Genomic DNA, 52,862 nt, shown 5'->3' on the forward strand with positions numbered 1-52,862 from the left:
TTGTTCGTTAAGGCAGTTAAGGGAGGGAGAGGGGCATGGCGGGTCACGACGCGCAAAAAATACAAAAAAAAAAACCCCCCCCACCCACCCCCCCCCCCCCCCCTCGCCCCCCCCCCCCCCCCCCCACGACCAGATCTCCGGCGTTCTGGTCCACTGAGGCCGGCGGGCCGGGGGCACTGCGATGGGCGCGCTGACGATCTGCCGGGACTGCTGCTGCGGCAGCGCCGACAAGCATCCGGAAACCGACCACGACGCCCAACTGGAGGCGATCCGCGGCGCGCTGGGTGACCGACATCGGGTACGCGTGAGCGAATGCCTACGAGTCTGCGAACGCTCGAACGTGGTCGTGGTGCACCCGACCCCCGCCGCCCGCCGAGCCGGCGCCCGCCTGGTCCACCTGGGCGACGTTCTGGACGACAATCTCGTCGCCGCGGTGGCCGCCTGGCTGGACGCGGGCGGCCCGGGCATCGCGACGGTTCCGGAGCCCCTGACCGCCCGCATCTTCAACCCGGCCGACTACGCCGACTGACCTTCGCGGGCAGCGGCTTCCCGGCCCGATCTCTACCCTCACGCCATGACTGCTCTCGCACCGCCCTCCGACGCGGTGGTCCGGCGCTCCGGACCACTCATCCTGGCGGCGCTGACGCTCGGCCTTTTCCTCGGCGCGACAGCGACCTACTACCTGACCGCCGGCAACGGCGTGCCCGACGTAGTACAGGGAACGATCAGCGGCGTCGCCACAGATGCCGCCGACGGCGACGTCCAGGCCATCGCGGTCAGATTCGACGGCCGTGACTACGTGGGCCCCGGTGAGGGCGAAAGCATCCCGGTGGTCGCCGACGTGCCGTGGACCGACGCGGCCGGCGAAGACCACCAGGGCGACCGTCCACCCTGCCTGGCTGCCGGGACGAACGGCCAGCGAGTCGAACTGGCCGTTCTCCAGGTCCGCGGCCAAGGCTCCTGGTCCGCAGAACTCGTCGTCTGGGTCCACTGCCTCACCTGAGATCAGTCCATTCGCAGCGGCGCGGCCACAAGCACCACACAAGCCAGAACCGCGATTCCGATCCGGACCCCGCGCAGCCCCCGCCACCAGGGCAGCAACCACAACCCCAGCCACAGCACCCCGAAGACCGCGACGTGCTGCCCGACCACCTCGAGGGTGATTTCCTCACACAGGTTGTCGGTCAATGTCTCCGCGCACGCCCGGGGAACCTCACTCATGTCGTCCCACAGCACCATCAGCAGCCCCGCCGAGGCCGCGACCGCCGGCCCGAGCACCAGCGTGACCAGCGGCGTCAGCAACCACCCGGCCAGATCCCGGCGACGGTCCGTTCGCGGGCCACCAGTCACATTTTGCACGCCCGCACCCTAGCCTCAGACGGGGTAATCGGTCCGGTGCGCGTAGGTGAGCTGGTCCGGGGCGACACCCCACTCCACGAGGATCCGGCCCAGCTGGCCCTCGTCGCCGGCCTGCTCGCTCCGCGCTTCGGTCATGCCGTCGTCCGGTCCGAAGCACCAGTCGTTGTCGATGTAGGTGTTGTCGAACTCCCGCTGAAACACGTTGAAGGCGCCCCCGGCGAGCGGGTAGACCGTGACCCAGGCGCGACGGCCGTGTGCCGCCGCGGGCACCTCGGCGACGATGAGCCGGCCGCGCCGCAACGCGGTACGCAGGGGGAGGGGCCAGTCGTCGATCACGGCCGGAATTGAACCACGAGGTTCTAAGCTGCTGCGGTGGGACGACGAGTGCTGGTGACCGGCGCACGACGAGGAATCGGCGCCGCGATCGCCGTCGACCTGGCAGCAGCCGGCTGGACCATCCTGCTGCACCACCTGGACGCCGCCGAAGAGGCCGAGGCCGTAGCGCGGCAATGCCGGGACCGCGGCGCCCGCACCGAGATCCTCGAAGCCGATCTCGCCGACCCGGCCGCCGTCTCCGCACTCGCCGAGCGGGCCGGCCCGGTCGACATCCTCATCAACAACGCCTCCCGCGCCTCGAACGTCGCCTTCGACGCGCTGTCCCTCGACGAGTGGCAGGAGACCTTCGCCGTCAACGTCACCGCGCCGATGCTGCTGGCGCAGGCGTTCGGCGCCGGGATGGCCGGGCGGGGCTGGGGGCGGATCGTCAACGTCACCTCGGCCACCGTGGCGCTCGGCGGGCCGTCCGGGCCGTCGTACGTGGCCAGCAAGGCCGCCCTCGTCGGCCTCACCCGCTCGCTCGCGCGGTCGTTCGGCCCCGCCGGGGTCACGGTCAACGCGCTCTCGCCCGGCGCGATCCTGACCGAGCGCGAGCGGGAGATCCTGGGCGACGACCCGCACCCCGGGCTCGTCGCCGCCCAGGCCGTGCCGCGCACGCTGGTCCCGGCGGATCTGCTCACCGCCGTACGGTTTCTGGTCGCCGACGGCTCGGGGGCGATGACCGGGCAGGTGGTCGAGGTCGGTGGGGGACTGGTCCTCGGTTAGCGGTCCGGGTGGCTGGTCAGGTAGCCACCCATCGTCGTGAAGTACTCCTGGGCCGGCATCTCCACGCCCTCGTCGGTGCGGACCGAGCGGATCAGCAGCGCCTTGCTGCGGCCGCGGCGGGCTTCCGCGCCCGCCACGATCGCCACGCCGTCGCCCTCGCGGAAGAAGATGCGGCCCGGCGTGCCGCCGTAGACCGCCCGCGAGACCGCGGCCGTGACGATTTCCAGGCGGCGCCCCTTGTGGAAACAAAAAGCCTGGGGGTACGGCGCTGACTGGGCCCGGACCAGCCGTTCCAGCTCCTCGGCCGACCAGGTCCAGTCGATGCGGATGTCCTCCTCCGACCGCTTGTGGAAGAAGCTGGCCTTGGAGCGGTCCTGCGGCACGAAGTCACGCCGACCGCTCGCGATGGCCGCCAGACCGTCGACGGTGATCGGGCCGAACAGCTCCAGCGTCTTGTGGAACAGGTCCGTCGTGGTGTCGGCCGGGCCGACCGGGACGGCGCGCTGCAGCACGATCGGTCCCGCGTCCAGCGTGTCGTCCATCATGTGGGCGGTCACGCCCACCTCGCGTTCATCGTTGAGCAAGGCCCAGATCAAGGGCGAGAAGCCCGCGTACGCCGGCAGCAGCGCGTCGTGCACGTTGAGCGTGCCGAACGGCGGCAGGTTGAAGATGCGCGGCGGGATCCAGGTGCGCCAGTTGGTGGCCACGATGACGTCCGGCGCGACCTGCTTCAGTGCCTCGTACAGCTCCTCGTCGTCGGGCCGTTCACGCAGCATGACCGGCACGCCGTGGGCCTCGGCGAGCTCGGCGACCGAGTCCGACCAGACCTTCTCGTACGCGCCGTCGCCGACCGGGTGGGTGACCACCATGACCACGTCGTGTGCCGAATCCAGCAACGCCTGCAGGGTCCGGTGCCCCCAGGTCTGGAAGCCGAACATGACGACGCGCATGAATTTTTCTCCCTCACTCGGCACTGCGGACGCCTCCGCAGATGCTTAGGTTAGGCTAACCGAAATCTGGGGTCAGGTCGGCCCCGCCGTGGAGGGGACGGACATGTCTGAACCTGTCGATGTCGTGGGGATCGGCTTCGGGCCGTCCAATCTGGCCATGGCCATCGCCGTGTCGGAACACAACAGCGGGCAGGCTCCGGAGGCCCGGGTGCGCGCCCGGTTCCTGGAACGGCAGGCCGGCTTCGGCTGGCACCGCGGCATGCTGCTCGACGACGCCACGATGCAGGTCTCCTTCCTCAAGGACCTGGTGACGCTGCGGAACCCGACCAGTGAGTTCACCTTCCTGCGCTATCTGCACAGCCAGGGCCGGCTCATCGACTTCATCAACCACAAGAACCTGTTCCCGCTGCGGGTCGAGTTCCACGACTACTTCGCCTGGGCCGCCGCGCAGGTCGACGATCAGGTCACCTACGACGCCGAGGTGCTGTCGGTGACCCCGGTCGCCGCCGCCGGCGGTGACGTGGTCGCGGTCGACGTGCTCTCGCGCCACGGCGGGCAGCTCAGCACCCACCGCGCCCGGAACCTGGTGATCGGCACCGGGCTGCGCCCGCGCCTGCCCGAGGGCGTGACGGCGTCCGACCGGATCTGGCACACCAGCGACCTGCTGCACAACATGCCGAAGCTGCGCGGCACCGAGCCGCGCCGGATCGTCGTGGTCGGCGCCGGGCAGAGCGCCGCGGAGGCGGTCGCGACCCTGCACCGCGAGTTCCCCACGGCCGAGATCTGCGCGGTCTTCTCCCGGTACGGCTACTCGCCGGCCGACGACAGCAGTTTCGCCAACCGCATCTTCGACCCGGCGGCGGTCGACGACTTCTACGTGGCCCCGGAGGACGTGAAGCGGCAGCTGATGAGCTACCACTCCAACACGAACTACTCCGTGGTCGACATGGACCTGATCGACGACCTGTACCGCCGGGCGTACCAGGAGAAGGTGCTCGGCAAGCAGCGGCTGCGAATGCTGAACGTGTCCCGGCTGACCGAGGTGGCCGACGGGCCGGACCAGGTGGTGGCGAGCGTACGGTCGCTGGTCACCGGGGAGACCCAGCGCCTGGCCGCGGACGTGGTGGTCTGCGCGACGGGCTACCACCAGGCCGACCCGTACGCGATCCTCGGCGAACTGGGCGACCTGTGCCACCGCGACGAACTCGGCCGGCCGAGGGTCGAGCGCGACTACCGCGCGGCGACCGACCCGCGCCTGCGGGTGGGCATCTACCTCCAGGGCGGTACGGAGCACACGCACGGCATCACGTCGGCGCTGCTGTCGAACACCGCGATCCGGGTGGGGGAGATCCTCGACTCGGTGGTGACCCGCCGGTCGGCGCCGGCCCTGGTCAGCGTCTGATATTCATTTTCTACAACGCATAACCATGCATAGAATCGGATCATGTCTGATCCTCAACCGGCCCGGATAGAGCAGTCGGCCGCGGCGGCGTGGCCGGCCGGCCGCACCGAGACCGCGGCCGGTTGGCTGCTGCGGCACACTCCGGGTGTGGCCCGCCGGCGCTCCAACTCGGCCCTGCCGCCGGCGCCGGACCAGCATCCGGAAGACTCCGTGGAAGCGGTGGAGGCCTTCTATCTCGCGGCCGGTCTGCCGACCATGGTCCAGGTCAGCCCGGCCGAGCGGCACCCTGTGCTGGATGCGGCTCTCGCCGCCCGCGGCTACCGCCGCGAGGCCCCGACCCTCGTCCTGACCGCTACGACCGCCGACGTGATCGCCGCGACGCCCCCGGCGACAATCCGCGACGTGATCGCCGCGACGCCCCCGGCGACAATCCGCGACGTGATCGCCGCGACGCCCCCGGCGACAATCCGCGACGGGCCCGCCGGATCCCCGACGGCCCGCCATGCGGCAAGCGCCGCGTGCTCCGCGGCCGACAGTGCGGCTACCGCCGCGTGCTCCGCGGCCGACAGTGCGGCTACCGCCGCGTGGTCTGCGGCCGACAGTGCGGCTACCGCCGCGTGGTTTGCGGCCGACAGTGCGGCTACCGCCGCGTGGTCTGCGGCCGACAGTGCGGCAAGCGCCGCCCACCCATCCACGAGTGTTGTGATCCACCCAAGGGCGAGTGCCGAATGGCTGGCCGCTTATCAGGCGCTCAACGGGCCCGACGACACCTCGGCAGTGGCCGACCGGGTCCTCGCCCGGGTCCCGTCACCGGCCGCGTTCGTGCTCGTCCGGGTGGACGGCCGAGATGCCGCGATCGGACTGTTCGTGGCCGACGGCGAGCGGGCCGGAGTGTTCTGCATGGCGACCCGCCAGGAGTACCGGCGTCGCGGTCTCGCGCTGACCGTCCTCGGCGCCGGGGCGCGCTGGGCGGCCGCCCGCGACTGCAACTCGCTGTATCTCCAAGTCGAAGAGGGCACCGTCGCCGCCCGTGAACTGTACTCCCGGGTAGGTTTCGCCCATTCCCACCGCTACCACTATCGGGTCCGCTGATGACCGTGAGCGCCGACATTGCGCTGCGTCAACCCCTGCTCTCTCACAGTGGCAAATATAACTCTGCGTGACTGATCATGAGGGGTCTGGTAAGACTTATTTCCACAGTCGACTAGTCCGATTAGTCAGTTCGCAGTGTGATCGTTGTCTTGTCGCGTGTCGGAGCGCACACTTTCGTCCGCGCGTCCGCCCCCTCCCCTGGCGCGAAGGAACCCACATGACGCAACCCCGCCAGCTCCCACCAGCACCTGCGCCGCACCTCCGGAAGCGCAGCCCGATCCCTTGGGTGATCTTCGCCGTCCTCGTCGTCGTGGCCGGCATCGTCCTGGTGCCCAAGCTCCTCGACGACGGGAACGCCGACAATGGACCGCAGCCCGTCGCGGCCGCGGAGCAGGATCCGCTCCTCATCGCGGTGCAGAAGTGCGACCCCGCCAAGAACGGTATGAAGCTCTCTGACAGCAACCGCAAGCTGACCGTCAAAGGCGCCGGGGACAAGTCCCCGGATGGCCTCTCCGCAAGCGCCATGACCTGCGTATTCGACACTCTGCAGGTGCCCGGCGCGCTGGCCGACCGGATGTACGGCACGGTCGAGGCCGACGGCCGGTTGCAGGGCGACTGGCCCGGCTTCTCGGTCTCCTGGACCAACGACCAGAACGAGGGCCTGAACCTGACCGTCACCCGCAACTGACCACCACGCGAAGAGGGCCACGACCGCCGAGCGGTCGTGGCCCTCTCGCATGCGCCGGCTGCTAGAGCGACAGGGTGGCGGTCAGCCGCGGGTCGTCGAGGGCGTGCGCGGCGGTCACCTCGTACGTGCCCGGGACGGTCTGCCAGCCCTCGTCCCAGACCTGCCAGGTGCGCGGCGGCAGGGGGATACGGACGGTCACGGTCTCGCCCGGGTGCGCCTCGACCGGGTGGAAACCGGCCAGCCAGCGCGCCGGCCTTTCCGGCGCCGACGGCTCGCCCTGCCCACCGGCGTACACCTGGACGACCTCGCGGCCGAACCGGGCGCCGGTGTTCGTCAGGGTCACGACCGCCTCGGTGGCCGACACCGACAGCGTCTCGTACTGCCAGCTGGTGTAGCCCAGGCCGTGGCCGAAGGCGTACAGCGGGGTGGTGCCGGCCCGCTGCCAGGCCCGGTAGCCGATGAAGATGCCCTCGTCGTAGGCCACCTCGCCGTCGCGGGGGACCACCTGAAGAATCGGGCAGTCCTGCTCGCGGCGCGGCCACGTGGTCGGCAGCCGGCCGCCCGGTTCGGTGACGCCGAGCAGGACGTCGGCCAGCGCCGCCCCGGCCTCCTGCCCCGGGAACCAGGTGAGCAGCACCGCCGCCACGTCGTCGGCCCAGGGCAGCAGCACCGGTGAGCCGGCGTTGACCACCACGACCGTACGCGGGTTCGCCGCTGCCACCCGTACCACCAGCTCGTCCTGCCGGCCCGGCAGCGAGAGTGACGTGCGGTCGAAGCCCTCGGACTCGACCTGCTCGGTCGTGCCCACGACGACCACCGCGACGTCCGACGACGCCGCCAGCGCCACCGCCTCCTCGATCATGCTGTCCGCGGAGACGCCCGGCGCCAGGTGGCCCAGCGTCGCGCTGACCGTGTGCGCCATGCCCGGCTGGATGCTCTGGCGCAGCACCACCTCGACCGGCTCGCCGGCTGTCAGCTCGGCCACCGCGCGGTGCTCGCGCGGGGAGAGCAGCAGGTCGGCGCGGGTGGCGCCGGGCGGGTGCAGCGTCCCGTTGTACAGCTGCCGGGCGCCCACCCGCAGGTCGAAGGTGCCGAAGCCGGACACCGCGAAGGTGTGCTCACCGTCCTGCTCGGGCGTGAATGTCGTGCGCATCTCCAGGCCCGTGACGACGGCCGGGTCCAGGCCCGCGGGCAGGTCACCGATCCAGCGCACGGCGGCGGTGTCGACGTCGAAGCGGTGCCCGGCGCCCAGCAGCTCGATCGACGCCGGCTGCGGCAGCGCGGGCAGGAACGGGCGCGGGTCGGCGCCGACGGCGTGCACCACGTCCACGCCGGACAGTGCCCGGCTCAGGCCGTCCAGCGGGGAGATCACGTGCGGCGGCACCACCTGGGCGCTGCCGCCGCCGAGCACCCGGGCGTCGGTGGCCAGCGCCCCGATCACGGCGACCTTCGTCAGCGCCGCCGGCTCCAGGGGCAGCGTGAACTGCTCGTTGCGGGCCAGCACGAAGGACCGGGCCGCGACCTCGTGCGCCACGGCGTCGCCGTCCAGGTCCGGCGGGAAAGAGACAACCGCCGGGGGTACGCCGTCGAGCACGCCCACCCGGCCGGCCAGGCGCAGCACCCGCCGTACCTTCTCGTCGATCAGCTCCTCGGCCACCTCGCCGGTCCGCACCGCCGCGACCAGCTTGGCGCCCCACGGGTTCTCCATCGCCGGCATGGCGATGTCCAGCCCGCCGAGCGCGGCGGGAACCGTCTCCCGGGCCGCCCGCCAGTCGGAGACCACGATGCCGTCGAAGCCCCACTCGTCCTTGAGGATGTCCGACTGCAGCCGGCCGTTCGACGCCATGGGCCGGCCGTTGACGCCGTTGTAGGCGCTCATCACACCCCAGCCGCCAGCCGCCACCACCCGCTCGAACGGCGCCAGATACAGCTCGCGCAGCGCCCGCTCGCCGATCCGCACGTCGACGGTCATCCGGTCGGTCTCGAAGTCGTTGCCCACCAGGTGCTTCACCGTGGTGCCGACCCCGTGCTCCTGCACCCCGGCCACAAAACCGACCGCGATCTCGCCGCTGAGCAGGGGATCCTCGGAGTAGCACTCGAAGTGCCGGCCGCCCAGCGGGGTGCGCTGCAGGTTGACCGTGGGGCCGAGCAGCAGGTGCACGCCCTTGCGCCGGGACTCCTGACCCAGCAGGTGCCCGGCCTTGCGGGCCAGCGCCGGATCCCAGGTGGCGGCCAGCGCGGTCGGGCTGGGCAGGGCGATCGACGGGTCGTCGGGGGCCCAGCCGGTGCCGCGGACGCCGATCGGCCCGTCGGACATCACCAGCGAGCGCAGCCCGATCTCCGCGATCGCGGGCAGGGACCAGAAGTCCTGGCCGCCCAGCAGCGACACCTTCTGCTCGAGGGTCAACCGGGCCAGCAGGTCATCCATGGAAGCGCTCCCATCACGTCGAATACCAAGATCCTACGTGCGCAGGTACGAGGCCCCGTTCAGGTCGATGATCGTGCCCGAGGCCCACTCCGCCTCGGGCGACGCCAGCCAGTGCACCGCACTCGCGATCTCCGCCGGCCGCGCCACCCGGCCGAACGGGCTCTGCGCCCGGATCGCGTCCCCGCGCGGCGACTTCAGGTGCTCGTTGGTCATGTCGGTCTCCACGAAACCCGGGGCCACACAAGCCACCCCGATCCCGTACGGGGCCAGCGCCACCGCCAGCGACTGCGCCATCGAGTTCATGGCCGCTTTGCTGGCGCCGTACGCGGGCTGGTCGGGCTCGCCCCGGAACGCGCCGCGCGACGACACGTTGATGATCCGGCCCCCGCGCTCGCGCATGTGCTGCGCCGCCGCCCAGGACGCGTTCGCCGCCCCGAACAGGTTCACGTCGAAGGTGGCCCGCCAGTTGGCCTGCCACTGCTCGTAACCGGTGCCGAAGATCGGGTGCGGGCGGTCCGTGGGCCCGAACACGCCGGCGTTGTTGACCAGCACGTCCAGGCCGTCGAGCCGCTGCGCCGCCTCGTCGACCATGGCCCGTACCGCTGTGGGGTCGGCCAGCTCGGCCCGTACCACGATGTGGCCGCGGCCCGGCAGCGCCGCGGCCAGTTCCCCGGCCAGCCCGGCCGAGTCCCGGTGATGGATGGCGACCCGGTCGCCGGCTTCGGCGAACCGGGTCGCGACGGCCCGGCCGATGCCGCGGGAGGAACCGGTCACGAGGATCGCGCGTCCTGTCATGGCCTCACTCTAGGATCTTCGGCGTGGACAACGACTGCCTGTTCTGCCGCATCGTCGCCGGGGAGATCCCCGCGACTGTCGTGCACGAGACCCCCACCACGCTGGCCTTCCGCGACATCGACCCGAAGGCCCCGGTGCACGTCCTGGTGATCCCCAAGGCGCACCACCGGGACGTCGTCGCGCTCGCCGCCGACCCGGCCGCGGCCGCCGACGTGCTGGCCGCGTCCGCCGCGGTCGCCGAGGCCGAGGGGCTCACCGGCGACGGCTTCCGGCTGATCTTCAACACCGGCAACCACGGCGGCCAGGAGGTCTTCCACGTGCACGCCCACGTCGTCGGCGGCCGGCCGCTCGGGCCGATGGTGGCCCGGTGACCCCGGAGCAGCGCCTGGAGCGCGCCGTCCGCAGGGTCCAGGCCGACGCCCGGGTGCCCGCCCTCTCCGTCGCCCTGCACCGCGCCGACCGCAGCCTCTGGACCTGCGCCGTCGGCACCTCCGGCAACCCCCGCGCCCTCGACGCGCAGAGCCGGTTCCGGATCGGCTCGGTCACCAAGACCTTCACGGCCGTGCTGGTCATGCAGGCCCGCGACGACGGCCTGCTCGACCTCGACGACCCCATCGCCACCCACCTCGACGTGCCCTCGCACGGCACCGCCACCATCCGCAGGCTGCTCTCGCACACCGCCGGCTTCCAGCGCGAGCCGCACGGCGACGTGTGGGACCTGCTGGTCGCACCCGACGACGCCGCCCTGCTCGCCGACCTGGCCAAGGCCGAGCGGGTGCTGCCCAACAACCGCCGCTACCACTACTCCAACCTGGGCCTGGCTGTCCTCGGGCAGCTGGTGGCCAAGCTGCGCGGGGGCACCTGGGCCTCGGTGCTGCACGAGCAGATCCTCGAACCGCTCGGCCTGACCTCCACCACCGTCGAGCCGACCGGCGACGCCGTGGTCGGCTACCTGGTGGACACCTATTCCGACGCCGCCCGCCCCGAACCGCAGCTCGACATGGGCGGCGCCGCCCCGGCCGCGCAGCTCTGGAGCACCGCCGGCGACATGGCGCGCTGGGCGGCCTTCCTGGCCAGCCCGGAGATCGTCGACCCCGGCGCGCTGGTGCTGGCGCCCGAGACCCTCGACGAGATGCGCTGGCCGCAGACCACGACCGACGAGACCCTCTGGTCCGGCGGCTTCGGCCTCGGTCTCATCCTCGCGCCGCAGGGCCGCCGGGTGATGCACGTCGGGCACGACGGCGCCATGCCCGGCTTCCTCGCCGGCGTCTACGGCCGGCGCGGCGGCGAAGGCAACCCGGGCGCACTGGGCGCCGCGGTGCTGGCCTCCTCCGGCACGGCCATAGAGATCAACGACCTGGTCCACGAGCTGCTCGCCCTGGCCGTCGAGGCCGACCCAGCCGAGGTGCGCGCCTGGTCACCGGGCCGGGCCGCCCCGCCGGCGTACCGCTCGGTGCTCGGGCCCTGGTGGAGCGAAGGCTTCGCGCACGTCTTCAGCTGGCACGACGGCGCGCTGCAGTCCCGCGGGGCCGACGCGCCGGCCGACCGGCCACCGTCGATCTTCCGGCCGCTGCCCGGCCAGCCCGACGTGCTCCGGACGATCTCCGGGCGCGAGGCCGGCGAGCTGCTCCGGCTGACCCGCGACGCCGAGGGCCGGGTGGTCCGGATGCACTGGGCCACCTACCGGTTCACCCGGGTCCAGGAGACCTTCGACGGCGTACCGGTCTCCGAGGGCTGACCCGCTGTTCCCGGCCCGGCCGACCCGCCGATAATGGCATCGGCGCGGGTGCCGCCGACCGGATACGATGGCACGATCCTTACGCGGGCCGCCGGAGAGGCGGGCCTCTCCGAACCGGGACGAGAATGAGAGCAGGTGGCTGAGGCCTCACGGCCGCCCCTATGACCGGCACCGATCCCAGCAACGCTGCCGCCCGGGCCCAGACCAGGATCTCGGTCTCCGACCCGAAGATCATGGTGAACCTGCTCGGCGCCAAGGACGAGATCCTGCGGCACATCGAGCGCACCCTCACCAGCGACGTCCACGTCCGCGGCAACGAGATCACCATCACCGGCGTGCCCGCCGACAACGCCACGGCCGAACGCCTCTTCTCGGAGCTCATCGAGCTGATCGAGAGAGGCGAGACCCTCAGCGTCGACGCCGTCCGCCGCACCGTCGCGATGCTCGAGCAGAACACCGCCGAGCGCCCCGCCGAGGTGCTGACCATCAACATCCTCTCCCGGCGCGGCAAGACCATCCGCCCCAAGACGCTCGGGCAGAAGCGCTACGTCGACGCCATCGACGAGAACACGATCGTCTTCGGCATCGGCCCGGCCGGCACCGGCAAGACCTACCTGGCGATGGCCAAGGCCGTCCAGGCGCTGACCTCCAAGCAGGTCAACCGGATCATCCTGACCCGGCCGGCGGTCGAGGCGGGCGAGCGGCTGGGCTTCCTGCCCGGCACGCTGAACGAGAAGATCGACCCGTACCTGCGGCCGCTGTACGACGCGCTGCACGACATGCTCGACCCCGAGTCGATCCCGCGCCTGATGGCAGCGGGCACGATCGAGGTCGCCCCGCTGGCCTACATGCGGGGAAGGACCCTCAACGATGCGTTCATCATTCTGGACGAGGCGCAGAACACGACGCCCGAGCAGATGAAGATGTTCCTGACCCGGCTCGGCTTCGGCGCCAAGATCGTGGTCACCGGTGACGTCACCCAGGTCGACCTGCCCGGGGGCACCACCAGCGGGCTGCGTATCGTCCGGGAGATCCTGCAGGGCGTCGACGACGTGCACTTCTCCGAGCTCACCAGCTCCGACGTCGTCCGGCACCGGCTGGTCGCCGAGATCGTCGACGCGTACGCCCGCTACGACGTCGAGCAGGAACAACAGGCCACGCAGTCCGTCCATGCCGTGCCGGGCCGGGCCGCCAGCGGTGGCCGCCCGAACCGCCGGCGCTGATAAGGGGTTACGCACTACATGTCCATCGAGATCGCCAACGAGTCGGGAGTCGAGGTCGACACCGACGCGATCCTGGCGGTGGCCCGGCACGCGCTCGAGGAGATGGGGGTCAACCCCCTCGCCGAGCTCTCGATCCTGCTGGTCGACATCGACTACATGACCGAGCTGAACCATCGCTGGATGGGCAGTGACGGCCCCACCGACGTGCTCGCCTTCCCCATGGACGAGGGCAGCGTCGACCACGGTCCCGGCGAGGCCGGCACGGGTGAGCCGGCCCTGCTCGGCGACATCGTGCTGGCCCCCGAGGTGGCGGCGAAGCAGGCCGCGGTCGCCGGGCACACCCCGGCGGACGAGCTGCACCTGCTCACCGTGCACGGAGTGCTGCACCTGCTCGGCTACGACCACGCCGAGCCCGAGGAGGAGCGCGAGATGTTCGCGTTGCAGGCCCGGCTCCTGCAGAGCTGGCGCTCCGGACGGCGGGCCGGCTGATCCCCGTGGAGCCATCCTTACTCGCGGCCGGCCCGACCAGCGGGCTGCCCGACGTGCAACTGGTCATCTACGCCGCGGTCCTGGTCTTCCTGGCCGGCCTGGCGTCGATGACCGACGCGGCGCTGGCCACGGTCTCCTCGGCGCGCGCCGCCGAGATGGCCCGCGAAGGCCAGCGCGGTGCCGCCGCCCTGGAAGCCGTCGCCGGTGACGTCGTCCGCCACCTCAACCTTCTGCTGTTGCTCCGGCTGCTCTGCGAGCTGACCGCGACCACGCTGGTCGCGCTCGTCGCGGTGGACAGCTGGGGCGCCGGCTGGCGGGCCGCGCTGGTCACGGCCGGGGCGATGACGCTGGTCAGCTTCGTCGTGGTCGGTGTCGCACCGCGTACGGTCGGGCGCCAGCACGCGTACGCGGTGGGCAAAGCGGCCGCACCGCTGGTCCGCTGGCTCGGACGGGTGCTGAACCCGCTGGCGTCCCTGCTGATCCTGATCGGTAACGCGGTCACGCCCGGCAAGGGCTTCCCCGAGGGCCCGTTCGGCAGCCAGGTCGAGCTGCGTGAGCTGGTCGACCTGGCCGAGCAGCGCGGCGTCGTCGAGCACGGCGAACGCGAGATGATCCACTCCGTCTTCGCGCTCGGCGACACCATCGCCCGCGAGGTGATGGTGCCGCGCACCGAGATGGTGTGGATAGAAGCACCCAAGACGTTGCAGCAGGCGCTGTTCCTCTTCCTGCGCTCCGGCTTCTCCCGCATCCCGGTGATCGGCGAGAGCGTCGACGACGTGCTCGGCGTGCTGTACCTCAAGGACGTCGTGCGCAGCACCCAGAACGGCGACCCGGCGGCCTCGGCCATGCCGGTCGCCGAGCTCATGCGCGGCGCGACCTTCGTGCCGGAGTCCAAGCCGGTCGACGACCTGCTGTCGGAGATGCAGGCGGCCCGCACCCACCTGGTCATCGTCGTCGACGAGTACGGCGGCACGGCCGGCCTGGTCACCATCGAGGACATCCTCGAGGAGATCGTCGGCGAGATCACCGACGAGTACGACGTCGAGCGCCCGCCCGTGGAACACCTCGACGACGGTTCGGTGCGGGTCACCGCCCGGCTGCCGATCGAGGACCTCGGCGAGATCTTCCACGTCGAGCTGCCGGCCGACGAGGTCGAGACCGTCGGCGGCCTGCTCGCCCAGACCCTGGGCCGGGTGCCGATCCCGGGCGCGTCCGTCGACGTCGGCGGCCTGCACCTGATCGCGGAGGGCACCACCGGCCGCCGCAACCGGATCGACTCGGTGCTGGTGTGCCGGGTCGAAACCGCCTCAGACGAAGCTGAGGACACCGAGAACATCCCCGAGACCGAGGAAAGACAGCACGCTGATGCCTGACCAGACCAGCCCCGCCGGACCCGCCGTCCCCGCCGCCGAGGGCGAGCTCACCGCCGAGGACGCCAAGCTGGTCACGCTGGCCCGCGGCGCCCGCGCCCGGGTGGGCGCGGTCGAAGGAGCAGCGGTACGCGACCAGGACGGCCGCACGTACGCGGCGGCAACCGTGGTCCTGCCCAGCCTGGCGGTGACTGCCCTGCAGCTCGCGGTGGCTTCCGCGGTGGCAGCCGGCGCGACCAAGCTCGAAGCGGCGGCGGTGGTGACGGAAGCGTCGACGCTGGACGGCGCCGGGCACGCGGCTGTACGTGATCTGGCGGCGGACGCCCCGGTCCATGTGGCCTCGCCGACCGGGGCCCTGCTGGGCACGGTGACGGCGTGACGACGGGTGGCGAGGCTTCGGCTCGCGACGGCGACGCGGCGCGCGGTAAGGCTGGGCGCCCGTCGTCGGGGGCCGGCGGCGCGCGTGGTGGCGCTGAGGGTTCGGCCGCTGGGGGTCTCGGACGGAAGGCCGGAGCCGCTGGAGGCGGCGGAGGTGCAGGCGGTCCGCGGGGCGCTGGTGGCGGCGCAGGCGGTTCGCGGGGCGCTGGTGGCGGCGGAGGTGCCGGCGGCTCGCGAGGCGGCGGCGCCGGCCGCGCCGGGAGCGTCGCTGGGCGCGATGGTGGGGCGCGTGGCTCGGCCGGCGCTCGCGGCAGCGGTGGCGACCGCGGCGCTGGGGGAGCGCGGGGAAGCGCGGGTAGGTCTGCGGGTGGCGGCGGTGCGGGGCGGCCGGTACTGCCGACGCGGTCGGATGCTGTCAGTGAGACCGGTGAGCTTCGGCCGGCGCGTTCCAAGCCCAAGTGGAGTCCACGGACGGCGGCCGGGGGGACCGGGCGTTCTCAGGCGGCTGCGGCTGCTGGGCGTTCGCCGGGTGCTGGGGCCGGTGGTGAACGGCGGGCTACGGGCGGCCGGGTGAATCGGGCTGATGCTGAGGGCGGTGGCGCAGAGCGTGCCGTCGGTGGCGGTGGCGAGGAGCGGCGGCTTACTGCGGGGGAGCGGAACGAGCTTCGGCGGCAGGAACGGCGGGCGGCTCGGCGCGAGCAGGGCGGTGCTGCGGGCGGCGGAGTGAAGCGTGGTGTCGGTGCGGTCAAGCGTGGTGAGGCCGGCGGGGCTGCGAAGCGCGGCGAAGCCGCTGGTGGCGCGACTGCGGCCACGCGTGGCGCCGCGGGGAGCGGCGAAGCCGCGGGAGCGAAGCGTGGCGCGACGGTCAGCGGCGAAGCTGCGGGAAATGCGAAGCGTGGCGCGGCAGGTAGCGGCGGAGCCGCGGATGGTGCGAAGCGTGGCGCGACGGTCAGCGGCGAAGCCGCGGGAGCGAAGCGCGGCGAAGCCGTAGGCGCAGCCAAGCGAGGCGAAGCCGTAGGCGGAGCCAAGAAGCGCAGCGAAGCCGCAGGCGCAGCGAAGCGCAACACCACGAACGGCGAAAACGTCCATGGGGCGAAAACCCCCGCCGAGCGCGACGGTGCCGGTGCTTCCGTGCCGGCCGCCGCGGGCGCGGGCGTTGTTGCTGACGGCGGGGCTGAGTCAGGCAACCTGAGCCCGGGGCCACGGGCTTCCGGCGGGGCGGCTGATGCCCGTACGGGAAGAAAGAAGCATCGGCACAAGGCCGCCACCCGGGAGATCAAGGTCGCGGAGGATGTTTACCGTGCCGGGTTTGCCTGTTTTGTCGGTCGGCCGAATGCCGGAAAATCCACGCTGACCAATGCGATCATCGGTCAGAAGATCGCCATCACGTCCAACAAGCCGCAGACCACCCGGCACATCATCCGCGGCATCCTGCACCAGGAGCACGCCCAGCTCGTGCTGGTCGACACCCCCGGCCTGCACCGGCCCCGGACGCTGCTCGGCGAGCGCCTCAACGACCTGGTCCGGGAGACCTGGAGCGAGGTCGACGTGATCGGCATCTGCTTCCCGGCGGACGAGCCGGTCGGTGCGGGTGACCGGTTCATCTCGGCCGAGATGGCCGAGCTCAAGGCCACCGTCATCGCCGTGGTCACCAAGGTCGACCTGGTCGATCCGGCGACGCTCGCGCAGCGGCTGATGGATGTCAGCAAGCTCTATGACTTCGCCGACATCGTGCCGGTCAGCGCTGTTTCCGGCCATCAGGTCGACACCCTGGTCGACGTGATCGTCAAGCACCTGCCCGAGTCGCCGCCGCTGTATCCGGACGACGTGCTGACCGAGGAGCCCGAGCAGGTGCTCATCGGGGAGCTGATCCGCGAGGCCGCGCTCGAGGGGGTCCGGGAGGAGCTGCCGCACTCGATCGCCGTGCTGGTCGAGGAGATGGTGATCGAGGGCCGGTCGATGAAGATCTACGCGAACCTGTACGTCGAGCGGGACAGCCAGAAGTCGATCGTGATCGGCACCAAGGGTGCCCGGCTCAAGGATGTCGGCACCAAGGCTCGCGCCGAGATCGAGCAGTTGCTGGGCCGCAAGATCTATCTGGATCTGCACGTGCGGATCGCCAAGGAATGGCAGCGCGACCCCAAGCAGCTTCGTCGATTGGGTTTTTAATCGCTTTTGTGGGCCATATCACCGGATGCCGGTTTCGGTTTGCTTTGTGGGGGCTTATTTAGATAGCCCTTTACGTCATGCGGAATCGGTACCTGGACCTGTTGCGTGCCATCGCGATCGTCCGGGTGGTCGTCTACCACTCCACCGGCTGGGTCGCCCTCACCATCGCGTTCCCGGCCATGTCGGTGATGTTCGCGCTGGCCGGCTCGCTGATGGCGGCCTCGCTCGACCGGTCCGGGCCGCTCGCCGTCGAGCGCCGGCTGCGCCGCCTGCTGCCGTCGCTGTGGGCGATGTCCGCCATCGCCGTGCCGGCCATGCTGCTCACCGGCCTGGCCTGGGACTGGAAGATCCTGTACTGGGCGTTCCCGGTGCAGGACCCGCCGGCCAACGGCTGGGGCTCGATGGCCCTGAGCGCCACCTGGTACCTGCGGGACTTCCTCTGGTTCGTGCTGCTCTCGCCGCTCGCGCTGCCGGTCTTCCGCCGCTTCCCCAAACTGTCCCTGGCGACGCCGTACACCGCCCTGGCAGTCATCACCCTGCTCGGCCTCACCCCGCACCCGATCGTGCGCGACATGGCCCTCTACGGCGGCGCGTGGCTGCTCGGCTTCGCCCACCACGACGGGATGCTGCGCCGGCTCGCGCGGCGCCGCCTGGCCGGCTTCGCGGTGCTGCTGGCGACGGCCGGCGCCGGCTGGGTGCTCACCCATCCCGGACCCCGGGGGTACGACCTCAACGACATCCCGCTCGGCAACGCGCTCTGGTCCGCGGCATTCATCCTCGTCGCGCTCGGCCTGGCCCCGGCCGTCACCGCGACCCGGGCGTCGCGGCTGGTCACCGTGCTCAACGCGCGGGCCCTGACGATCTACCTCTGGCACGTGCCGATCATCGTGGCCGTGACCCGGATCGGGGAGACGCACGGCCTGCCGGTGCGCGGCGCGACCGGGATCGGGTGGCGGCTCGTGGTGATCGTCGCGCTGGTCGCGCTCGCCGTCGCGCTCTTCGGCTGGATCGAGGACTTCGCCGCCGGGCGCCGGCCCGTGCTGCTGCCCGGCGGCCGTCCACACCGGCCGGCCGTGGCGCCGGTGTCGCCCGCTGTCGGGCAGCTCGCCGAGACCGTGCGCACGTGATCCGCACCCGCCGCCGGCCTCGACCGGCCGGACCGCCGGCGACTGAGCCCGATCCGCCGTGCACGTCCGCCGGATGCGTCCGGCGGACGTGGCCTCCGGTCAGCTCTGGCAACCCTCGCGACCGTGGGCGCGGAAGTACTTGGTGACGTCCGCGGGCACGCCCTTGCAGTAGCCGTCGCTGCCGCCCACGAAGGTGCGCCACGCTCCGTCGGTGTAGCGGAAGGTCTCGACCTCGGTGTCGCCCTGAGGGTCGACAGCCCGCCGGGTCGAGATGGCGTAGTCCTTGTGGCAGGTGATGTCGGTCAGCTCCTGCTTGCCCCAGTCCGGGTGCTCCTTCTCGATCGCCGCCAGCAGGGTCGCGGTGGTCACCGGGCAGCTGGCCGAGCCGCCCTTGTCGTCCGGCTTCCGGCCGGTCGGCTCGGCGGCCGGCGCCGACGTGGTGGCGCTGACCGCCGGGGCCGCCGGCGTGGCGGCCGGCTTCCGCGCCGTGGCGTCGGCGTCGCCGGTGCTCCCGCAAGCGGCGAGGCCCAGGATCAGGAGACCGCCGATGGCGGCGAACGATACAGAACGTGCGGACATGTGATGGGCTCCCCGTGCGATGCATGCGACGTGTGCGATGCGGAGAACCTAATTGATCAAGCTGATCGGCGTGCTCCTACCTTCGTGCCACCGTCCATGGTGAGACTGTGCATACATGACCATCACGGCCGCGCACGTCCGCCGGACGTACTACGCGCTCGGGCTCGGCAACACCCTGGCGGCCTCGCTGATCTGGGGCGTCAACACGCTGTTCCTGCTGGACGCCGGGCTGACCAACTTCCAGGCGTTCGCCGCGAACGCGTTCTTCACCGCCGGCATGGTGCTGTTCGAGGTGCCCACCGGCATCGTCGCCGACTCCTGGGGGCGCCGGGCGTCGTACCTGCTCGGCACGGTGACGCTGGCGGCGACCACCGTGCTCTACGTCTGGCTGTGGCGCATCGACGGGCCGTTCTGGGCCTGGGCGGTGTCGTCGGCGCTGATCGGGCTGGGCTTCACGTTCTTCTCCGGCGCCACCGAGGCCTGGCTGGTCGACGCGCTGGCCGCCACCGGTTACACCGGGAGCCTGGACCGGGTCTTCGCCCGCGGGCAGGTCTTCATGGGCATCGGGATGCTCGTCGGGGCGGGTGGCGGCGGATATCTCGCCCAGGTCGCCGGGCTCGGTGCGCCCTACCTGCTGCGGGCCGCCGTGCTCGTGGTGATGCTGGTGGTGGCCGCGCTGCTGATGCACGACCTCGGCTTCACCCCGGACCGCGGCGGGGGCTACCGCACCGAGGTACGCCGGATCGCCGCCCAGTCCGTCGAGTACGGCCTGCGGGTCCGCCCGGTGCGCTGGCTCATGCTGGCCGCGCCCTGCACCGGCGGCGCGATGATCTACGTGCACTACGCGTTGCAGCCGTACCTGCTGGAGTTGTGGGGTGACGAGACCGCGTACGGGATCGTCGGCCTCTCCGCCGCGTTGCTGGCCGCCGCGCAGATCGTCGGCGGGCTGGTCGCCCCGGCGCTGCGGCGGGTCTTCGCCCGGCGCACCTCGATGCTGCTCGTCACCCTGGGCCTGAGCGTGCTGGCCGTGCTGCTGATCGCCCTGATCCCGAACTTCTGGGTGGTCCTGGCCCTGGTGGTCACCTGGGGGCTGCTGTCGGCGGCCGGCCAGCCCGTACGGCAGGCGTACCTGAACGGCATGATCCCGTCGCAGCAGCGCGCGACCATCCTGTCCTTCGATTCGCTGATGGCCTCGACCGGCGGGGTCGTGGCCCAGCCCGCGCTGGGCCGGGCCGCCGACGTCTGGGGCTACCCGGCCTCGTACGTGATCTCGGCGGGTGTCGCCGCGCTCGCGCTGCCGTTCGTCTGGCTGTCGCGGCGGGAGCGGCACCCGGCCGACATTCCTTAGCTGCCCGGGATGGCGGTGATGGTCGCGTCCCCGCTGCCGGTCTGCACCTCGATGACGTTCTTGGCGGTCGCGTCGTTGACGATCCCGAGCAGTTCCGCGTCGCCCGAGCCGGTGCGCGTCTTCACCTGGTAGGCACCGTCCGGCACCATCAGCTCGATGTTGCCGCTGCCGGTGCGCGCGGTCACCGACGCCACCTTCGTCACCTCGACCGTGACGTCGCCGGAGCCGGTCTGGGCCCGGACCGCCTTGCCGCCGCCGATGCCGTGGGCCTCCACATCGCCCGAGCCGGTGACCAGCGTCGTCTCGCCCTGCAGGTCGTTGGCCAGGATGTCGCCCGAGCCGGCCTTGAGCGACACCGTGCCGCTCGCCCGGTCGATGGCGGCGCCGCCGGAGCCCACCGTGACGTCCGCCGAGCCGATGTCGCTGAGCGCGAGGTCGCCGGAGCCGAGCTTGCCGCGCACGGCCACCCCGGTCGGGGCCTGGATCTCGTACGAGACCTGGCAGTTCGGCCCGCAGTTGGTGTCCAGGGTCAGCACCGTGCCGGAGAGCTCGTACGAGGCCCGCGGGTCGTCGGAGCCGTCGCTGCGCACGATGCGCTTGATCCGGGTGTCGGCGATCGCCGCCGTGGTCACGGTGACGTCCCCGCTGCCGCCCGTCAGGACGATCTCGGAGACCTTCACCTTCTCGGTGTCGTCGTAGGTCAGCCGGGCGCCGATCCCTCCGCCGCAGCCGGCCAGGGCGGCCGCGGTCGCGGCGATCAGGGTGACGGCGCCGGCGCGCCGGGCGAGAGTCGGGGTCATGCCTGTGACGCTAGGCGGCGCCGGCACCCGGGCACCATCAGTCCTCCCACTGAGGCGGCCCCGAGAAGACCCTGAGATCCGGGTCAGGGTCTGTCGTACCCAGGAGGCAGAATGACCCCGTGCCCGCCGGATACCGACGCCATCTCTACCGCGACGACGCGGTGGTCCTGCGCGTGCAGAAACTGGGCGAGAGCGACCGGATCATCACCCTGCTGACCCGCCGGCACGGGCGGCTGCGCGCGGTCGCCCGCGGGGTGCGCCGCACCAGCTCCAAGTTCGGCGCCCGGCTGGAGCCGTTCGGCCACATCGACCTGCAGCTCGCCGGCTCGCCCGAGGGCGTCGGCAGCAGCCTGCACTCGGTCAGCCAGGTCGAGGCCCTGATGCTGTACGGGAAGAAGTTCCTCACCGACTACCCCCGCTACACCGCGGCCAGCGCCATCGCCGAGACCGCCGAGCGGCTGTCCCCGGTCGAGCGCGAGCCCGCCCTGCGGCTGTTCCAGCTCACCCTGGGCGCGCTCAAGGCCCTGGCGGCGGGCGAGCACGCCAGCAGCCTGGTCCTGGACGCCTATCTGCTGCGCGGCATGTCCTTCGCCGGTTGGGCGCCCGCCCTCGGCGAGTGCGCGGTCTGCGGCAGCCCGGGGCAGCACGGCGCCTTCTCGGTGCCGGCCGGCGGCGCGGTCTGCCCCGACTGCCGGCCGCCCGGCGCGGCCCATCCGGCCCCGGCGACGATCGCCCTGATGCAGGCCCTGACCAGCGGCGACTGGCAGCTCGCCGACGCCACCGAGCAACCCGTACGCCGTGAGTGCAGCGGGCTGGTGGCAGCACACCTGCAGTGGCACATGGAGCGCAACCTGCGCGCGCTGCCACTGGTCGATCGACGGGAGAGCACTTCGTGACACGTCCGCCCACACCGCACAGCTCCGGCGTCCGGCCGCCTGCCCTGCCCGCGGCGGCGGTGCCGAAGCACGTAGCGGTGGTCATGGACGGCAACGGCCGCTGGGCCAAGGAGCGCGGCCTGTCCCGCACCAAGGGTCACGAGCAGGGGGAGTATTCGCTCTTCGACACCATCGAGGGCGCGATCGAGCTCGGCATCCCGTATCTGTCGGCGTACGCCTTCTCCACGGAGAACTGGAAGCGCTCACCGGAAGAGGTCCGCTTCCTGATGGGCTTCAACCGCGACGTCATCCGGCGCCGCCGCGACCAGCTCGTGCAGCTGGGGGTGCGGGTGGTGTGGTCCGGGCGGCCGGGCCGGCTGTGGAAGAGCGTGATCTCCGAGCTGCAGACCGCGGAGGAGATGTCGAAGGACAACAAGACCCTCACCCTGCAGTTCTGCGTCAACTACGGCGGTCACGCGGAGATCGCGGACGCGGCGGCGGCGATCGCCCGGGACGTGGCGGCGGGCAGGCTCAAGGCCGACAAGGTCAACGAGAAGACCCTGCGGAAATACCTGTACCACCCGGAGATCCCGGACGTGGACATGTTCCTGCGCCCGTCCGGCGAGGAACGCACGTCCAACTTCCTGCTCTGGCAGTCCGCGTACGCGGAGCTGGTGTTCCTGGACACCCTCTGGCCCGACTTCGACCGTCGCCATCTGTGGTACGCCTGCGAGCTCTACGCCCAGCGCGACCGCCGCTTCGGCGGTGCGATCCCCAACCCCGTCGCCCCGCAGTGAGCCACCGCTACCTCTACCTGGTCCGCCACGGCGACGCCGTCAGCGAGGACGCCGGCCTCAGCGACCTGGGCCGCCGCCAGGCCGAGCTGCTGGGCGCCCGGCTGGCCGACGTGCCGTTCGCCTCGGTCACGCACAGCCCGCTGCCCCGCGCGGTCGAGACGGCCGCCGCCTGGCCGCAGGCGCAACCGTCGGACGTCGTGGGCGACTACCCGCCGTGGGTGCCGGCTGACGTCCCGGCCCCGTACGCGATGCTGACCGAGGGCTGGAGCGCGGCCGAGCTGCGTGACGGGCCGAAGCTGGCGGAGCAGGCGCTGGCGCGGTTCGCGGTGCCGGCCGAGCAGGAGACGTACGAGCTGGTGATCACGCACAGCTTCCTGATCGCGTGGTTCGTGCGGGACGCGCTGGGGGCGCCGCCGGAACGGTGGATGGGCCTGAACACGGGCAACGCGGCGCTGACGGTGATCCGCTACAGCGACGACCGGCCGCCGGCGCTGATGCTGCACAACGACATGGCGCATCTGCCGCCGGAGCTGCGCTGGACCGGCTTCCCACCGCACTTGCGCGTGCGCTAGCGCCGGGCCGCGCCTGCTCTTAGCTGGCCCTTCGCGTCGGCCTGGGCCGGGTGCGTCGGCCTGGGCCGGGTGCGTCGGCCTGGGCCGGGTGCGTCGGCCCGCGCCGGGCGCGTCGGCTCGCGCCGCGCGTCAGCCCGTGCCGGCGCGTCGCCCTGCGCCGGGCGCGTCGGCCTGCGCCGGGCGCGTCGGCCTGCGCCGGGCGCGTCGGCCTGCGCCGGGCGCGTCGGCCTGCGCCGGGCGCGTCGGCCCGTGCCAGGCGCGCCGGCCCGTGCCGGGCGCGTCAGGCGGTGATGACCGCGACCGCCGCGTCCACGTCGGACAGGTCGGGCAGCACGGCGTGGGCGCCGGCCAGCACCAGCTCGGCCATGCTGGTGGAGCCGGTCGCGACCCCCACGGCGAGCGCGTCGTTGGCCAGCGCCGCCGACACGTCGTTGGCCGTGTCGCCGATGACCACCGGCCGGAAGCGTTCGCCGTACTTGGCCTCGGCCCGTTCCAGGCAGCGCCGCACCAGCGTCGCCCGGACGCTGTCGTCGGTGCCGTAGCCGCCGATCTCCGCGTCGAACGCCCCGGTCAGCGCGAACGCCGCGATCTTGGCCGCGGCGACCTGCGGCACGTTGCCGGTGACCAGCGTCTGCACCACGTCGGGCCGGCTGCCCAGCTCGTCGAGCACGGCCCGCACCCCCGGCATCAGCGCACCCTGCTCGGCGAACTCGTGCCGCGAGACGTGCACCTCCTCGACGTAGCGGGCGAAGAACCGCTCCGGCGTGCAGTCGGTGACCCCGTGCGTGGCGAAGACCTCGGCGCAGATGTCCAGGTCCGTGCGCCCGCCGAAGTTCGGCGTGGCCCGCCACGCCACCCCGGTGAGCTCGGTGAACGCGGCCTTCCAGGCCCGCGCGGCCACCCCGCCGCCGCGCAGCAGCGTGTAGTCGATGTCCCACATGATCAGGCGCTTCACTGCTCGGCCAGCCGCCGCTCGATGTGCTCGACCTTGCCGTGCAACGCGTCGGCGACCCCGGGCCTGATGTCGGCCTTGAGGGAGACGGTGACCCGCGGCGCATGCGCGGCGACGGCGTCCACGGCCTGCTTGATGACGGCCATGACCTCGTCCCACTCGCCCTCGACGGTGGTGAACATGGCATCGGTGCGGTTCGGCAGCCCGGAGGCCCGGACCACGCGTACGGCCTCGGCGACCAGATCACCGACGGAATCACCCACGACGAGCGGCGTGACAGAAAAGGCAACCAGCATGGTCCCCAATCTAGATCAAGATCAAGATCCCACGGCCGGGGTGATGTCCGAGACGATTCCGGTGTACGTGGTCGGGTAGGCCACCGCTCCGGCGGTGAGTTCGTGGATCACGCCGTCGAGGAGGTCGAATGCCTTCGCGTACGCGGCCTGGGCTGCGGGCAGGTGCCAGGGCAGAGCAACGTAGGCCGTCCCCACCGTCAGCCGGCGCAACCCGGACCCGGCGACCGGTGGCGCGCTCGGCCCGTCCGGGAACCCGGCTTCCTCCAGCGCACTCCGCAGCGCCTCCAACGCCGCCGCCTCGACCCGGCCCGTCCAGGCGCGGGTGGCGAGCGGCCCCGGGAAGTGATGGCGCAGCGACACCCGGCCGTCCGGTTCGATGTTCAATTCGCTGCGTCCCCAGGGGTCGCCGGGGTCGCTCTCGTTGCCGACGCTGTACCCGTACCGGCGAGCTGCCATGGGCAGAGCTTAGGCCCCGGTCCAGCGGCTGCTCAGTGCCGCGATTCCCACGCTGAGGGCGGCCGCCACCGCCACGAACGCCGTCACGCCGGCCGTCGTCTCCCCGGTCCGCAGCGCCCACACGCCCAGGCCCGCGAGTGCGGCCGCATCGCCGATCGCCGCCGCGCCGAACAGGGCATAGTCGCGCCCGAACGCGAAGCCGCCGACGACGAGGGCCAGCCCGCCGCCCACGATCGCCGTGACTCCCGCCGCGCCGTGGCTGCCCAGGATCGCGAATCCACCGACGAGGGCGGCGGCACCCCAGCCCAGCACGGCCACGGCCAGCATCAGGGAGTCGGGTCGCAGCATGGCGACACCGCAGGCGAGGACGGCCACCCCGATGCCGGCGATCGACACGCCGGCCAGCACCGTACCGTCCTGCCCGGCCGCGACACCGGCCCGCAGCAGCGCCACCCCGATGGCGAGAGCCGCGACCCCGGGCAGCAGCCCGCCCGCGTCCGTCCGCGAGGCCAGCCGGCCCACCGCGGCGATGATCAGAACGGCGGCAGCGACATCCGCCGGGATCTGCCACGCCGGGTGCAGCGCCGCTGCCGCCGCGACCACGGCCAGAGCAACCAGAACCGGGAAGACGCGGCCGATCGCGGCTACCAGCAGGACGACCGTCAACCACCGGTACGCGGTCGCCGCGCCGGACAGGTTCACGAGCTGGTTCCCGGCAGCGGCCCCGAGCAGGTACGGGAGCCACCCCCGCCTACCCATGACGTCCGCCGGTCACGTCGACGGCGTCCCAGGTGAGTTCCCGGGAGTCGTCGCCGCGGCTGCGGGTCAGCGTGATCCGTACCTCTGCCCGCACCTCGCCCCCGCTCTCCGGGCAGGCGCCGGTCAGCGTGCCGGCGAAGCCGTCCTCGGATTCCGCTGTCCGGTCGTCGTCGTGATACAGCCACTTCACCGGACCCTCGGTGCGCACCGGCGTGCCGCAGCCCGGACATCGCGCCTGGAGGACGGCGGACAACGGCAAGGAGCTGGACCGCATCGGGTACGGCCGCCGCAGCTCCAGCGCCGGGGACGGGCTCTGGTGGTGCGTGCCCACCCGCAGCGCGTCCGGGCCGTGCACGAGCATCGGGCTGAGCCGGCCGGGCGGCAGCGGGTCGACGCCGGCGCGGATCTGCCGGGCCGTGCAGAGGTGGGCCAGCCGGGTCAGTTCGGCCGCCCGGCTCACCCCGGCGTCCGTCCCGAGGCGCTGCCAGCCGGGGGCCGGGTCGCGGCGGGCAGCCTCCTCGGCGGCTCGCACTCCCGCCGCCATGGCCTGCCGGACATCGCCGGAGACGGCGGCGTGCAGCAAGTCCGCGACCACGCCGCCGGCGGACCAGTCCAAATCGGTCACCCGCAGGGCCGCCACCGGATCCTGCGCATCGATCGGTTCCTGCTCCAGCGCGGTCAACGCCCAGCGGAGGACCTCGCGGAGCAGCCGGGCCTGCTGCACAGCGTCCAGGCCGTCCACCGGGTCGGTCGCGGGGATCGGCACCGGATCTGCCTGCAGGGCTGTGGCCAGCTGCCGGCGCAGCCACCCGTACGGTGTGTGCCGGTGCACCTGCGCCAGCAGGCCGCGCAGCTCGGGGACGTACGTGAGCAGCCGCTCGTGGCCGACCAGCTCGGCCAGCCACCGCTCGTCGGGGTGGATCAGGATCCGCGAGGCGATCGCCGCCGCCACCCCCGGGTCGTCGACCTGAGCCAGGGCGTCGGCGACTGTGCGCTGCACGTACCCGCCGTCGGCCAGGTATCCCACCAGCGCGGGCCGGGTGGCCTCGGTGTGCCGGCGGTGGATCAGCCCGGGCAGGAACGCCTCGCGGACCGCCGGCACGGTCTCGGCGCGCGCGGCGGTCACGTAGACCTCGCTCCGGGTCGCGTACCGAAGATGTCTCGCCGCCGCACGCCGCACCTGCGGGACCGGATCGGTCAGCATCCGTTCCAGCTCGGCCAGGGTGGCGCCCTTGGCGCCCTCGATCGCCTCGATGCGCAGCTCCGGCGCCGGGTCGGCGAGAAAACGCAGGGTGAGTTCCCGCGTACGGTGCAGCGAGAGGACCGCCTTGAGCCCGCGCATCCGCAGCCGGGCCTCGCCGCTCGCGGCCAGTTCCTCCCGCACGGGTTCGTAGCGGGAGCCGAGGTGATACAGCAGCTTGGCGATGCGGTCGTCGTCCTCCGCCAGGTCGAACGCCACCTCGCGGATACGCTCGTCGAGACCGTCCTGCCGGCTGAGGACCTGCTTCAGCGCGTGGGCCGCGGTGCTGCCGACCTCCCGGTACGCCTCGGCCATGCCGCCGGCGACCTGCACCTCGCCGAGATCGTGCAGCGCCATGTCCAGCAGGGTGCCGATCAGCTCGGCCGAGCCATCGCGGGCAGCCCGCTCCGCCGCTCGCAACCGGACCATTTCCTCGGCACTGCGCAGGTCGTCGTGCAGCGACATGGCAGCAATCTAGCGGCTGCCGGCGCGGCCGCGACTCCTCTCAACGTGTCAGCCGGCCACGGCCTTCCAGCCGCGCTGCACCGAGCGGCGGCATCGCTCCGGCTCGTCGCCGGTGCCGACGAACAGAGCGGTCAACATGGGTACGCCGTGAGCGAGGGTCTCGCGTGGCAGGGGACCGGGGGTGACCAGGGAGACCAGGCCGTGGCCGATCACCCAGCTCTGGATCGCCAGTTCCAGCGGCACGGTCGCGGGCCGGAAACGACCGGCCTCTCTGCCCCGGCCGGCCGCCTGGACCAGGTATTCCAGCGTCTGGTCGGCTGCCTCGGCGTCCTCCAGCTCGTAGGTCGCATCGAACATGACCCGGTACAGGTCCGGATGGTCGAGGGCGTTGCCGAGGTACGCCGCGACCAGCGCGGTCAGGTCCCGTACCGGATCGGCGGACATGGTCACCGCGGCCAGCCGGTCCGCCAGCCGGGTGAAGCCCTCCTGCCGCAGCGCCTTCCACATGCCGTCCATGCCGCCGAACCAGGTGTAGACCGCCATGGTCGAAACGCCGGTCCCGGCCACCAGGGAGCGCAGGGTGATCGGCTCGCGGGTGCGCAGCATGTGCCCGGCGCGTTCGAGGAGCAGGGTGCGGACCGCCGGGTCCTTCGTCCTCGCCATGACCTCAGGATACATAGCATTGCACTGCTATAGTTAGCGCCAGTCGAGCCCACAGGCTCCGCGAGACATGGAGGCAGCATGGCCGTCACGCTGGTGAACCCCGAAGGACTGCCCAAGGTCGACATCTACCGGCAGGTGTCGATCGGCACCGGGTCGAGGATGGTGTTCATCGCCGGGCAGATCGCCCGCGATGCCGACGGCGGCCGGGTCGGCGAGGGTGACTTCGCCGCTCAGGTCGAGCAGTGCTACCTCAACATCGGTACGGCGCTGGCCGAGGTCGGCGGCTCTTTCGACGACGTGGTCAAGCTGACCGTCTACCTCGTCGACTGGACCCCCGACAAGATGCCACTGTTCGTCGAGGGCGTCGCCCGGGCCGCCGCCAAGCTGGGCGTCACCCCGATGGCGCCGCTCACCGGGATCGGCGTCGCCGCGCTGGCCGAGCCGGACGTGCTGGTCGAGGTCGAGGCGACCGCGATCCTCGGCTGAGGTGGGACCATGGCGGTATGCGCCGCGATGTGCTGGACCTGATCGACCACGTGCTCCGTGACGTCTCGCTGAGCGACGACGCGATGCGCTGGGCGCCGGACAGCGTTCCCGACCAGCGGCTGCTGATCCACCGGGAGTGGCCGGCCCGGCGCCAGGCGACGTGGCGCTGGTGGTGCGAGACGTGCCGGCAGCCGCTGCCGCAGCCGCACTGGTGGATCGACGGCGTGCCCGCCGGCGGGGTCGTGCTGAGCAGCGGCATGCGCGCCTTCCACCACACGATCGACCCGCGGACGCCGCGGCACGCACTCATCGAGCGCGCGTCGCGAAGCTGAGTCAGTGGGCCGCGCAGCAGGGGGTCGGAAACCGGGTCTCGAACGGCACCAGCCGCCCGCCCGCCGCCGGGCTGGTGAGCAAGGTCAGCTGTCCCGCTCGCCACTGTGGACGGACGAAGTCGCCCGTGTCGATCAGGGTGGCCGGGTCGGCCGCGCCGCCGCCGAGGACCTCGACCTTCTCGATCGCGCTCAGCTCCAGCACCTCGGCGACGCTCAGTATGCCGACCAGTCGCTCCACGCCCGGATAGAGCACCGCCCGACCCGAACTCCGCGCCACATGCTCAGCCACCGCCTCCGGACACGCCGCCCCGAGACCGGTGGAAGAAGCGCCGGGGGAGATGGCCGCGGCACCGAGGCCGGTGGGTGGGGCGTCGGGGTAGGTGGCCGCGGCGCTGGGGTCGGTGGGTGGGGCGCCGGTGAAGACGAGTGTCAGGGCCACGTGCGGGCGCGGCGATCGCACCAGGTGCGTGAAGGCCAGCACCGGCGCCGGGGAGAGCGACGCCAGCCAGTGCTCCGCCGCGACCGTGTCGGGATGCCCGAGACTGACCCCCAGCACCGGCAGGTCGGCCAGGGCCGGGGCGGCCGCCGCCGGGGTGGTGGCGGCGGCCGCGGTCCGGTCGGGCATCACCGGGGCAGGACCCAGATCGGGTTGGTGTAGAACCACAGGTCGCCCCACGGGTCGGCGTCGCCGAGCACGTCGAGCTTCGGGCCCGCCGGGTCCACCGCCGCGCCCATCAGGCCCGGCTGGGTGCGCTTGCCGTCCGTGCCGCGCAGGCGCAGGTAGAACGGCTTGTCCAGGCGGCCCAGCCGGTACGTCACCGACAGCTTGCGGGCGCCCGGCGTCACCTCGTACGACTTGACGACCTTGGTGTCCGGCGCGGTGAAGGTGTCGCGGGCGGCGACCGGGCCGGTCACCGAGCCGACGATCACGTCCACCCGGGACAGCACCGGGACGAACTGCGCCCAGTTCGGCACGTCCTGGAGGTCGATCTCGAGCGTCAGTTCGGTGGCTGTGCCCCGCTTGACGTGCAGGACACCGCCCAGCGGCGTACCCGTGGCAGCCCGGCGGTCGCCCGCCACCCGGACCCGCGCGTCCAGGCTCTTGATCAGGCGGCCGTGGTCGACCCACACCCGCCCGGCCCGCAGGCCGTCCATGACGGCCTTGTAGGAGAACGACGTCGAGCCGACGTTGGTCCGGCCGTAGAAGCCCGGCCAGAAGTCGCCGGCGGTGGTGTTCACCTTGCCGGTGTAGACCGGGTCGTTGTAGCGGCCGTTGGCCTCGAAGTCGCTGCCCGGGCCGCGGTCGGACTGGTCCAGGTAGTTGACGTGGCTGTCCGAGTTGACCGTCACCCACCAGGCCCGGCCCTCGGCCAGCAGGCTGTCCCAGAGGCCGCCGACCGTGGCGGTCATCCAGTCGAAGCCGCCCCAGGTCCGGTAGGTCTCCGGCGGGTAGCCCTGGTACGACGCGGCCGACGGGTTGTTGTCGTAGAGGCCGCGCGCGCCGCCGCGGCCGTTCGGGGCGGGGATGCCGGCGGCCTGGTGGCCGGGGGCGCCTTCCATGCCGATGGCGATGGTCGGGTCGGCGTCGCGCCAGTTGCGGATCTCGTGCGGCGAGTCGATGCCGCGCCGCGACGGGTGGTTGGCCAGGAACAGCGCGCCCTCGACCTTGCGGGCGCGGACCTGCTCGCCGAGGAACTTGATGCCGGCGATCGCGGCGGCCTCGTTCTGCTCGGTGGTGTTGGTGGCCGGCAGCTGCGAGCCGTCGAAGGTCTGCTCGAACTGCTTGAGCACGCCGACCTCGTTGCGGCCCGGGTGCACGAAGACCGTGGCGTGCTCGGCGGCCGGGATGTTCCACTCCAGACCCTGGAAGGTCAGCAGGTCCGGCAGTTCCTCGCGGGTCTTGAGGATGTCGGGGTTGACCTTCTCCACGCCGATCTTGGCGTGTGCGTTGCTGCCGTGGTCGGTGATGACCAGCCAGTCGAGGCCGAACGCGCGGCCGTGCCCGGCCTGGTCGATGACCCGGTACTGGGCGTCGGAGCTGTACTGGGTGTGGATGTGGTGGTCACCCGCGAGCCAGCGGAACCCGCCCTTGGCGGTGCCGCCGCCGGCCGGGCCGTGCGAGTGCGGCAGCCCGGCGGCCGCGGCCGCCGACGGCGTGGCGAGCACCGACGCGGCCGCGCCGGCACCGAGCAGGCCCGCGCTGCGCAGAAAACCGCGGCGGGAGACGTCCGAGGGCGACAGCTCGCTGTCCGGGACGCTCAGATCAAGGGCCGGGGGTACGTCGGCAGCACCGCCGGCGTCGTGTGAGTGGTCGTGATCGTGGTGGTGATGGCCGTGACCCATGTCCCATGGCTCCCGAAGATCGACAAGGATGACCTGGCCAATCTCGCGGCCGCACCGCAACGCCGGATGGCGCCGGGGTGACCGGTGCGCGAACACGGGAGGGTTTCATGCACAGCCGCGCATCAAAAGGCGCGGGTGGGACGAACTACCGGTGCCGGACGACGGAGCCGGCCATCATGTCGTGCAGGGTGCGCGCGTCCGCCCGGAAGACCATGAGGGCGTCGGCGACGCCGAAGAGGCCGAGCGTGAGCATGTTGGGGATCCAGAACAGGAGTCCCTCGATGAGGAACTCGCGCAGGAACATCCGGCCCCAGCCGAACGCCTCGCCCGTGTTCGCGTCGGCGACCACGTGACCCAGCAGCTGCTTGCCGGGGGTCTGCCCGTCGCTCCAGGTGATCATCGACCAGATCAGCCAGCCGATCCCGAAGGTCACCACCATCAGCAGGAAGTCCAGCACCGCCGCCCCGAGCCGGCCGCCGGCGCTGACCGTCGCGAACGCGGGCCGGGTCCAGGCCACGGCCGGTCCGGGCGCGTAGACGGCCGGGGCGTGCTGGACCGGGGGAGCGTAGGGCTGCACGGCCCGGCCGGGCGGCGGGTAGTGGGCCGCGGCCGGCGCGTGCGGGGCCCGGAAATGCGGATCGGTCATGGGTCCACAGCGCCCTTCATCGACTACACAGCGTGGCGCCCGTGACGCTACGCGGCATCACCGCCGGTGGACAGTCAGTGGTCACCCGGCTGCGGTAGGTCACCCGGGCGGACTCGGCCACCCTCGCCGGTGGCGCGTCCCGACGTTCAGCCGATGATCGGCCGGAACAGTCCGAACAGGACGCTGGTGGTCAGGGCGGCGGCGGACACCAGCGTCGCGCCGATCATGAGGGCAGCGTCGGCGCGGCCGAAGGTCTGCCGGCGGGCGTACGTCCTGGGCGTGCCCGCGTCGAAGCCCCGCGCGTCCATCGCCACCGCCAGCCGCCCGCCCCGCCGAAGGGCCCCCACCAGCAGCGCGAACGCCGTCGACACGAACAGCCGCAGCTTGGCCACCGGGTTGCGCCCGGCGTCGATGCCCCGCGCGCGGCGGGCCAGGCTGAGCATCTGCCACTCCTCGCCGAGCAGCGGCACCAGCCGGAACGCGGCCAGCGCGCCGATCGCGAACCGGGCCGGCGCCCGCACGTTCTGCACCAGGGCATCGGCCAGGTCGGTGGGGTCGGTGGTGGCGAACACGATGATGCCCGGCAGCGCGATCGCGAAGACCCGCAGCACCATGCCCAGCGCGGTGACCAGCACCCCGGTGGTCACGTCGAACGGCCCGAGCGTCGCCACCGTGGCCCCGGTGCGCTCGGCCGCGAACAGCACCAGCGTGATCACGATGCCGCCGGCGGCGAGCACCAGCGGCCAGGCCCGCCGGAACAGCGTGCCGTAGCGCATCCCGAACAGCGGCAGCACCGCCAGCTCGACGGCCAGGGCGATGGTCGGGGTCAGCGGATCCAGGGTGGCGATCAGCGGGGCGCTGAACAACAGGGCGGCGGCGAGCTTGGCGACAGGGTTGCGCCGCGCGAGCGGTGCGGTGCTGGCCTCGAAGGTCGGCAGGGTGAGCGTCATGCGGCCCGTTCCAGGCGGTGGACGGAGCCGGCGAGGGCCGCCACGAAGTCGTCGTCGTGGGTCACCGCGACGATGCCGTGGCCGTCGTCGCGCAGCCGGGCCAGCAGGTCGACCAGCTCGATCCAGGTACGCCGGTCCTGGCCGAACGTCGGCTCGTCCAGCACCAGCAGCTGCGGCGCGGTGGCCAGGGCTGTCGCCACGCTCAGCCGCCGCGCTTCCCCACCGGAGAGCGTGTACGGGTTCGCGCCCGCCAGCTTCTCCAACCGCAGCCGTAGCAGCAGCTCGTCGACGACCCGGCGGACCTCGGCCTCCGGGCGCCCGATCCGGCGCGGGCCCAGCGCCAGCTCGTCGGCGACCCGGTGGGTGACGAACTGGTGCTCCGGATCCTGGAAGACCGAGCCGATCCTCGTGGTCAGCTCGGCCGCCCGCCACCGGTGCGGCGCCCCGCCCGGGACGGCGTCGATCGTGCCCGAGGTGGGCTTCAGCAGCCCGCCGAGCAGCAACGCCAACGTGGACTTGCCCGCGCCGTTGGGGCCGGTCACCGCCAGCACTTCGCGCTCGTGGGCGGTCAGCGTGGTGGGCGCGAGGCGGTTGCGCAGGGCGGCGGCTGTGGCGCGTACCAGAGGGGCACCCGGACCGGTGACGGCCCGGCGGGGGGCGACCGGGTGACCCGGCACCCAGACCCCCTCGTCCGCCAGCCGGTCGCCGTGCGCCGCGAAGACCGCGTCCGGCTGGCCGTCGGCCCGGACCCCGCCGCCCGGCTCCAGCACGACCACCCGGTCGACGAGCGTGAGCGCCTCCGCGACCCGGTGCTCGACGAGGATCAGCGTGGTGTCATCGCCCAGCGCGCGGGCGACCGCGGCCCGGATCAGCGCCGCCCCGGCCGGGTCGAGGTTGGCGGTCGGCTCGTCGAGCAGCAGCAGGCCGGGGCGCAAAGCGAGGGTGCCGGCCAGCGCCAGCCGTTGCTGCTCACCGCCGGACAACGCCGCGGTCGGCCGGTCCCGGCCGTAGCCGAAACCGACCCGGTGCAGCGCCTCGTCGACCCGCGGCCAGATCTCCCCGGCCGGTACACCGCGGTTCTCCAGCCCGAACGCCACGTCGTCGCCGCTGCGCGACATGACCAGCTGGGTCTGCGGGTCCTGGAAGACGATGCCGACCCGCTCGCGGGCCTTGCGCGGGTCGAGCCCGTCGATCTCGACCGTGCCCTCGGACTCGCCGGAGTCCTCGGGCAGCAGCCCGGCCAGCGCGGCCAGCAGCGTGGACTTGCCGGCCCCGGACGGCCCGAGCAGCAGCACCCGCTCGCCGTGCGCGACACGCAGGTCGACCCCGCGCACCGCCCACGCCTTACGACCGGCGTGCCGCCACCCGAACCCCCGCAGGACCAGCTCGCCCATGGTCAAACGGCGGCGCGTTCGCGACCGGAGGCGAAGCGGTCCAGCACGCCGGTCTGGGCCAGCGCCCGGACCAGCAGGATGCTGCCCAGACCGGCCACCAGCACCGCGCTGACCGCGGTGATGGCGATGTACGGCAGCCGCAACGTCGCCCACGACGTCCCGCCGTACCAGACGAAAGCGTCGTAGACGGACGCGGCGATCCCGGCCGCGGCCGCCGCCAGCGCCGCCACCGGCAGGTTCCACACCCGGTACGCGAACGCGGCGAAGACCAGCTCGGCCGCGGCCGCCTCGATCGGTCCCTGCAGCACCAGCGTCCAGCCCCAGCTGGTGCCGAGCGCGACGGACACCAGGGCGGCCAGAGTCAGCGTGTAGAAGGCCGCGCCCGGCTTGCGGATGACCAGGGCGCCCAGAACGGCCGGCACCAGCCAGACGCCGTACAGGATGGCCCGGCCGGGCAGCGGGATGGCGTCCGCCGGGCCGTTCCAGAGCAGGCCCCAGGCCCAGAAGATGACCCCGAACGCGACCGCGATGATCGAGGCGATGACGATGTCGATGGTGCGCCAACGGTGCTTCATGTGATGTGCCTCCCAGCTCGTACCGGGAGGAGACGCGACGCCGTGGCCGGGGACGTCTCCCGGACACGGCGCGGCTGGAGAAAGACCGAGCTCCCTGCGCTGGCATTACCCAGATCAGGTTCGAGGGTCTGCGGTGTCACCCGCACTCTCAGCGCTGTGCGCTCCCCTGTCGGATTGCATGTTTGTTTCGGTGCTTGTGTTTCGATGAACGCTAACACCGTACGGCTGTACGGGACAGCGTAGGAGGCGTCACATGCGGATCAAGGCCAGAGGTCTCACCTTCGACGTGTACGAGGGCGGCCCGGCCGACGGTGCACCCGTGCTCCTGCTGCACGGTTTCCCGCAGGACCATCGTGAGTTCGACCTGATCCTGCCCCGGCTGCACGCGGCCGGGCTGCGCACGTACGCCCTCGACCAGCGCGGCTACTCACCCGGCGCGCGCCCTCCCGCGGTCGCCGACTACCGCCTCGACGAGCCGACCGCCGACGCGGTCGCGGTGCTGGACGAGCTCGGGGTCGCCCGGGCGCACGTCATCGGCCACGACTGGGGCGCGCAGGTGGGCTGGTTGCTCGCCGACCGGCACCCCGACCGGGTCAGCACCCTGACCGCGGTGTCGGTGCCGCACCCGCGCGGCCTCGGCGTCGCCCTGCACAACCAGCCGTCGCAGAAGCTGCGCTTCGCCTACATGGGGGTGTTCCGGTCGCGGGTCGCGGAGCGGCTGCTGCTCGGCGCCGGCGGTACGGCGCTGCGGCAGATGATGCGCCCGATCGGGGCCCGGGCCGGCCTCTACGCCACGGCCATGCGCGAGCCGGGCCGGCTCACCGGTGCGCTGAACTGGTACCGCGCCCTGTCCAGTGGTCAGCTCGCCAAGGTCGGCAAGGTCACCGTGCCGACCACGTACGTGTGGAGCGACGGCGATCCGGTCGTCGGCAAGCCGGCCGCGCTGGCCACCGCCACCTGGGTGGAGGCCGACTACCGGTTGGTGACGTTGCGCGGGATCGGCCACTGGATCCCGGAGGAGGCGCCGCGCGCGCTGGCGGACGTGGCGCTGGCCCGCATCGGCGTTTGACGCCGTTCACGTCCGGGCAACCATCCGTCCACCGAGAAGGAGGTTCGATGGCCGCCGAGAAGCGACGGAGCAAGCACGAGACCGAGAAGCAGCGCTGGGACCGCAATTTCGCCGACCTGCTGCAGGAGCTGCGCGTGGCTCAGACGGGCGTGCAGATCCTCTTCGCGTTCCTGCTGACTCTGCCCTTCAGCAACGGCTTCCCGAAGACGACGGACTTCCAGAAGGACACCTACATCGTCGCGTTGCTGTCAGCCGCGGCGGCCACCGCGATGATCATCTCTCCGGTGGCGTTCCACCGGGCGTTGTTCCGCCAGGGCCGCAAGCCCGAGCTGGTCCGCTATGCGCACAAGATGGCCACCGGCGGCCTGGCGTTCATGCTGATCTCGATGGTCAGCAGCGTGCTGCTGATCACCGACTTCCTGACCAACATCTGGGTCGCGCTGATCCTGACCGGCATCGCCGCGCTCTTCTTCCTGACCTTCTGGGCCGCCGTCCCGTGGGCCCGCCGCAACTGGGTCGACGATGACGACGAGGAGGAGGACGAGGAGTTCGCCGAGGACGCCGCCGAACCTAATGAGACTTCGCGGGCTTGAGCCCGAGGTCCTTGAGCTCGAGCGCGGCCAGCGCCTGCACCGCGGCGGCGTCGCCGTTGCGCCAGGACTGGGCGATGTCCGGGCCCAGCTTGGCCAGCTCGTTCAGCGGCCGGCTGGCCAGGGCCCGCAACGCCAGCAGGTCCTGACCGGCCGGCTCTGAGCGCACCTGGGCGGCCACCGCGGCGCGGCGCATCCAGCGCAGCCGCTTCGGCAGCCACAGGAAGAGCACCAGCGCCAGCGGGACGGCGATGATCAGCAGGGCCATGGTCAGCGCCAGATTGTCGACGACTTCCTGCTGCTGGCGACCGGCCTCGGCGATCGACTTCGCGGCGTCGGCGGCGCTGTTGAACGGCGCGGTGAGGTCGTCGCCGACCAGCGGCACCCGGCCCACCTTGCCGCCGATGTCGCCGAGGTTGCCGGCGATCCCGGTGCCCGCCTCCTGCAGTTTCTGCCCTGGCACGCCGAGTTTCTCGACCATGTCGTTGATCCAGAGGCCGGCCCGGATCCAGGCGTAGACCCAGAACACGACCAGGAGATCGGTCAGCAGCTGGCGGACGGCGATGGGCAGCCGGTCGGCGTACATCTTCACGCGCGACAGCGTCCCACGCGCGGGCTAGGAACGCTTCGCCGCGCACTCCGGGCACGTACCGAAGATCTCCATGGTGTGCGAGACGTCGACGAAGCCGTGCCGGCCGGCGACCTTGTCCGCCCAGGTCTCCACCGCCGGGCCCTCCACCTCGACGGCCCGCCCGCAGGACCGGCAGACCAGATGGTGGTGGTGGCCCTGGCTGCACCGGCGGTAGAGGTGCTCGCCGCCGGGCGGGCGCATCACGTCGATCTCGCCGGCGTCGGCCAGACCCTGCAACGTGCGGTAGACCGTGGTCAGGCCGACCCGTTCGCCGCGCTCACGCAGGATGGCGTGCAGCTCCTGGGCGCTGTTGAAGCCCTCGGCATCCGCGAGAACGGCGCTGACCGCACTGCGCTGCTTGGTGTTGCGGACAACAACGCTGTCCTCCGTCATGAGACCTCCCTCGCATGGCTGACGGCATCGGCGACGATGTGGGCGACGTGTTCGTCCACGAGTGAGTATGCGATCTCGCGGCCCCGCCGTGCACCCCGCACCACGCCGGCGCCGCGCAACACCCGCAGGTGCTGCGAGACCAGCGGCTGCGGCGCGCCCAGCTTCTCCACCAGCTCGTGCACGCAGCGTTCGCCGGCGCCGAGCTCCGCGACGATCGCCACCCGGATCGGCGCGGACAGCGCGCGCAGCAGCTCGCCGGCCGCCTCGTACGCCTCGTAGCCGCTCGTCGGCACAGGTGCCACGTTACTGCTCATCGGGCCTCCGCCTGCAGCACGACCTCGGGCGGTTCCAACTGGGCCGCGGCCTGCTGCCGGCCCGGGGCCGAGCGGCGGCGCAACACCCGCCAGGTCCCGGCGCCGACGGTCACGGCGACGAAAGCGGCGATGGCCAGGATGACGATCGTGGCGCCCGGCGCGGTGTCCACCTCGCCGGCCAGCCAGACCCCGGCGGCGGCCGAGCCCACGCCGATCACCATGGCCGCGGCCATCGTGCTGCGGAACCCGCGGGTGACCTGCTGGGCCGCCGCGACCGGCACCACCATCAGCGCGCTGACCAGCAGCAGGCCGACGGTGCGCATGGCGATCGTGACGGTCACCGCGGTGGTCACGGCCATCAGCAGATTGAGCGTACGCACGGGCAGCCCGGACACCCGGGCGTACTCCTCGTCGTTGCAGACCGCGAACAGTGCCTGCCGCAGCCCCAGCATCGCGACCAGCACCGCGACGCCGAGGACCGCGATGACGATCAGGTCCTGCCGCGACGTGGTGGTCAGCGAGCCGAAGAGGAACTGCATCAGGTTGGCGTTGCTGCTGTCCTCGGAGAGCCCGACCAGCACCACGCCGCCCGCGATGCCGCCGTAGAAGAGCAGGGCCAGGGCCAGGTCACCGGAGGTACGGCCACGCTCGCGGACCAGCTCCACCCCGATCGCCCCGATGATCGAGACGACCACCGCGGTGAGCACGGGGGACTGGTTCAGCAGCAGGCCGACGCCGACGCCGGTGAGCGCGACGTGCCCGATGCCGTCACCGATCAGCGACAGCCGCCGCTGCACCAGGTAGATGCCGAGCGCGGGGGCGATCAGGCCGATGATCAGCGCACCCAGCAGCGCGCGGATCATGAAGTCGTAAGCGAAGAGGTCCATGTCAGTTCGCCGGCATCCGGTCGGTGGGGGCCACGCAGATCCGGGCCCGTTCGGCCTCGGCGTGCGGGTGGACGTGGTCGTGGCCGGGCTCGGCGTGGTGGCCGGCCGGCTCGGGCACCGCACCCTCGTACGCGATCAGCCCGTGGTGCACCACGACGGCCTTGTCGATGAGCGGCCCGATCGGCCCGAGCTCGTGGGCGACCAGCAGGATGGTCCCGCCCGCCTCGGCGAAGCGGCGCAGCGCCGAGGCGAAGGCGTCCTGGCTGGCCGCGTCGACGCCGGCCGTGGGTTCGTCGAGGATCAGCAGGTCCGGCCGTCCGGCCAGGGCCCGCGCGATCAGGGTGCGCTGCTGCTGGCCGCCGGACAGGGTGCTGACCGGGTCGGCGATCCGGTCCAGCAGGCCGACGTCGGTCAGCGCGGCCCGGACGGCCTCGCGGTCGGCGGCCCCGGACGGCCGGAAGATGCCCCGGCGGGCCAGCCGTCCCGACGCCACGACCTCGCCGACGGTCGCGGGCACGCCGCTGCCGGCGCCCATCCGCTGCGGGACGTAGCCGATCCGCTCCCACTGCCGGAACCGGCGCTGCGGGGTGCCGAAGAGGGTGACCGTCCCGGCCTCCAGCGGGACCAGCCCGAGGATGGTGCGGATCAGGGTGGACTTGCCGGAGCCGTTGGCGCCCAGGATCGCGACGACCTGGCCGGGCTGCACGTCCAGCTCGATGTCCTGCAGCACGGCCCGGCCGCCGTAGGAGACAGCGGCGTGCGAGACGGTGATGACGCTCATGACGTACATCCCAGGGCGGTGGTCAGGGCGGTCAGGTTGCTGCGCATGACGGAGAAGTAGTCCGTATCCGGCTCGGTGAGCCCTTCGAGGGGATCGAGGACGGCGGTCCGCGCGCCGACCTCCCGGGCGATGGTCTCGGCGACCTTCGGGCTCACCAGGGTCTCGAAGAAGATCGTGGTGGTGCCGGTGGCTTCGGCCTGCTCGGCCACCTCGGCGAGGCGCTGCGGCGCCGGCTCGGACTCCGGCGAGATGCCGGTGATGCCGACCTCGGTGAGCCGGTAGCGGTCGGCGAGGTAGTGGAACGCGGTGTGGCTGGTGACGACCTCACGGCGGGCACAGCTCTTCAGGGCGGTCGCGTATTCCGTGTCCAGCGCGGTCAGCTCGCGGTGCAGCGTGGCGGCCCGCTCGGTGTAGCCCGCCGCCCGGGCCGGGTCGACCTCGCCCAGGCGCTGGGCCAGCTTGTCGGCGATCGCGGCGAAGCGCACCGGATCCAACCAGACGTGCGGGTCGGTCGAGCCCTCGGCGTGCTCGGGCTCACCCGGCACATGCTCTTGCTCGTGCTCCGCGGCGGGCAGCAGCTCCACCGCGGTGCTCACGTCGAGGGCCTTGTCCTTGGCCTCCTGCGCGACAGCCTCGTCGACGGCCGGCTGGAAGCCCTTGAGATAGACCACGAGCCCGGCGTCGCTGATCTCGGCGACCTGGCGGGTGTTGAGCTCGACGTCGTGCGGCTCGGCGCCCGGTTTGGTCAGCTGGCTGACCGTGACCGCGTCCGCGCCGATCCGCTCACTGAGGAACTGCAGCGGGTAGAAGGCGGTCACCACGTCCAGCCGCCCGTCGGTGCCGAAGCCGCTCGCCTTGTCGGCGCAGCCCGCGCCGGCAGCCACCAGCAGGGCGGCGACGGTGATGGAGAGCAGGCGGCGGCGCATCATGCCATCTACTGTGCGTCGTAATGGTAATGATTGTCAAAAGCGCATGTGTCAGATCACCTTTGCCACCACGACGGCGAAGAGCAGAACCAGCATGGTCACCCGGACCGCCCGTACTCCCGGCGACTGCACCGGCCAGGTCGTGAAGGTCAGCGCCACCAGGGCCGCGCCCAGCAGGAAGAGCAGCGCGGCGCCGATGATCCCGGGCAGGAACAGGCCGGCCAGCAGCACGGCGAGGGCCGCCAGGAAGGCCGTCGTCGGGCTGACCCGGGCCAACCGGCGCAGCAGGTTGTCGGACGGAGGTGGTGTCACGTCGGCCGTACTCCTTCGGTGCGTAGGCTCATCCCATGCTGGTGCTCAACCGCTTCATCGTCCCGGGCGACACGCAGGACTCGTTCACCGAACGGGCGCACGCCGCCCTCGCCGCCCTCGCGGAACGACCCGGATATCTCTCCGGCCGGCTCACCCGCGCCCTGGACGACCCCGCCTACTGGACCCTGGTCACCGAATGGGAGTCCGTGGGAGCCTACCGGCGCGCCCTCGGCGGCTTCGACGTGAAGGTGCACGCCACCCCGCTGCTGTCCGAGTCGCTGGACGAGCCGTCCGCCTTCGAGACCCTCGCCGCGGCCGAGCCCGGTGCCGCGGTTGTGGTGGTGGCCAGCGACCGGGCCGCCGAGCCCTGGCGCTGAGCCGTACGCTGGATCCCATGACCCTTCTCGGGCAGCAGCCGCCACCGCCGCCGCAGGGCCCGGGTGTGTTCCCGCCCTTTCCCGCCCCGCCCGTCGAGGGCCGGGGCCGGCGCGTCGGCCTCGCGCTCAGCCTGGGCGCGGGCGTGCTCGTGCTCGTCTGCGGCGCCGGCGTGGCCGCCGCCGTCGGCCTGACCCGGGTGATGAGCAGCGCGCTCAACGAGCAGGCCGAGGTGGTCGTGGGCGACTACCTCGAGGCGCTGCGCGACCGCGAATGGTCGCAGGCCTACGACCAGCTCTGCCCGCAGGCCAAGGAGCAGGAGAACGTGGCGCAGTTCACCAGCCGGGTGTCCACCGGGGAGCCGATCACCGCCTGGGACGTCGGCAACGTCGAACTGGTCCAGCTCTCCGCGCCGGTAACGGTCACCTACGCCGACGGCGACCGTGCCGACCTGCGCGCCTACCTCGGGCAGAACCGCCAGACGGGCGGCTTCGAGGTGTGCCGCGTCGAGGAGTAATCTCCTCATTTTGTCCGATCCCGCGTCCCCGCCGACAACCAGCCGGCGTAGGAGGAACATGCCCGCCGATCGTATCGACGCCGTCGTCAGCCTGGCCAAGCGCCGGGGATTCGTCTTCGGTTCCAGCGAGATCTACGGCGGCACCCGCTCGGCGTGGGACTACGGTCCGCTCGGTGTCGCGCTGAAGGAGAACGTCCGCCAGCAGTGGTGGAAGACGATGGTCCAGCAGCGCGACGACATCGTCGGCCTGGACTCCGCCGTCATCCTGGCCCGCGACGTGTGGGCCGCCTCCGGCCACCTGGAAGCGTTCGTCGACCCGCTGACCGAGTGCCAGTCGTGCCACAAGCGGTTCCGCGCCGACCACCTCGAGGAGGCGTACGAGCACAAGCACGGCACGCCGCCCGGGTCGCTGCAGGAGCTGAACTGCCCGAACTGCGGCAACAAAGGCACCTTCACCGAGCCGAAGATGTTCAACGGCCTGATGAAGACGTACCTGGGCCCGACCGAGAACGCCGAGGGCGTGCACTACCTGCGCCCGGAGACCGCCCAGGGCATCTTCGTCAACTACAACAACGTGGCGACCGCCGCCCGCAAGAAGCCGCCGTTCGGCATCGCGCAGGTCGGCAAGTCGTTCCGCAACGAGATCACCCCGGGCAACTTCATCTTCCGGACCCGCGAGTTCGAGCAGATGGAGATGGAGTTCTTCGTCGCGCCGGGCTCGGACGAGGAATGGCACGAGTACTGGCTGCAGCAGCGCTGGAACTGGTACCGCGATCTCGGCCTGTCCGAGAGCAACCTGCGCTTCTTCGAGCACCCGAAGGAGAAGCTCTCGCACTACTCCAAGCGCACGGTCGACATCGAGTACCGCTTCCAGTTCGGCGGCACCGACTTCGCCGAGCTCGAGGGCATCGCCAACCGTACGGACTTCGACCTGACCACCCACTCCAAGCACTCCGGGGTGGACCTGAGCTTCTTCGACCAGGAGAAGCAGGAGCGCTGGGTGCCGTACGTGATCGAGCCCGCGGCCGGCCTGACCCGCGCGGTGCTGGCCTTCCTGCTCGAGGCGTACGACGAGGACGAGGCCCCGAACACCAAGGGCGGCGTCGACAAGCGCACGGTCATGCGCTTCGACCCGCGGCTCGCGCCGATCAAGGTCGCGGTGCTGCCGCTGTCCCGCAACCCGGAGCTGTCGCCCAAGGCCCGCGGCCTGGCCGACTCGCTGCGCAAGCGCTGGATGGTCGAGTTCGACGACTCACAGGCGATCGGCCGCCGCTACCGGCGCCAGGACGAGATCGGTACGCCGTTCTGCGTCACGGTCGACTTCGACACCCTCACCGACGACGCGGTGACGGTCCGCGACCGCGACACGATGAAGCAGGAGCGGGTCGCGCTGGACCAGATCGAGCGCTACCTGATCGAACGCCTCCCCGGCTGTTGATTTGGCCTCGCCTCCGGCTCTGCCGGGGGTGCGGTCAGAAGTCAAAGCCGCCCGGTCGGTCGTTGCGGTCGGCGATCAGGCCGGCCAGGGTCGCCACGGCGATCTCGGCCGGGGTACGGCTGCCGATGTTCAACCCGATCGGGCGGCGCACCCGGGCGATGTCATCGTCGCCGACCCCCAGTTCCTCGAGCGCGGCGACGTGCGGGCCCTCGTGCTTGGGATTGCCCATGATGCCCACCCAGCGCGGCTTGCCGGCCAGCACCTCCTTGAGCACGGCGCCGATCTCCGGCCGGTGGTGGTCGGTCAGCACCACGTCGGTGTGCTCGTCGATGCCGGCCCCGGCCAGATCGGCCACGTACGTGTCGCCGTGCGGCCGCGGCGGGCCGAGCAGCCGGGTCGGGTCCGGCTCGACGAGGATCGACTGGAACCCCAGCTCGATGCCGAACCGCAGCAGCACCTCGGCGACCGGCGAGGAGAAGACGGCAACCAGTCGCCGGGGACTCTGTTCCACATCCACGTTTTGACTCTGCCAGATACTCGTGTGCCATGCTCGACGGCGTGACTCTCGCTCTTTCCGCCGCTCCGCTGACCCTGGGCAAGCACCAGGTGTGGCCGCCGGTCGTGCTCGCGCCGATGGCCGGCATCACCAACGTCGCGTTCCGCAAGCTCTGCCGTGAGCAGGGCGGCGGCGTCTACGTCTGCGAGATGATCACCACCCGGGCCCTGGTCGAGCGGATCCCCAAGACGCTCAAGATGATCGCCTTCGGCCCGGACGAGGACTTCCGCAGCCTGCAGCTCTACGGCGTGGACCCGGACGTGACCGCCGCGGCCGTGCGGATGGTCGCCGAGGAGGGCCTGGCCGACCACATCGACCTCAACTTCGGCTGCCCGGTGCCCAAGGTCACCCGCCGCGGCGGCGGCAGCGCCCTGCCTTGGCGGCGCAAGCTGTTCGGCCGGCTGGTCAAGCAGGCCGTCGACGCGGCGGCCCCGGCGGGCATCCCGCTGACGATCAAGATGCGCAAGGGCATCGACGAGGACCATCTGACCTACGTCGAGGCCGGGCTGATCGCGCAGGAGGCCGGCGTGGCGGCGGTCGCGCTGCACGCCCGTACGGCGGAGCAGCGCTACTCGGGCACCGCCGACTGGGACGCGATCGCCACCCTCAAGCAGGCCCTGGACGTGCCGGTGCTGGGCAACGGCGACATCTGGGAGGCCTCGGACGCGATCCGGATGGTCGAGCAGACCGGTGTCGACGGCGTGGTCGTGGGCCGCGGCTGCCTGGGCCGGCCCTGGCTGTTCAAGGACCTCCAGGCGGCGTTCAACGGCGAGGTGTCGCAGGAGCTGCCCAAGCTGGGCGAGGTGGCAGCGATCATGTCCCGGCACGCGCACCTGCTGGTCGAGGCCCTGGAGGACGAGCGGCACGGCTGCGCGGACTTCCGCAAGCACGTGGCCTGGTATCTGAAGGGCTTCCCGGTCGGCGGGGACCTGCGCCGCTCGCTGGCGATGGTCAAGTCGCTGGCGGAGCTGGACGACCTGCTGGCCAAGCTGGACCACGAGGAGCCGTTCCCCCGGGAGTCGCTGGGCCAGCCCCGCGGCCGGATCAACGCCCCGGGCAAGGTCTCGCTGCCGTACGGCTGGCTGGACAGCCGCGACGACGACACCGTCCCGGAAGGCGCCGAGATGGAGAACAGCGGCGGCTGACGCTCACCCGTGGTGGCAGACCGCCTCGAGGTTGATGCCGTGCGGATCGAGCACAAAACCGCCGTAGTAGTCGGCGTGGTACTCGGGCCGCACCCCGGGCGCCAGCAGCGATGCCGCGCCGGCGGCGAGCGCCGCCCGGTAGAAGGTGGTCACGTCCTCCCGGGTGTCGACGGTGAAGGCCACATGCATGTTCGTCCCGACCGTGCCCCCGTCGATGAGCCAGAAGTACGGCTTGACGTCGGCCAGCCCGAAGCCAGTCATGGCGGTCGGCTGGTTCGGGGTGGCGTCCGGCGGGATCTCCAGCATCTTGGTGATGCCGATGCTGGCCAGCACGGGCTCGTAGAAAGCCACGGCCGTGGCCAGGTCCGGCACGGCGAGGTTGAGGTGGTCGATGCGGGATCCGGATCGGTTCATGACCGCATCGTGACAGCGGTAGCGGACACGGAATGGCCGCTACCAGCGGGAGGATCGGTCCGTGGCCACCACGTCAGCGCGTCTGCTCACTCTGCTGTCCCTGCTCGGCGCGCGTGCGACCTGGTCCGGGCCTGAGCTGGCCGGCCGCCTCGGGGTCAGCACCCGGACGCTGCGCCGGGACGTGGAGAGCCTGCGCGACCTGGGCTACCCCGTGCCCGCAGTCAAGGGCCCCGACGGCGGCTACCGGCTCGGCGCGGGCAGCAAGCTGCCACCGCTCCTGCTCGACGACGAGCAGGCGATCGCCGTCGCGGTCGCCCTGCAGACGGCACCGGCCAGCGTGTCCGGCATCGACGACGCCGTGGCCCGCGCCCTGACCGGCATCAAGAACGTCATGCCGGCGCACCTGCGCGCCGAGGCCGAGGCGATGCACCTGACGGCCATCCGTAACGCCTGGGACTTCGCCGCCCCGCCGATCGCCTCGGACACGCTCAAGGCTGTCGGTTACGCGGTCCGGGCCGGCCACCTGCTGTACTTCGAGTACCTCACCGCCGACGGCCACCGCCTTCACCCGGGCGAGCCGGGCTTCGCGCCCGCCCGGCGGGTCGAGCCGCACCACCTGGTCACCTGGGCCGGCCGCTGGTATCTCGTCGCCTACGAGCCGGCTGACCACCGGTGGACCGTCCTGCGCGTCGACCGGATCCACCCGCAGGCCGCGACCGGGATCTCGTTCCAGCGCCGGGAGCTGCCCGAGCGCAGCGTGGCCCGCTACGTCATGCGCAGCTACGACCGCGGTGACACCCCGGCCCGCTGGCAGTGCCTCGGCGTCGTGCTCATCGAGCTGCCCGCGGAGGTTGTGGCCCGCTGGGCGCCCGGCGGGTCGGTCATCGAGTACGTCGCGCCGGCCCGTACCCGTCTCACGCTCGGCGCCTGGTCCTGGGCCGGGATCGCCGGCCTGCTCGCCACCTTCGACGCCGACCTGACCGTCGTCGAGCCGGACGAGCTCAAGGCCGCCTGCCGGACCATCGCCGACCGGTACCGCCGGGCCGGGCAGTAGCCCCCTGGGCCGCCCGGAACGCCCGAATGGCTGATTCCGGGCGGGAACCGGACGCCCAGACTGTGCGAGTGAAAATTGAGACATCGACCTGGACCCGGCTCGGCACCGCGCAGAAGGCGGGCGTCGTCGTCGCGGCCGTGGTGGTGCCCGTGGCCGGCGTACTGGCGGTGATCGGTGCCGTCGGCGGCGACTCGGCCCCGCCCGCGGCCACCCCGGAGCGCCAGCCGGCCGCCTCCGCCACGGCGGTCGCGTCGGCGTCGGCACCGGCCCCGGTGGCCGGGAAGTCGCCCGGGGTCCGCAAGCGCAAGGTCACCGAGACCGAGCCGATCAAGTTCACGTCGCGCACGGTCAAGGACAACTGGCTGCCCAAGGGCACCCGCGAGCCGCGCACCGCCGGCATCGACGGGGTACGGACCAAGACGTACGAGGTGACCCTGGTCGACGGCCGCGAGACCAAGCGCAAGTTGCTCAAGTCCGAGGTGACCCGCGAGCCGGTGCCCGAGGTGGTCGCGGTCGGCACCAACACCGGCCCGGACGACAACGCCAACGGCTGACAGCGGCCCGGCACGGCGAACGGGGAGGACGCTCAGCGCCCTCCCCGATACCGATCCGATACCGTGACCGGCTCAGACGTCGAGGTCGTTCTCGATGCGCTTGAGCTGGTGGCGGGCCATCGCCAGGTTGGAGCGGTCCCGGCGCAGGGCCACGTACAGGAACAGGCCTTTGCCCGAGCGGCTGGTCAGCGGCCGGATCAGGTGGTACTGGCTGTCCAGCGTGATGAGGATGTCCTCGATCTTCTCGGTGATGTTGAGCATCTCCATCGCCCGCAGCTTGGCCCGGACCACGTCGGTGTTGCCGGCCGCCGCGACCGTCAGGTCGAGTTCCTTGCCGCCGCCGACAGTGCCCAGGGCCATGCCGCTGGTGTGGTCGACCAGCGCGACACCGACAGCGCCGTCGATGTCCATGATCTCTTTCAGTGCGGTTTCCATGTCAGCCATGAGTTGATTCCTCTTTCGTCAAGGGTGGGTCAGCCGGCTTGCCGGCCGCGGAAGGTGCTCTGCAGGGTGGCCATCGGCGTACGCCGGGCCAGCGGTGTGGACGGCCCCATCTGCGTCGGGATCTCGGGGCGGTGCGGCGCCGGCGCCTCCAGGACGAGGATGTTCACCAGCCGCCGTACGGCCCGGCGCGCCTCGAGGTGCACCATGGCCAGGTTGGCGTTCCCGGACGTGACGAGGGTCAGCAGGGCGTTCGGGCCCGCCGTGTACGAGGTGATGTAGCCGCCGTCGCACTCCACCACCGACTCGCGCAGCTCACCGTGGTTGACGGCGTGCGCGAAGCGCCGGGCGAGGGCCAGGTGGGCGGCGGCCAGGGCGGCGAGGCTGTCCGGTTCGATGCCGTGCGCGTCGTGCGCGACCACCATGCCGTCGGCGGTGGCGAGGACACTGCCGGAGAGCTCAGGCACCCGGGAGCGCAGATTGCCGAGCTCCGTCAGTACCGCCGGATCCACCGTCATCCTGGGTCTCTCCTTCCTGGTCGGGCCGCACCGGTGGGGGAGGGGCCCGGGTCATCGCAGGGCTCGCAGCGCGGTGCGGATCCGTTTCAGCAGCACCTCGTCGGTGCCGGTATGCAGCTGGCTGGTGTCCGCGGCGACGTCTTTGGGCAGCTTCGCCCCGGGTTTGCGGCGGGCCAGCCGCGGCGGCCGGTCCGGTCCGGGCGTCGTGGCCGGGCCGGTCTCCACGGCCGGGCCGGGCGGATCGCCCGAGGCCGGCGCCGGTCGCGGCCCGGTGACGATGGGTACGGTCGGACTGTCCGCGGGCGACAGAGCGGGCCGGCGTACGTCCACAGCGGTCCCACGGGCGCGCGGTAGCCGTACGAAATCGGGTTGGCCTGTCTCCCGCTCGCGGATCTCGGGCCGCTCGATCAGGCCGAGTGCCGCCAGCCGGCGCAGCTCCTGGATCGTCGCGTAGCCGGCCCGGCCGAGCAGCTGGGCCAGGTCCGCCGGGGTGCGCTGGCCGTCGGCGTGCACCAGCAGCTCCCACTGCGCCGCGGTGAGCGTGACCCGTTCGACCGGCGGGCGCGGCACCGGGATGACCGCCGCCGTGTCGAGCTGCGGGTGCGGGTAGATCTCGTCCAGCAGACGCGCGCGCCGGCGGGCCTCGCGGGTGACCGCCGCCGGATCGACCCGCACGATCTGGCCCAGCCAGTGGGTGGCACCGTCCAGAAAGTCGACCGGCGCCGAGGCGGGGGACAGCGCGAAGTAGGCCGCGTCGTAGGTCGCGCCCAGCACGCACAGTTCCAGCTCGCCCTGGGTGAGGTGGCCCTGGTCGAGCAGCAGCCGCCCGACCTGCGCGCGGGAGGTGCCGGCGTCCAGCGCGGCCTGCCAGGTACGCGCGGCCAGCCGGCCGGAGGCGGTCAGCAGCTCGCCGACGCCCGGCGCGGCCGCCGACTCGGCGTAGCTGACCTGACCCTCGATGAGGTAGACCGTGCCGCCGGGATGGCCGCCGACGACGAGTGCGCCGGTCTGCCGCTCGCCCGCTGCCTGCGTGAGCAGACGCCCGGGCGCAGCGGTCTTCGAGGGCTTCACCGTCACTCCTTCTCACCGGGTCGGTATGCGACATCAGGTCGCCACGAGCTCGTCGGCGAGGGTCTGCATGCGCCGCCGGGCCACGGCGAGGTTGCCGCGGATCCGGTCCAGCCACACGTAGAGCACCAGCCGGCTGTCGAAATCGGTCTGGATGAGCCGCAGCAGGTGGTAGCCCCCCGCGGTCGTGATGATCAGGTCCTCGAGCAGGTCGTGCGGTACCGCCGAGACGAACAGCGATCTGCTCTGGGCGGCCTGCACGACGTCCGCCGTGCCCGCCGCCGCTGCGTCGTGGTCGGAGTTGGGTGCGGCTCCGGTCGTCGCGACCGGGAAGCCGGTGGTGTAGTCGACGATGCTGGCGCCGATCGCGCCCGGTATCGCCATGGCCTCCTGCAGGCAGTTCTCAACCCCGGGCACATCTCTCCTCAGCCGAGTGATGTTCCCGCCGTTCGCCGTGCCCGGCCGCTGGCGGGACTGCCGGGCTTCGTTGCCGCGGCCGGCCGGGGTGATGCTGGGTGTGGCCGGCCCGGATCTTGTCGTCCGCGCCGTCACAATGGGCCATCCTGCGGCCACCCCGATAGGGGCGGTCGCACCCGGTGTGCGTCATCGCCATCGGCGTTCATCTCGTTGTTGTCACGCGGGGGCGGGTCCGCCGGGCGGGCCGCAGCCGGTGCGGCGCGGGCCGGGTGTAGAGCCGCTTGGCGGCCTGCGTACCGAGTGAGCCGAGCTCGATCGGGGCCACCGCGCCGAACCAGTGCCGCTCGCCCGGCACGAACCGCATCGGCGCCTCGTCACTGCCCTGCAACAGCGCGTGGGTGGCGGCGGTGATCGCCGCGACCACCCGGCAGGCCAGCTCGTGATGGCCGAGGTGACCGTCGCGCACGAGCGCCCGGCCGACGGTCCCGGTGCCGCGGCCCGCCGCGTACGCGGACTGCCACGCCGTCGCGGCCAGCCGCCCGGAGGTGATCAGCCGCTCGCCGATGCCCGGGCAGGCCGCCGACTCGGCATGGGTGATCCGCCCGGCGACCAGGTAGATCACCCCGCCGGGGGCACCGCCGACGTGCAGGGCCCCGGTACGCCCGGACTCGGCCAGGTTGGTCAGCAGGCGGCGCAGTGCGTTCACGGTGGGCTCTCCTCCGGCCGACCAGGCATCGACCTTTCAGTGGAGTCTCGGCCGCCGTCCGGCAGGGGGTCGCACGGGCGGTGCGTTGTTCCGATCGTGGCCGCGCAGTCGTGTGCGCGTAACATCATCGCCACTTTCGATGGCGTCACGTGAAGGAGTGCCGATGCCCAGTCAGTGGGAGCAGGTCGTTGTCGACGCGGAGGATCCCGCCCGGCTGGCCCGCTGGTGGGCGGAAGCTCTCGGTTACCAGATCGTGCACGAGGAGCCGGACGAGGTGGAGATCCGGCGCACCCCGGAGACCATGCCCGGCCTGCTGTTCACGCCGGTGCCGGAGGCCAAGAAGGGCAAGAACCGGCTGCACCTGGACCTGCGGCCGGACGACCAGGAGGCCGAGGTCGAGCGCCTGGTCGACATGGGCGCCCGGCCGGTCGACATCGGCCAGCACGAGGTGAGCTGGGTGGTGCTGGCCGACCCGGAGGGCAACGAGTTCTGCGTGCTCTCCTCGCGCAAGCCGGCTAGTACGTGAACTGACCGATCAGTCCCTGGATCTCGCCGGCGGCGGCGCTGACCCGCTCGGCCGAGTGCCGGGTCGTGTTGGCCGCGCCGGCGGTCGCCCCGGTGGACGCGGTGATGTTCGTGACCGTGCCGCTGATCTCGGTGGCCGCGGTGGAGACCTCACTGACGTTGCGGGCCATCAGCTCGGTGGTCGTGGACTGCTCCTCGACGGCCGCGGCGATGGTCCGCTGACCGTCGTCGATCCGGGTGATGACCCCGGCGATGGTGTCGATGGCTCCGGCCGTACGCGTGGTCATGTCCTGGATCGCACCGATCTTGGCGGTGATGTCGCTGGTCGCCCGCGCGGTCTCCTGGGCCAGGTCCTTGACCTCCGAGGCGACCACGGCGAAGCCCTTGCCGGCGTCGCCGGCCCGGGCGGCCTCGATCGTGGCGTTCAGCGCCAGCAGGTTGGTCTGCTCGGCGATGGCGGTGATCAGCTGGACGATGTCGCCGATCTCCCGACTGGCGTCACTGAGCGTGGACACCAGCGCGGTCGTGGTGGCGGCGTTCTCACTGGCGGCGGCCGTGGTGGTGGCGGCGTCGCTGGTCTGCCGGGCGATCTCGCGGATGGAGGCGGACAGCTCCTCGGTCGCCGCCATCATGTCGGTGACGGAGTGTGACACCTGTTGGGCGGCGCTGTCCGCGTTGCGGGCCTGCCCGGAGGTCTGCTCGGCCGAAGCGTCGAGTTGACCGGCCAGGTCGCGCAGGTCCCCGCTGGCCGAGGTGAGCGCGCCGGCGCTGGCCGCCGTGGCGGCCACGGTGGACCGGATCGCGCGCAGTGCCCGGTTCAGCGCCTCGGCCATCTCGCCCAGCTCGTCGCGGTGCACGACCTCCACCTCGACGGTCAGGTCCCGGCCGGCAGCGGCCCGCAGCGCGGTGACCATCTGCCGCAGCGGACGGCGCACGGCCCGGATGGTGAACATCGCGGCCGCCGCGGTGAGCAACGCGCCGGCCAGGCCGGCGGCCAGGATGAGCCAGCCACTGGTACGGCCCGAGTCGTCGCCCGCCTTCGCTGCATCCTGCACCGCCTGCAGCATCTCGTCGTCGATGGTGCCGAGCCCGTCCTCCAGCTCCCCGAAGCTCTCCAGGAACTCCGGCAGCCGGGCGGCGGCCGCGGCATGGTCCGTCTCGGCCAGCGCGACCAGGCTCTTCGCCGACTCCCCGTACGCCACCACAGCCGGGCGGACCCGCGCGTACTCGGCGGTCAGCCGGTCGGGCGCCAGCGCCGAGGCGGCGTCGTACTTGGTGACCAGCGTCGTCGCATGCTCGCTCACCTCCGCCACGGCATAGGCCTCACGCTGGGCCGGGGTGGTGGCGTAGAGCGCCGACATCACGTCGGCGCGCAGGCCGTCGTGCATCATGTCGGCGTTCCACTGGCTGCTCATGCCGTCACTGATCGCCGCGATCTTGTCGGTGGCCTCAGCCTGGTTCGCCGACCCCAGCCCCGCGGTGACGCCGACCAGCACCACCGCGGCGACGCCTATGCCGGCCATCAGGACCAGGCGCGCGACGATGGTGAACCGGGACCGGGTGTGCGAATCGGACTCCACACCAATCGCATCGGCCGACACGAGGGACGCCTTAGGGTGGGGACATGACGGACGGCGATGCCCACCGCTGGGTGCGCGAGCCCGCCAAGGACAGCGGCTACGGGCGTACCCAGTACGAACGCGACCGGGCCCGCGTCCTGCACTCGGCCGGGTTCCGCCGGCTCGCCGCCAAGACCCAGGTGCACACCGCCGGCTCCGACGACTTCCTGCGTACCCGGCTCACCCACTCGCTGGAGGTCGCCCAGATCTCCCGCGAGATGGGCGCCCGGCTCGGCTGCGACCCGGACGTGGTGGACGTGGCCGGGCTGGCCCATGACATCGGCCACCCGCCCTTCGGGCACAACGGCGAGGCCGCGCTCAACGAGGCCGCCGAGGCCTGCGGCGGCTTCGAGGGCAACGCGCAGACCCTGCGCGTGCTCACCCGGCTGGAGGCCAAAGTCGACGGCGCCGGCCTCAACCTGACCCGCGCCTCCCTCGACGCCAGCTGCAAGTACCCCTGGCCGCGCCGGCCCGGCCGGCGCAAGTTCGGGGTGTACGACGACGACCGCCCGGTCTTCGACTGGATCCGCCGCTCCGCGCCGGACGGCGAGCGACAGTGCCTGGAGGCCCAGGTCATGGACTGGGCGGACGACGTGGCCTACTCCGTGCACGACGTCGAGGACGGCGTGCACGGCCGGTACCTGTCGCTCGCGCCGCTGCTGCACGACGCGGACGAACGCGCCGAGTTGTGCGCCGACGTGGCCGCCACCTATTCGGACGAGACCCCCGAAGCTCTGGGTGAGGCCCTGCGGCTGCTGCTCGCCGACGAGGTGGT

64 protein-coding genes and 1 riboswitch (1 of these 65 running past the window's edge) are annotated in these 52,862 nt (G+C 72.1%); of the genes, 30 read left to right on the top strand and 34 right to left on the bottom strand.

Annotation, left to right across the window (positions count from 1 at the left end):
- Positions 1–181: 181 nt before the first annotated feature.
- The gene (locus ACZ6S4_RS42335) at positions 182–529 is read left to right on the top strand and encodes a hypothetical protein (RefSeq protein ID WP_465480287.1); all 348 of its coding nucleotides are present in this window, start codon (positions 182–184) and stop codon (positions 527–529) included.
- A 45-nt stretch (positions 530–574) separates the two neighbouring features.
- Positions 575–1,003 carry a hypothetical protein gene (locus tag ACZ6S4_RS42340; protein ID WP_465480288.1) on the top strand — a complete coding sequence of 143 codons (429 nt, stop codon included), beginning with the start codon at positions 575–577 and terminating at the stop codon, positions 1,001–1,003.
- A 2-nt stretch (positions 1,004–1,005) separates the two neighbouring features.
- On the opposite strand, the gene ACZ6S4_RS42345 is transcribed toward ACZ6S4_RS42340, so the two are convergent.
- Complete coding sequence (locus ACZ6S4_RS42345; protein ID WP_465480289.1) at positions 1,006–1,359, bottom strand: hypothetical protein; 354 nt, start codon at positions 1,357–1,359, stop codon at positions 1,006–1,008.
- Positions 1,360–1,374: 15 nt separating this feature from the next.
- A complete protein-coding gene (locus ACZ6S4_RS42350) occupies positions 1,375–1,695 on the bottom strand; it encodes a hypothetical protein (protein ID WP_465480290.1) in 321 nt (106 codons plus the stop codon).
- A 36-nt stretch (positions 1,696–1,731) separates the two neighbouring features.
- Between ACZ6S4_RS42350 and ACZ6S4_RS42355 the strand changes: the two genes are divergently transcribed.
- Positions 1,732–2,460 carry an SDR family NAD(P)-dependent oxidoreductase gene (locus ACZ6S4_RS42355; RefSeq protein WP_465480291.1) on the top strand — a complete coding sequence of 243 codons (729 nt, stop codon included), beginning with the start codon at positions 1,732–1,734 and terminating at the stop codon, positions 2,458–2,460.
- Here ACZ6S4_RS42355 and ACZ6S4_RS42360 read toward each other — a convergent pair.
- Positions 2,457–3,410, bottom strand: a complete 954-nt coding sequence (locus ACZ6S4_RS42360; RefSeq protein WP_465480292.1) for a methionyl-tRNA formyltransferase — start codon at positions 3,408–3,410, stop codon at positions 2,457–2,459. The two genes, ACZ6S4_RS42355 and ACZ6S4_RS42360, sit on opposite strands and share 4 nt — an antisense overlap.
- 103 nt (positions 3,411–3,513) lie before the next feature.
- Between ACZ6S4_RS42360 and ACZ6S4_RS42365 the strand changes: the two genes are divergently transcribed.
- The 3 genes from ACZ6S4_RS42365 to ACZ6S4_RS42375 all read left to right on the top strand — a co-directional run bounded on the left by ACZ6S4_RS42365 (position 3,514) and on the right by ACZ6S4_RS42375 (position 6,592).
- Complete coding sequence (locus ACZ6S4_RS42365) at positions 3,514–4,812, top strand: lysine N(6)-hydroxylase/L-ornithine N(5)-oxygenase family protein (protein WP_465480293.1); 1,299 nt, start codon at positions 3,514–3,516, stop codon at positions 4,810–4,812.
- Between the two features lie 42 nt (positions 4,813–4,854).
- Positions 4,855–5,904, top strand: a complete 1,050-nt coding sequence (locus tag ACZ6S4_RS42370; protein WP_465480294.1) for a GNAT family N-acetyltransferase — start codon at positions 4,855–4,857, stop codon at positions 5,902–5,904.
- Positions 5,905–6,121: 217 nt separating this feature from the next.
- Positions 6,122–6,592 (top strand): hypothetical protein, encoded by a 471-nt coding sequence (locus tag ACZ6S4_RS42375; RefSeq protein ID WP_465480295.1) that lies wholly within the window; start codon positions 6,122–6,124, stop codon positions 6,590–6,592.
- A gap of 61 nt (positions 6,593–6,653) precedes the next feature.
- On the opposite strand, the gene ACZ6S4_RS42380 is transcribed toward ACZ6S4_RS42375, so the two are convergent.
- Together ACZ6S4_RS42380 and ACZ6S4_RS42385 are read right to left on the bottom strand one after the other, a co-directional pair.
- The gene (locus ACZ6S4_RS42380; RefSeq protein ID WP_465480296.1) at positions 6,654–9,020 is read right to left on the bottom strand and encodes a beta-glucosidase; all 2,367 of its coding nucleotides are present in this window, start codon (positions 9,018–9,020) and stop codon (positions 6,654–6,656) included.
- A 33-nt stretch (positions 9,021–9,053) separates the two neighbouring features.
- Positions 9,054–9,815: an SDR family NAD(P)-dependent oxidoreductase gene (locus tag ACZ6S4_RS42385; RefSeq protein ID WP_465480297.1), complete on the bottom strand. Its 762-nt coding sequence runs from the start codon at positions 9,813–9,815 to the stop codon at positions 9,054–9,056.
- Between the two features lie 23 nt (positions 9,816–9,838).
- Between ACZ6S4_RS42385 and ACZ6S4_RS42390 the strand changes: the two genes are divergently transcribed.
- From ACZ6S4_RS42390 to ACZ6S4_RS42425, 8 genes are all read left to right on the top strand, one after another.
- The gene (locus tag ACZ6S4_RS42390) at positions 9,839–10,186 is read left to right on the top strand and encodes an HIT domain-containing protein (RefSeq protein WP_465480298.1); all 348 of its coding nucleotides are present in this window, start codon (positions 9,839–9,841) and stop codon (positions 10,184–10,186) included.
- The gene (locus tag ACZ6S4_RS42395; RefSeq protein WP_465480299.1) at positions 10,183–11,553 is read left to right on the top strand and encodes a serine hydrolase domain-containing protein; all 1,371 of its coding nucleotides are present in this window, start codon (positions 10,183–10,185) and stop codon (positions 11,551–11,553) included. Before ACZ6S4_RS42390 ends, ACZ6S4_RS42395 begins: the two co-directional genes overlap by 4 nt.
- Before the next feature lie 161 nt (positions 11,554–11,714).
- Positions 11,715–12,776, top strand: a complete 1,062-nt coding sequence (locus tag ACZ6S4_RS42400) for a PhoH family protein (protein ID WP_465480300.1) — start codon at positions 11,715–11,717, stop codon at positions 12,774–12,776.
- Between the two features lie 18 nt (positions 12,777–12,794).
- The gene (gene ybeY, locus ACZ6S4_RS42405) at positions 12,795–13,265 is read left to right on the top strand and encodes an rRNA maturation RNase YbeY (protein WP_212989908.1); all 471 of its coding nucleotides are present in this window, start codon (positions 12,795–12,797) and stop codon (positions 13,263–13,265) included.
- Positions 13,266–13,270: 5 nt separating this feature from the next.
- Positions 13,271–14,638, top strand: coding sequence for a hemolysin family protein (locus ACZ6S4_RS42410; protein ID WP_465480301.1), 1,368 nt, complete (start codon positions 13,271–13,273; stop codon positions 14,636–14,638).
- Positions 14,631–15,014: a cytidine deaminase gene (locus ACZ6S4_RS42415; RefSeq protein ID WP_465480302.1), complete on the top strand. Its 384-nt coding sequence runs from the start codon at positions 14,631–14,633 to the stop codon at positions 15,012–15,014. Before ACZ6S4_RS42410 ends, ACZ6S4_RS42415 begins: the two co-directional genes overlap by 8 nt.
- A gap of 1,274 nt (positions 15,015–16,288) precedes the next feature.
- Positions 16,289–17,182, top strand: a complete 894-nt coding sequence (era, locus tag ACZ6S4_RS42420) for a GTPase Era (protein WP_465480354.1) — start codon at positions 16,289–16,291, stop codon at positions 17,180–17,182.
- A gap of 77 nt (positions 17,183–17,259) precedes the next feature.
- Entirely contained in the window at positions 17,260–18,309 is a 1,050-nt protein-coding gene (locus tag ACZ6S4_RS42425; RefSeq protein ID WP_465480303.1) for an acyltransferase family protein, read from the top strand.
- A 99-nt stretch (positions 18,310–18,408) separates the two neighbouring features.
- On the opposite strand, the gene ACZ6S4_RS42430 is transcribed toward ACZ6S4_RS42425, so the two are convergent.
- On the bottom strand, positions 18,409–18,888 hold the full coding sequence (locus tag ACZ6S4_RS42430) for a hypothetical protein (protein WP_465480304.1): 480 nt from the start codon (positions 18,886–18,888) through the stop codon (positions 18,409–18,411).
- A gap of 115 nt (positions 18,889–19,003) precedes the next feature.
- Between ACZ6S4_RS42430 and ACZ6S4_RS42435 the strand changes: the two genes are divergently transcribed.
- On the top strand, positions 19,004–20,236 hold the full coding sequence (locus tag ACZ6S4_RS42435; RefSeq protein ID WP_465480305.1) for an MFS transporter: 1,233 nt from the start codon (positions 19,004–19,006) through the stop codon (positions 20,234–20,236).
- Here the strand turns inward: ACZ6S4_RS42435 and ACZ6S4_RS42440 are convergent.
- Entirely contained in the window at positions 20,233–21,036 is an 804-nt protein-coding gene (locus ACZ6S4_RS42440) for a DUF4097 family beta strand repeat-containing protein (RefSeq protein ID WP_465480306.1), read from the bottom strand. The two genes, ACZ6S4_RS42435 and ACZ6S4_RS42440, sit on opposite strands and share 4 nt — an antisense overlap.
- 119 nt (positions 21,037–21,155) lie before the next feature.
- Here ACZ6S4_RS42440 and recO point away from each other — a divergent pair, with 119 nt between their 5' ends.
- From recO to ACZ6S4_RS42455, 3 genes are read left to right on the top strand one after another with little or no spacing between them, the layout of a single operon-like run.
- A complete protein-coding gene (gene recO / locus ACZ6S4_RS42445; protein ID WP_465480307.1) occupies positions 21,156–21,932 on the top strand; it encodes a DNA repair protein RecO in 777 nt (258 codons plus the stop codon).
- A complete protein-coding gene (locus ACZ6S4_RS42450; RefSeq protein WP_465480308.1) occupies positions 21,929–22,708 on the top strand; it encodes an isoprenyl transferase in 780 nt (259 codons plus the stop codon). The genes recO and ACZ6S4_RS42450 overlap by 4 nt, the downstream gene beginning before the upstream one ends.
- Positions 22,705–23,280: a histidine phosphatase family protein gene (locus ACZ6S4_RS42455; protein WP_465480309.1), complete on the top strand. Its 576-nt coding sequence runs from the start codon at positions 22,705–22,707 to the stop codon at positions 23,278–23,280. The genes ACZ6S4_RS42450 and ACZ6S4_RS42455 overlap by 4 nt, the downstream gene beginning before the upstream one ends.
- A 280-nt stretch (positions 23,281–23,560) precedes the next feature.
- On the opposite strand, the gene ACZ6S4_RS42460 is transcribed toward ACZ6S4_RS42455, so the two are convergent.
- Genes ACZ6S4_RS42460 through ACZ6S4_RS42485 form a run of 6 tightly spaced genes read right to left on the bottom strand, consistent with a single transcriptional unit; the run spans position 23,561 to position 28,111 of the window.
- Positions 23,561–24,235, bottom strand: a complete 675-nt coding sequence (locus ACZ6S4_RS42460; protein WP_465480310.1) for an HAD family hydrolase — start codon at positions 24,233–24,235, stop codon at positions 23,561–23,563.
- A complete protein-coding gene (locus ACZ6S4_RS42465) occupies positions 24,232–24,528 on the bottom strand; it encodes an MTH1187 family thiamine-binding protein (protein ID WP_465480311.1) in 297 nt (98 codons plus the stop codon). The genes ACZ6S4_RS42460 and ACZ6S4_RS42465 overlap by 4 nt, the downstream gene beginning before the upstream one ends.
- 21 nt (positions 24,529–24,549) lie before the next feature.
- Complete coding sequence (locus ACZ6S4_RS42470) at positions 24,550–24,984, bottom strand: hypothetical protein (protein ID WP_465480312.1); 435 nt, start codon at positions 24,982–24,984, stop codon at positions 24,550–24,552.
- A 9-nt stretch (positions 24,985–24,993) separates the two neighbouring features.
- Positions 24,994–25,743, bottom strand: a complete 750-nt coding sequence (locus ACZ6S4_RS42475) for a hypothetical protein (RefSeq protein WP_465480313.1) — start codon at positions 25,741–25,743, stop codon at positions 24,994–24,996.
- Positions 25,736–27,448, bottom strand: a complete 1,713-nt coding sequence (locus ACZ6S4_RS42480; RefSeq protein WP_465480314.1) for a hypothetical protein — start codon at positions 27,446–27,448, stop codon at positions 25,736–25,738. Before ACZ6S4_RS42480 ends, ACZ6S4_RS42475 begins: the two co-directional genes overlap by 8 nt.
- Positions 27,449–27,496: 48 nt before the next feature.
- A complete protein-coding gene (locus ACZ6S4_RS42485; RefSeq protein ID WP_465480315.1) occupies positions 27,497–28,111 on the bottom strand; it encodes a TetR/AcrR family transcriptional regulator in 615 nt (204 codons plus the stop codon).
- Positions 28,112–28,189: 78 nt separating this feature from the next.
- On the opposite strand from ACZ6S4_RS42485, the gene ACZ6S4_RS42490 reads away from it, so the two are divergent.
- Both ACZ6S4_RS42490 and ACZ6S4_RS42495 read left to right on the top strand, forming a co-directional pair.
- Positions 28,190–28,597 (top strand): RidA family protein, encoded by a 408-nt coding sequence (locus tag ACZ6S4_RS42490; protein ID WP_465480316.1) that lies wholly within the window; start codon positions 28,190–28,192, stop codon positions 28,595–28,597.
- A gap of 17 nt (positions 28,598–28,614) precedes the next feature.
- Complete coding sequence (locus ACZ6S4_RS42495) at positions 28,615–28,929, top strand: hypothetical protein (protein WP_465480317.1); 315 nt, start codon at positions 28,615–28,617, stop codon at positions 28,927–28,929.
- 1 nt (position 28,930) lies between these two features.
- Here ACZ6S4_RS42495 and ACZ6S4_RS42500 read toward each other — a convergent pair whose 3' ends face one another.
- The 6 genes from ACZ6S4_RS42500 to ACZ6S4_RS42525 all read right to left on the bottom strand — a co-directional run bounded on the left by ACZ6S4_RS42500 (position 28,931) and on the right by ACZ6S4_RS42525 (position 34,837).
- The gene (locus tag ACZ6S4_RS42500; RefSeq protein WP_465480318.1) at positions 28,931–29,554 is read right to left on the bottom strand and encodes a hypothetical protein; all 624 of its coding nucleotides are present in this window, start codon (positions 29,552–29,554) and stop codon (positions 28,931–28,933) included.
- Positions 29,554–31,272 (bottom strand): CehA/McbA family metallohydrolase domain-containing protein, encoded by a 1,719-nt coding sequence (locus ACZ6S4_RS42505; RefSeq protein WP_465480319.1) that lies wholly within the window; start codon positions 31,270–31,272, stop codon positions 29,554–29,556. The genes ACZ6S4_RS42500 and ACZ6S4_RS42505 overlap by 1 nt, the downstream gene beginning before the upstream one ends.
- A gap of 145 nt (positions 31,273–31,417) precedes the next feature.
- The gene (locus ACZ6S4_RS42510) at positions 31,418–31,918 is read right to left on the bottom strand and encodes an RDD family protein (protein ID WP_465480320.1); all 501 of its coding nucleotides are present in this window, start codon (positions 31,916–31,918) and stop codon (positions 31,418–31,420) included.
- 146 nt (positions 31,919–32,064) lie between these two features.
- A complete protein-coding gene (locus ACZ6S4_RS42515; RefSeq protein WP_465480321.1) occupies positions 32,065–32,868 on the bottom strand; it encodes an energy-coupling factor transporter transmembrane component T family protein in 804 nt (267 codons plus the stop codon).
- Entirely contained in the window at positions 32,865–34,262 is a 1,398-nt protein-coding gene (locus ACZ6S4_RS42520) for an ABC transporter ATP-binding protein (RefSeq protein ID WP_465480322.1), read from the bottom strand. Before ACZ6S4_RS42520 ends, ACZ6S4_RS42515 begins: the two co-directional genes overlap by 4 nt.
- 2 nt (positions 34,263–34,264) lie before the next feature.
- Positions 34,265–34,837: an ECF transporter S component gene (locus ACZ6S4_RS42525; protein WP_465480323.1), complete on the bottom strand. Its 573-nt coding sequence runs from the start codon at positions 34,835–34,837 to the stop codon at positions 34,265–34,267.
- A 73-nt stretch (positions 34,838–34,910) separates the two neighbouring features.
- Positions 34,911–35,015, bottom strand: a riboswitch (TPP riboswitch).
- A gap of 75 nt (positions 35,016–35,090) precedes the next feature.
- Here ACZ6S4_RS42525 and ACZ6S4_RS42530 point away from each other — a divergent pair.
- Both ACZ6S4_RS42530 and ACZ6S4_RS42535 read left to right on the top strand, forming a co-directional pair.
- Positions 35,091–35,906, top strand: coding sequence for an alpha/beta fold hydrolase (locus ACZ6S4_RS42530; protein WP_465480324.1), 816 nt, complete (start codon positions 35,091–35,093; stop codon positions 35,904–35,906).
- Positions 35,907–35,953: 47 nt separating this feature from the next.
- A complete protein-coding gene (locus ACZ6S4_RS42535; protein ID WP_465480325.1) occupies positions 35,954–36,499 on the top strand; it encodes a DUF6328 family protein in 546 nt (181 codons plus the stop codon).
- Here ACZ6S4_RS42535 and ACZ6S4_RS42540 read toward each other — a convergent pair.
- Genes ACZ6S4_RS42540 through ACZ6S4_RS42570 form a run of 7 tightly spaced genes read right to left on the bottom strand, consistent with a single transcriptional unit; the run spans position 36,477 to position 40,740 of the window.
- Complete coding sequence (locus ACZ6S4_RS42540) at positions 36,477–37,082, bottom strand: hypothetical protein (protein ID WP_465480355.1); 606 nt, start codon at positions 37,080–37,082, stop codon at positions 36,477–36,479. The two genes, ACZ6S4_RS42535 and ACZ6S4_RS42540, sit on opposite strands and share 23 nt — an antisense overlap.
- A 30-nt stretch (positions 37,083–37,112) precedes the next feature.
- A complete protein-coding gene (locus ACZ6S4_RS42545) occupies positions 37,113–37,520 on the bottom strand; it encodes a Fur family transcriptional regulator (protein ID WP_433726045.1) in 408 nt (135 codons plus the stop codon).
- Positions 37,517–37,834 carry an ArsR/SmtB family transcription factor gene (locus tag ACZ6S4_RS42550; RefSeq protein WP_433726047.1) on the bottom strand — a complete coding sequence of 106 codons (318 nt, stop codon included), beginning with the start codon at positions 37,832–37,834 and terminating at the stop codon, positions 37,517–37,519. The genes ACZ6S4_RS42545 and ACZ6S4_RS42550 overlap by 4 nt, the downstream gene beginning before the upstream one ends.
- Positions 37,831–38,721 carry a metal ABC transporter permease gene (locus ACZ6S4_RS42555; RefSeq protein ID WP_465480326.1) on the bottom strand — a complete coding sequence of 297 codons (891 nt, stop codon included), beginning with the start codon at positions 38,719–38,721 and terminating at the stop codon, positions 37,831–37,833. The genes ACZ6S4_RS42550 and ACZ6S4_RS42555 overlap by 4 nt, the downstream gene beginning before the upstream one ends.
- Position 38,722: 1 nt before the next feature.
- On the bottom strand, positions 38,723–39,502 hold the full coding sequence (locus ACZ6S4_RS42560) for a metal ABC transporter ATP-binding protein (RefSeq protein ID WP_465480327.1): 780 nt from the start codon (positions 39,500–39,502) through the stop codon (positions 38,723–38,725).
- Positions 39,499–40,428, bottom strand: coding sequence for a metal ABC transporter substrate-binding protein (locus tag ACZ6S4_RS42565; RefSeq protein WP_465480356.1), 930 nt, complete (start codon positions 40,426–40,428; stop codon positions 39,499–39,501). The genes ACZ6S4_RS42560 and ACZ6S4_RS42565 overlap by 4 nt, the downstream gene beginning before the upstream one ends.
- Before the next feature lie 51 nt (positions 40,429–40,479).
- Entirely contained in the window at positions 40,480–40,740 is a 261-nt protein-coding gene (locus ACZ6S4_RS42570) for a DUF6703 family protein (protein ID WP_465480328.1), read from the bottom strand.
- A gap of 35 nt (positions 40,741–40,775) precedes the next feature.
- On the opposite strand from ACZ6S4_RS42570, the gene ACZ6S4_RS42575 reads away from it, so the two are divergent.
- From ACZ6S4_RS42575 to ACZ6S4_RS42585, 3 genes are read left to right on the top strand one after another with little or no spacing between them, the layout of a single operon-like run.
- Positions 40,776–41,117 carry an antibiotic biosynthesis monooxygenase family protein gene (locus ACZ6S4_RS42575; protein WP_465480329.1) on the top strand — a complete coding sequence of 114 codons (342 nt, stop codon included), beginning with the start codon at positions 40,776–40,778 and terminating at the stop codon, positions 41,115–41,117.
- A gap of 17 nt (positions 41,118–41,134) precedes the next feature.
- Positions 41,135–41,632 carry a hypothetical protein gene (locus ACZ6S4_RS42580; RefSeq protein ID WP_465480330.1) on the top strand — a complete coding sequence of 166 codons (498 nt, stop codon included), beginning with the start codon at positions 41,135–41,137 and terminating at the stop codon, positions 41,630–41,632.
- A 58-nt stretch (positions 41,633–41,690) separates the two neighbouring features.
- The gene (locus ACZ6S4_RS42585; RefSeq protein WP_465480331.1) at positions 41,691–43,070 is read left to right on the top strand and encodes a glycine--tRNA ligase; all 1,380 of its coding nucleotides are present in this window, start codon (positions 41,691–41,693) and stop codon (positions 43,068–43,070) included.
- A gap of 34 nt (positions 43,071–43,104) precedes the next feature.
- Here ACZ6S4_RS42585 and ACZ6S4_RS42590 read toward each other — a convergent pair whose 3' ends face one another.
- Positions 43,105–43,587 carry an XdhC family protein gene (locus ACZ6S4_RS42590; protein ID WP_465480332.1) on the bottom strand — a complete coding sequence of 161 codons (483 nt, stop codon included), beginning with the start codon at positions 43,585–43,587 and terminating at the stop codon, positions 43,105–43,107.
- A gap of 29 nt (positions 43,588–43,616) precedes the next feature.
- Between ACZ6S4_RS42590 and dusB the strand changes: the two genes are divergently transcribed.
- Positions 43,617–44,771, top strand: a complete 1,155-nt coding sequence (gene dusB / locus ACZ6S4_RS42595; RefSeq protein ID WP_465480333.1) for a tRNA dihydrouridine synthase DusB — start codon at positions 43,617–43,619, stop codon at positions 44,769–44,771.
- Between the two features lie 3 nt (positions 44,772–44,774).
- Here dusB and ACZ6S4_RS42600 read toward each other — a convergent pair whose 3' ends face one another.
- The gene (locus tag ACZ6S4_RS42600) at positions 44,775–45,185 is read right to left on the bottom strand and encodes a VOC family protein (RefSeq protein WP_465480334.1); all 411 of its coding nucleotides are present in this window, start codon (positions 45,183–45,185) and stop codon (positions 44,775–44,777) included.
- Positions 45,186–45,246: 61 nt separating this feature from the next.
- Between ACZ6S4_RS42600 and ACZ6S4_RS42605 the strand changes: the two genes are divergently transcribed.
- Both ACZ6S4_RS42605 and ACZ6S4_RS42610 read left to right on the top strand, forming a co-directional pair.
- Positions 45,247–46,239: a helix-turn-helix transcriptional regulator gene (locus ACZ6S4_RS42605; protein ID WP_465480335.1), complete on the top strand. Its 993-nt coding sequence runs from the start codon at positions 45,247–45,249 to the stop codon at positions 46,237–46,239.
- Between the two features lie 68 nt (positions 46,240–46,307).
- On the top strand, positions 46,308–46,793 hold the full coding sequence (locus tag ACZ6S4_RS42610; protein ID WP_465480336.1) for a G5 domain-containing protein: 486 nt from the start codon (positions 46,308–46,310) through the stop codon (positions 46,791–46,793).
- Positions 46,794–46,865: 72 nt separating this feature from the next.
- Here the strand turns inward: ACZ6S4_RS42610 and ACZ6S4_RS42615 are convergent, their stop codons facing one another.
- The 5 genes from ACZ6S4_RS42615 to ACZ6S4_RS42635 all read right to left on the bottom strand — a co-directional run bounded on the left by ACZ6S4_RS42615 (position 46,866) and on the right by ACZ6S4_RS42635 (position 49,943).
- Positions 46,866–47,237, bottom strand: coding sequence for a hypothetical protein (locus ACZ6S4_RS42615; RefSeq protein ID WP_360548746.1), 372 nt, complete (start codon positions 47,235–47,237; stop codon positions 46,866–46,868).
- A gap of 29 nt (positions 47,238–47,266) precedes the next feature.
- Positions 47,267–47,752, bottom strand: coding sequence for a roadblock/LC7 domain-containing protein (locus ACZ6S4_RS42620; RefSeq protein WP_465480337.1), 486 nt, complete (start codon positions 47,750–47,752; stop codon positions 47,267–47,269).
- A 51-nt stretch (positions 47,753–47,803) separates the two neighbouring features.
- Positions 47,804–48,823 carry a DUF4388 domain-containing protein gene (locus ACZ6S4_RS42625; RefSeq protein ID WP_465480338.1) on the bottom strand — a complete coding sequence of 340 codons (1,020 nt, stop codon included), beginning with the start codon at positions 48,821–48,823 and terminating at the stop codon, positions 47,804–47,806.
- A 33-nt stretch (positions 48,824–48,856) separates the two neighbouring features.
- Positions 48,857–49,237, bottom strand: coding sequence for a roadblock/LC7 domain-containing protein (locus ACZ6S4_RS42630; RefSeq protein ID WP_465480339.1), 381 nt, complete (start codon positions 49,235–49,237; stop codon positions 48,857–48,859).
- A 202-nt stretch (positions 49,238–49,439) separates the two neighbouring features.
- Entirely contained in the window at positions 49,440–49,943 is a 504-nt protein-coding gene (locus tag ACZ6S4_RS42635; RefSeq protein WP_465480340.1) for a DUF4388 domain-containing protein, read from the bottom strand.
- Between the two features lie 163 nt (positions 49,944–50,106).
- Between ACZ6S4_RS42635 and ACZ6S4_RS42640 the strand changes: the two genes are divergently transcribed.
- Positions 50,107–50,469: a VOC family protein gene (locus tag ACZ6S4_RS42640; RefSeq protein ID WP_465480341.1), complete on the top strand. Its 363-nt coding sequence runs from the start codon at positions 50,107–50,109 to the stop codon at positions 50,467–50,469.
- On the opposite strand, the gene ACZ6S4_RS42645 is transcribed toward ACZ6S4_RS42640, so the two are convergent.
- A complete protein-coding gene (locus ACZ6S4_RS42645; protein WP_465480342.1) occupies positions 50,459–52,048 on the bottom strand; it encodes a methyl-accepting chemotaxis protein in 1,590 nt (529 codons plus the stop codon). The two genes, ACZ6S4_RS42640 and ACZ6S4_RS42645, sit on opposite strands and share 11 nt — an antisense overlap.
- Before the next feature lie 44 nt (positions 52,049–52,092).
- Between ACZ6S4_RS42645 and ACZ6S4_RS42650 the strand changes: the two genes are divergently transcribed.
- Positions 52,093–52,862 carry the 5' portion of a deoxyguanosinetriphosphate triphosphohydrolase gene (locus ACZ6S4_RS42650; RefSeq protein ID WP_465480343.1) on the top strand. The gene runs 451 nt beyond the window's last position, so only the first 770 of its 1,221 coding nucleotides appear in the window; it begins with the start codon at positions 52,093–52,095; its stop codon lies off the right edge, out of view.

Source organism: Actinoplanes sp. NPDC051405 (genome assembly GCF_055586185.1).

Excerpts from the sequence above, each read along its gene's own strand:
- ACZ6S4_RS42335 (WP_465480287.1), top strand. The coding sequence starts at position 182 with ATGGGCGCGCTGACGATCTGCCGGGACTGCTGCTGCGGCAGCGCCGAC.
- ACZ6S4_RS42340 (WP_465480288.1), top strand. The coding sequence starts at position 575 with ATGACTGCTCTCGCACCGCCCTCCGACGCGGTGGTCCGGCGCTCCGGA.
- ACZ6S4_RS42360 (WP_465480292.1), bottom strand. The coding sequence starts at position 3,410 with ATGCGCGTCGTCATGTTCGGCTTCCAGACCTGGGGGCACCGGACCCTG.
- ACZ6S4_RS42365 (WP_465480293.1), top strand. The coding sequence starts at position 3,514 with ATGTCTGAACCTGTCGATGTCGTGGGGATCGGCTTCGGGCCGTCCAAT.
- ACZ6S4_RS42370 (WP_465480294.1), top strand. The coding sequence starts at position 4,855 with ATGTCTGATCCTCAACCGGCCCGGATAGAGCAGTCGGCCGCGGCGGCG.
- ACZ6S4_RS42375 (WP_465480295.1), top strand. The coding sequence starts at position 6,122 with ATGACGCAACCCCGCCAGCTCCCACCAGCACCTGCGCCGCACCTCCGG.
- ACZ6S4_RS42380 (WP_465480296.1), bottom strand. The coding sequence starts at position 9,020 with ATGGATGACCTGCTGGCCCGGTTGACCCTCGAGCAGAAGGTGTCGCTG.
- ACZ6S4_RS42385 (WP_465480297.1), bottom strand. The coding sequence starts at position 9,815 with ATGACAGGACGCGCGATCCTCGTGACCGGTTCCTCCCGCGGCATCGGC.
- ACZ6S4_RS42400 (WP_465480300.1), top strand. The coding sequence starts at position 11,715 with ATGACCGGCACCGATCCCAGCAACGCTGCCGCCCGGGCCCAGACCAGG.
- ybeY (WP_212989908.1), top strand. The coding sequence starts at position 12,795 with ATGTCCATCGAGATCGCCAACGAGTCGGGAGTCGAGGTCGACACCGAC.
- ACZ6S4_RS42415 (WP_465480302.1), top strand. The coding sequence starts at position 14,631 with ATGCCTGACCAGACCAGCCCCGCCGGACCCGCCGTCCCCGCCGCCGAG.
- ACZ6S4_RS42425 (WP_465480303.1), top strand. The coding sequence starts at position 17,260 with ATGCGGAATCGGTACCTGGACCTGTTGCGTGCCATCGCGATCGTCCGG.
- ACZ6S4_RS42430 (WP_465480304.1), bottom strand. The coding sequence starts at position 18,888 with ATGTCCGCACGTTCTGTATCGTTCGCCGCCATCGGCGGTCTCCTGATC.
- ACZ6S4_RS42435 (WP_465480305.1), top strand. The coding sequence starts at position 19,004 with ATGACCATCACGGCCGCGCACGTCCGCCGGACGTACTACGCGCTCGGG.
- ACZ6S4_RS42440 (WP_465480306.1), bottom strand. The coding sequence starts at position 21,036 with ATGACCCCGACTCTCGCCCGGCGCGCCGGCGCCGTCACCCTGATCGCC.
- ACZ6S4_RS42465 (WP_465480311.1), bottom strand. The coding sequence starts at position 24,528 with ATGCTGGTTGCCTTTTCTGTCACGCCGCTCGTCGTGGGTGATTCCGTC.
- ACZ6S4_RS42470 (WP_465480312.1), bottom strand. The coding sequence starts at position 24,984 with ATGGCAGCTCGCCGGTACGGGTACAGCGTCGGCAACGAGAGCGACCCC.
- ACZ6S4_RS42475 (WP_465480313.1), bottom strand. The coding sequence starts at position 25,743 with ATGGGTAGGCGGGGGTGGCTCCCGTACCTGCTCGGGGCCGCTGCCGGG.
- ACZ6S4_RS42480 (WP_465480314.1), bottom strand. The coding sequence starts at position 27,448 with ATGTCGCTGCACGACGACCTGCGCAGTGCCGAGGAAATGGTCCGGTTG.
- ACZ6S4_RS42485 (WP_465480315.1), bottom strand. The coding sequence starts at position 28,111 with ATGGCGAGGACGAAGGACCCGGCGGTCCGCACCCTGCTCCTCGAACGC.
- ACZ6S4_RS42490 (WP_465480316.1), top strand. The coding sequence starts at position 28,190 with ATGGCCGTCACGCTGGTGAACCCCGAAGGACTGCCCAAGGTCGACATC.
- ACZ6S4_RS42495 (WP_465480317.1), top strand. The coding sequence starts at position 28,615 with ATGCGCCGCGATGTGCTGGACCTGATCGACCACGTGCTCCGTGACGTC.
- ACZ6S4_RS42500 (WP_465480318.1), bottom strand. The coding sequence starts at position 29,554 with ATGCCCGACCGGACCGCGGCCGCCGCCACCACCCCGGCGGCGGCCGCC.
- ACZ6S4_RS42505 (WP_465480319.1), bottom strand. The coding sequence starts at position 31,272 with ATGGGTCACGGCCATCACCACCACGATCACGACCACTCACACGACGCC.
- ACZ6S4_RS42510 (WP_465480320.1), bottom strand. The coding sequence starts at position 31,918 with ATGACCGATCCGCATTTCCGGGCCCCGCACGCGCCGGCCGCGGCCCAC.
- ACZ6S4_RS42515 (WP_465480321.1), bottom strand. The coding sequence starts at position 32,868 with ATGACGCTCACCCTGCCGACCTTCGAGGCCAGCACCGCACCGCTCGCG.
- ACZ6S4_RS42520 (WP_465480322.1), bottom strand. The coding sequence starts at position 34,262 with ATGGGCGAGCTGGTCCTGCGGGGGTTCGGGTGGCGGCACGCCGGTCGT.
- ACZ6S4_RS42525 (WP_465480323.1), bottom strand. The coding sequence starts at position 34,837 with ATGAAGCACCGTTGGCGCACCATCGACATCGTCATCGCCTCGATCATC.
- ACZ6S4_RS42530 (WP_465480324.1), top strand. The coding sequence starts at position 35,091 with ATGCGGATCAAGGCCAGAGGTCTCACCTTCGACGTGTACGAGGGCGGC.
- ACZ6S4_RS42535 (WP_465480325.1), top strand. The coding sequence starts at position 35,954 with ATGGCCGCCGAGAAGCGACGGAGCAAGCACGAGACCGAGAAGCAGCGC.
- ACZ6S4_RS42540 (WP_465480355.1), bottom strand. The coding sequence starts at position 37,082 with ATGTACGCCGACCGGCTGCCCATCGCCGTCCGCCAGCTGCTGACCGAT.
- ACZ6S4_RS42545 (WP_433726045.1), bottom strand. The coding sequence starts at position 37,520 with ATGACGGAGGACAGCGTTGTTGTCCGCAACACCAAGCAGCGCAGTGCG.
- ACZ6S4_RS42550 (WP_433726047.1), bottom strand. The coding sequence starts at position 37,834 with ATGAGCAGTAACGTGGCACCTGTGCCGACGAGCGGCTACGAGGCGTAC.
- ACZ6S4_RS42555 (WP_465480326.1), bottom strand. The coding sequence starts at position 38,721 with ATGGACCTCTTCGCTTACGACTTCATGATCCGCGCGCTGCTGGGTGCG.
- ACZ6S4_RS42560 (WP_465480327.1), bottom strand. The coding sequence starts at position 39,502 with ATGAGCGTCATCACCGTCTCGCACGCCGCTGTCTCCTACGGCGGCCGG.
- ACZ6S4_RS42565 (WP_465480356.1), bottom strand. The coding sequence starts at position 40,428 with ATGCGCCGCCGCCTGCTCTCCATCACCGTCGCCGCCCTGCTGGTGGCT.
- ACZ6S4_RS42575 (WP_465480329.1), top strand. The coding sequence starts at position 40,776 with ATGCTGGTGCTCAACCGCTTCATCGTCCCGGGCGACACGCAGGACTCG.
- ACZ6S4_RS42580 (WP_465480330.1), top strand. The coding sequence starts at position 41,135 with ATGACCCTTCTCGGGCAGCAGCCGCCACCGCCGCCGCAGGGCCCGGGT.
- ACZ6S4_RS42585 (WP_465480331.1), top strand. The coding sequence starts at position 41,691 with ATGCCCGCCGATCGTATCGACGCCGTCGTCAGCCTGGCCAAGCGCCGG.
- dusB (WP_465480333.1), top strand. The coding sequence starts at position 43,617 with ATGCTCGACGGCGTGACTCTCGCTCTTTCCGCCGCTCCGCTGACCCTG.
- ACZ6S4_RS42600 (WP_465480334.1), bottom strand. The coding sequence starts at position 45,185 with ATGAACCGATCCGGATCCCGCATCGACCACCTCAACCTCGCCGTGCCG.
- ACZ6S4_RS42615 (WP_360548746.1), bottom strand. The coding sequence starts at position 47,237 with ATGGCTGACATGGAAACCGCACTGAAAGAGATCATGGACATCGACGGC.
- ACZ6S4_RS42620 (WP_465480337.1), bottom strand. The coding sequence starts at position 47,752 with ATGACGGTGGATCCGGCGGTACTGACGGAGCTCGGCAATCTGCGCTCC.
- ACZ6S4_RS42640 (WP_465480341.1), top strand. The coding sequence starts at position 50,107 with ATGCCCAGTCAGTGGGAGCAGGTCGTTGTCGACGCGGAGGATCCCGCC.